The 43,073-nt window shown below is 39.4% G+C and carries 42 protein-coding genes, 4 tRNA genes and 1 riboswitch (1 of these 47 only partly in view); of the genes, 18 read left to right on the forward strand and 28 right to left on the reverse strand.

The annotated features are described in order from the left end of the window. The 5 genes from hxpB to PROVRUST_RS03475 form a co-directional block, all read left to right on the forward strand. A protein-coding gene (gene hxpB, locus PROVRUST_RS03455) for a hexitol phosphatase HxpB (RefSeq protein WP_006813308.1) crosses the window boundary here: on the forward strand, positions 1 to 306 show its final stretch. Its footprint begins 360 nt before the window's first position; the window shows 306 of its 666 coding nt (coding positions 361-666); its start codon lies off the left edge, out of view; its stop codon occupies positions 304 to 306. 193 nt (positions 307 to 499) lie between these two features. After that, positions 500 to 1,090: a metal-dependent hydrolase gene (locus tag PROVRUST_RS03460; protein ID WP_039854414.1), complete on the forward strand. Its 591-nt coding sequence runs from the start codon at positions 500 to 502 to the stop codon at positions 1,088 to 1,090. 167 nt (positions 1,091 to 1,257) lie between these two features. After that, a complete protein-coding gene (locus PROVRUST_RS03465; protein WP_006813310.1) occupies positions 1,258 to 2,649 on the forward strand; it encodes an L-cystine transporter in 1,392 nt (463 codons plus the stop codon). Between the two features lie 250 nt (positions 2,650 to 2,899). Beyond that, on the forward strand, positions 2,900 to 3,286 hold the full coding sequence (locus tag PROVRUST_RS03470) for a YkgJ family cysteine cluster protein (protein ID WP_039854191.1): 387 nt from the start codon (positions 2,900 to 2,902) through the stop codon (positions 3,284 to 3,286). Positions 3,287 to 3,515: 229 nt separating this feature from the next. Next, positions 3,516 to 3,821, forward strand: coding sequence for a hypothetical protein (locus PROVRUST_RS03475; protein WP_006813313.1), 306 nt, complete (start codon positions 3,516 to 3,518; stop codon positions 3,819 to 3,821). A gap of 151 nt (positions 3,822 to 3,972) precedes the next feature. On the opposite strand, the gene PROVRUST_RS03480 is transcribed toward PROVRUST_RS03475, so the two are convergent. Continuing rightward, positions 3,973 to 4,299 (reverse strand): AzlD domain-containing protein, encoded by a 327-nt coding sequence (locus tag PROVRUST_RS03480; protein WP_006813314.1) that lies wholly within the window; start codon positions 4,297 to 4,299, stop codon positions 3,973 to 3,975. 5 nt (positions 4,300 to 4,304) lie between these two features. Beyond that, complete coding sequence (locus PROVRUST_RS03485; RefSeq protein WP_006813315.1) at positions 4,305 to 4,976, reverse strand: AzlC family ABC transporter permease; 672 nt, start codon at positions 4,974 to 4,976, stop codon at positions 4,305 to 4,307. Positions 4,977 to 5,057: 81 nt separating this feature from the next. Between PROVRUST_RS03485 and PROVRUST_RS03490 the strand changes: the two genes are divergently transcribed. Beyond that, positions 5,058 to 5,618 carry a helix-turn-helix domain-containing protein gene (locus PROVRUST_RS03490; RefSeq protein WP_039854194.1) on the forward strand — a complete coding sequence of 187 codons (561 nt, stop codon included), beginning with the start codon at positions 5,058 to 5,060 and terminating at the stop codon, positions 5,616 to 5,618. Between the two features lie 47 nt (positions 5,619 to 5,665). Further along, complete coding sequence (locus tag PROVRUST_RS19715; protein WP_006813317.1) at positions 5,666 to 5,842, forward strand: DUF2526 family protein; 177 nt, start codon at positions 5,666 to 5,668, stop codon at positions 5,840 to 5,842. Positions 5,843 to 5,901: 59 nt separating this feature from the next. Here PROVRUST_RS19715 and PROVRUST_RS03495 read toward each other — a convergent pair whose 3' ends face one another. From PROVRUST_RS03495 to crcB, 3 genes are all read right to left on the reverse strand, one after another. Continuing rightward, the gene (locus PROVRUST_RS03495) at positions 5,902 to 7,086 is read right to left on the reverse strand and encodes a M20 family metallopeptidase (protein WP_006813318.1); all 1,185 of its coding nucleotides are present in this window, start codon (positions 7,084 to 7,086) and stop codon (positions 5,902 to 5,904) included. A 97-nt stretch (positions 7,087 to 7,183) separates the two neighbouring features. Then, a complete protein-coding gene (locus PROVRUST_RS03500; RefSeq protein ID WP_006813319.1) occupies positions 7,184 to 8,401 on the reverse strand; it encodes a hypothetical protein in 1,218 nt (405 codons plus the stop codon). A 609-nt stretch (positions 8,402 to 9,010) separates the two neighbouring features. Further along, positions 9,011 to 9,391, reverse strand: a complete 381-nt coding sequence (gene crcB / locus PROVRUST_RS03505) for a fluoride efflux transporter CrcB (protein WP_006813320.1) — start codon at positions 9,389 to 9,391, stop codon at positions 9,011 to 9,013. A 113-nt stretch (positions 9,392 to 9,504) separates the two neighbouring features. Further along, positions 9,505 to 9,572, reverse strand: a riboswitch (Fluoride riboswitch). Positions 9,573 to 9,707: 135 nt separating this feature from the next. Here crcB and fetA point away from each other — a divergent pair. The 4 genes from fetA to PROVRUST_RS03525 all read left to right on the forward strand — a co-directional run bounded on the left by fetA (position 9,708) and on the right by PROVRUST_RS03525 (position 12,800). Further along, positions 9,708 to 10,361 carry an iron efflux ABC transporter ATP-binding subunit FetA gene (gene fetA, locus PROVRUST_RS03510; RefSeq protein ID WP_006813321.1) on the forward strand — a complete coding sequence of 218 codons (654 nt, stop codon included), beginning with the start codon at positions 9,708 to 9,710 and terminating at the stop codon, positions 10,359 to 10,361. A 9-nt stretch (positions 10,362 to 10,370) separates the two neighbouring features. After that, a complete protein-coding gene (gene fetB / locus PROVRUST_RS03515) occupies positions 10,371 to 11,147 on the forward strand; it encodes an iron efflux ABC transporter permease subunit FetB (RefSeq protein WP_039854196.1) in 777 nt (258 codons plus the stop codon). Between the two features lie 90 nt (positions 11,148 to 11,237). Continuing rightward, entirely contained in the window at positions 11,238 to 11,966 is a 729-nt protein-coding gene (locus PROVRUST_RS03520) for an SDR family oxidoreductase (RefSeq protein ID WP_006813323.1), read from the forward strand. A 543-nt stretch (positions 11,967 to 12,509) separates the two neighbouring features. Next, entirely contained in the window at positions 12,510 to 12,800 is a 291-nt protein-coding gene (locus tag PROVRUST_RS03525) for a hypothetical protein (RefSeq protein WP_006813324.1), read from the forward strand. A 59-nt stretch (positions 12,801 to 12,859) separates the two neighbouring features. Here PROVRUST_RS03525 and PROVRUST_RS03530 read toward each other — a convergent pair whose 3' ends face one another. Then, positions 12,860 to 13,894, reverse strand: coding sequence for a LacI family DNA-binding transcriptional regulator (locus tag PROVRUST_RS03530; RefSeq protein WP_039854419.1), 1,035 nt, complete (start codon positions 13,892 to 13,894; stop codon positions 12,860 to 12,862). 239 nt (positions 13,895 to 14,133) lie between these two features. Between PROVRUST_RS03530 and PROVRUST_RS03535 the strand changes: the two genes are divergently transcribed. The 3 genes from PROVRUST_RS03535 to PROVRUST_RS03545 are packed head-to-tail and all read left to right on the forward strand — an operon-like array spanning position 14,134 to position 16,161. After that, a complete protein-coding gene (locus PROVRUST_RS03535) occupies positions 14,134 to 14,580 on the forward strand; it encodes a PTS sugar transporter subunit IIA (protein WP_006813326.1) in 447 nt (148 codons plus the stop codon). Positions 14,581 to 14,601: 21 nt separating this feature from the next. Continuing rightward, complete coding sequence (locus PROVRUST_RS03540) at positions 14,602 to 14,889, forward strand: PTS sugar transporter subunit IIB (protein ID WP_006813327.1); 288 nt, start codon at positions 14,602 to 14,604, stop codon at positions 14,887 to 14,889. 15 nt (positions 14,890 to 14,904) lie between these two features. After that, entirely contained in the window at positions 14,905 to 16,161 is a 1,257-nt protein-coding gene (locus PROVRUST_RS03545) for a PTS ascorbate transporter subunit IIC (RefSeq protein ID WP_006813328.1), read from the forward strand. A 52-nt stretch (positions 16,162 to 16,213) separates the two neighbouring features. On the opposite strand, the gene PROVRUST_RS03550 is transcribed toward PROVRUST_RS03545, so the two are convergent. After that, positions 16,214 to 17,020, reverse strand: coding sequence for a bestrophin-like domain (locus tag PROVRUST_RS03550; protein ID WP_006813329.1), 807 nt, complete (start codon positions 17,018 to 17,020; stop codon positions 16,214 to 16,216). A gap of 293 nt (positions 17,021 to 17,313) precedes the next feature. Here PROVRUST_RS03550 and PROVRUST_RS03555 point away from each other — a divergent pair, with 293 nt between their 5' ends. Next, the gene (locus PROVRUST_RS03555; protein WP_039854200.1) at positions 17,314 to 17,736 is read left to right on the forward strand and encodes a hypothetical protein; all 423 of its coding nucleotides are present in this window, start codon (positions 17,314 to 17,316) and stop codon (positions 17,734 to 17,736) included. Positions 17,737 to 17,789: 53 nt separating this feature from the next. Here PROVRUST_RS03555 and PROVRUST_RS03560 read toward each other — a convergent pair whose 3' ends face one another. The 17 genes from PROVRUST_RS03560 to PROVRUST_RS03640 all read right to left on the reverse strand — a co-directional run bounded on the left by PROVRUST_RS03560 (position 17,790) and on the right by PROVRUST_RS03640 (position 33,597). Continuing rightward, positions 17,790 to 18,992 (reverse strand): nicotinamide mononucleotide deamidase-related protein YfaY, encoded by a 1,203-nt coding sequence (locus PROVRUST_RS03560; RefSeq protein ID WP_006813331.1) that lies wholly within the window; start codon positions 18,990 to 18,992, stop codon positions 17,790 to 17,792. Between the two features lie 141 nt (positions 18,993 to 19,133). Continuing rightward, positions 19,134 to 20,333, reverse strand: coding sequence for an enoyl-ACP reductase FabV (gene fabV / locus PROVRUST_RS03565; RefSeq protein WP_039854421.1), 1,200 nt, complete (start codon positions 20,331 to 20,333; stop codon positions 19,134 to 19,136). 99 nt (positions 20,334 to 20,432) lie between these two features. Beyond that, entirely contained in the window at positions 20,433 to 20,591 is a 159-nt protein-coding gene (locus tag PROVRUST_RS03570) for a hypothetical protein (RefSeq protein WP_006813333.1), read from the reverse strand. 257 nt (positions 20,592 to 20,848) lie between these two features. Further along, positions 20,849 to 20,935, reverse strand: a tRNA-Leu gene (locus PROVRUST_RS03575). Between the two features lie 107 nt (positions 20,936 to 21,042). Beyond that, positions 21,043 to 21,129: transfer RNA gene (locus tag PROVRUST_RS03580), tRNA-Leu, on the reverse strand. Positions 21,130 to 21,136: 7 nt separating this feature from the next. Then, positions 21,137 to 21,210, reverse strand: a tRNA-Cys gene (locus PROVRUST_RS03585). 24 nt (positions 21,211 to 21,234) lie between these two features. After that, positions 21,235 to 21,310: transfer RNA gene (locus PROVRUST_RS03590), tRNA-Gly, on the reverse strand. A gap of 162 nt (positions 21,311 to 21,472) precedes the next feature. Continuing rightward, positions 21,473 to 22,021, reverse strand: a complete 549-nt coding sequence (pgsA, locus tag PROVRUST_RS03595) for a CDP-diacylglycerol--glycerol-3-phosphate 3-phosphatidyltransferase (protein ID WP_006813334.1) — start codon at positions 22,019 to 22,021, stop codon at positions 21,473 to 21,475. A 56-nt stretch (positions 22,022 to 22,077) separates the two neighbouring features. Further along, entirely contained in the window at positions 22,078 to 23,910 is a 1,833-nt protein-coding gene (gene uvrC, locus PROVRUST_RS03600; protein ID WP_006813335.1) for an excinuclease ABC subunit UvrC, read from the reverse strand. Beyond that, positions 23,877 to 24,563: a LuxR C-terminal-related transcriptional regulator gene (locus tag PROVRUST_RS03605; RefSeq protein WP_039854204.1), complete on the reverse strand. Its 687-nt coding sequence runs from the start codon at positions 24,561 to 24,563 to the stop codon at positions 23,877 to 23,879. The genes uvrC and PROVRUST_RS03605 overlap by 34 nt, the downstream gene beginning before the upstream one ends. A 203-nt stretch (positions 24,564 to 24,766) precedes the next feature. Next, the gene (gene pepT, locus PROVRUST_RS03610; RefSeq protein WP_006813337.1) at positions 24,767 to 25,999 is read right to left on the reverse strand and encodes a peptidase T; all 1,233 of its coding nucleotides are present in this window, start codon (positions 25,997 to 25,999) and stop codon (positions 24,767 to 24,769) included. 16 nt (positions 26,000 to 26,015) lie between these two features. After that, on the reverse strand, positions 26,016 to 27,569 hold the full coding sequence (locus PROVRUST_RS03615; RefSeq protein WP_006813338.1) for an AbgT family transporter: 1,554 nt from the start codon (positions 27,567 to 27,569) through the stop codon (positions 26,016 to 26,018). A gap of 297 nt (positions 27,570 to 27,866) precedes the next feature. Continuing rightward, entirely contained in the window at positions 27,867 to 28,274 is a 408-nt protein-coding gene (gene psiE / locus PROVRUST_RS03620; protein ID WP_172459984.1) for a phosphate-starvation-inducible protein PsiE, read from the reverse strand. A gap of 216 nt (positions 28,275 to 28,490) precedes the next feature. Next, on the reverse strand, positions 28,491 to 28,907 hold the full coding sequence (locus PROVRUST_RS03625) for a GFA family protein (protein WP_006813340.1): 417 nt from the start codon (positions 28,905 to 28,907) through the stop codon (positions 28,491 to 28,493). Between the two features lie 17 nt (positions 28,908 to 28,924). Further along, entirely contained in the window at positions 28,925 to 29,197 is a 273-nt protein-coding gene (locus tag PROVRUST_RS03630) for a hypothetical protein (protein WP_006813341.1), read from the reverse strand. Positions 29,198 to 29,371: 174 nt separating this feature from the next. Further along, on the reverse strand, positions 29,372 to 30,853 hold the full coding sequence (locus PROVRUST_RS03635) for a DUF3999 family protein (RefSeq protein WP_006813342.1): 1,482 nt from the start codon (positions 30,851 to 30,853) through the stop codon (positions 29,372 to 29,374). After that, positions 30,850 to 33,597: a DUF2339 domain-containing protein gene (locus tag PROVRUST_RS03640; RefSeq protein ID WP_006813343.1), complete on the reverse strand. Its 2,748-nt coding sequence runs from the start codon at positions 33,595 to 33,597 to the stop codon at positions 30,850 to 30,852. The genes PROVRUST_RS03635 and PROVRUST_RS03640 overlap by 4 nt, the downstream gene beginning before the upstream one ends. A 670-nt stretch (positions 33,598 to 34,267) precedes the next feature. On the opposite strand from PROVRUST_RS03640, the gene PROVRUST_RS03645 reads away from it, so the two are divergent. Together PROVRUST_RS03645 and glpX are read left to right on the forward strand one after the other, a co-directional pair. After that, positions 34,268 to 35,191: an AEC family transporter gene (locus PROVRUST_RS03645; protein ID WP_006813345.1), complete on the forward strand. Its 924-nt coding sequence runs from the start codon at positions 34,268 to 34,270 to the stop codon at positions 35,189 to 35,191. Between the two features lie 156 nt (positions 35,192 to 35,347). After that, positions 35,348 to 36,325 carry a class II fructose-bisphosphatase gene (glpX, locus tag PROVRUST_RS03650; RefSeq protein ID WP_172459983.1) on the forward strand — a complete coding sequence of 326 codons (978 nt, stop codon included), beginning with the start codon at positions 35,348 to 35,350 and terminating at the stop codon, positions 36,323 to 36,325. Between the two features lie 63 nt (positions 36,326 to 36,388). Here glpX and dtpA read toward each other — a convergent pair whose 3' ends face one another. Continuing rightward, the gene (gene dtpA / locus PROVRUST_RS03655; RefSeq protein ID WP_006813347.1) at positions 36,389 to 37,861 is read right to left on the reverse strand and encodes a dipeptide/tripeptide permease DtpA; all 1,473 of its coding nucleotides are present in this window, start codon (positions 37,859 to 37,861) and stop codon (positions 36,389 to 36,391) included. Between the two features lie 896 nt (positions 37,862 to 38,757). Between dtpA and PROVRUST_RS03660 the strand changes: the two genes are divergently transcribed. Beyond that, positions 38,758 to 39,819, forward strand: coding sequence for a tetratricopeptide repeat protein (locus tag PROVRUST_RS03660; RefSeq protein WP_006813349.1), 1,062 nt, complete (start codon positions 38,758 to 38,760; stop codon positions 39,817 to 39,819). A 179-nt stretch (positions 39,820 to 39,998) separates the two neighbouring features. Here the strand turns inward: PROVRUST_RS03660 and PROVRUST_RS03665 are convergent, their stop codons facing one another. Genes PROVRUST_RS03665 through dpiB form a run of 3 tightly spaced genes read right to left on the reverse strand, consistent with a single transcriptional unit; the run spans position 39,999 to position 42,840 of the window. Beyond that, positions 39,999 to 40,481 carry a glutathione peroxidase gene (locus PROVRUST_RS03665; RefSeq protein WP_006813350.1) on the reverse strand — a complete coding sequence of 161 codons (483 nt, stop codon included), beginning with the start codon at positions 40,479 to 40,481 and terminating at the stop codon, positions 39,999 to 40,001. A gap of 45 nt (positions 40,482 to 40,526) precedes the next feature. Beyond that, positions 40,527 to 41,210 carry a two-component response regulator DpiA gene (gene dpiA, locus PROVRUST_RS03670; RefSeq protein ID WP_006813351.1) on the reverse strand — a complete coding sequence of 228 codons (684 nt, stop codon included), beginning with the start codon at positions 41,208 to 41,210 and terminating at the stop codon, positions 40,527 to 40,529. Beyond that, a complete protein-coding gene (gene dpiB / locus PROVRUST_RS03675; protein ID WP_006813352.1) occupies positions 41,203 to 42,840 on the reverse strand; it encodes a sensor histidine kinase DpiB in 1,638 nt (545 codons plus the stop codon). Before dpiB ends, dpiA begins: the two co-directional genes overlap by 8 nt. Between the last annotated feature and the right edge of the window lie 233 nt (positions 42,841 to 43,073).

Consider the following 43,073-nt stretch of genomic DNA (forward strand, 5'->3'; position numbering starts at 1 on the left):
ATGCTAGAAAAAGTGCTAAATCTATTTGATATCCGACACTATTTTTCTGCTGTGGTTTCTGCAGCTGACCTGCCACTAAGTAAACCACACCCAGAAGTCTATTTAAAAGCCGCTGCCGAATTATCGACAAAACCTATTCATTGCGTTTCTCTGGAAGACTCATTCAATGGAATGATTGCAGCAAAAGCCGCAAGAATGCGTTCAATCGTCATCCCAGATAAACGTCATATGAATGACCCTCGTTGGGGTCTGGCTGATATTAAACTCAATTCATTGAATGAATTACGCCCAGAACATTTGCGTTAATTTCATTATCCATTGACGACTCTTTATCCCCCCTAGTCATTGACTAGGGGTAACTGACCTTAAAGTATAAAAATCTGTCCTTATAGTCTAATAAATAAGAGTTTTTTTATCTTTAGCCCCCTATTCAATTACGCTTAAACCCTTTATACTCCCCACCTACTGTATAGATGAACAGATGGTATTTTATCCACTAATGACTGCTGAAGGGCATCTGCTATTTTCCGTCGCCTCACTGATCATGGCTCATAAATTGCAAATCACACCTGAGTTCGCTCAAGGTGATTGGTTGCACATGGTGCCAGGGGTTTTATTGGGCGCATTATTACCTGATATTGACCACCCTTCTTCGATTCTTGGTCGATTATTTCGCGTAATATCACTTCCTATTTCAAAACTCTGTGGTCATAGAGGGTTTACTCACAGCTTAATTGCATGGCTGATTTTACTTATATCTTGCTACCAATGGTTACCGACTCAGTGGGGGCTTCCCGCTGATTTAATTCAAGCTTTTTTACTGGGTTATATGAGTCATCTCGTCGCTGACATGCTTACCCCTTCTGGCGTTCCCTTTTTATGGCCTCTTCCTACTCGGTTCTGTTTCCCTATTCTGCGGGGTAAAAATAGTAAACGGGGAGAACGTTTCATTTCCGTGCTTTTGACCGTCTGTGCGGTACTGCTTCCCATTGATCACTCTATGGATTTTCACGTACAACTAGATAACATTGTTAATTATTTGAATAATAAGTTAAATATACACTTCCCGACAAATACATCACTTTTGTAATATACTGTAAGCATGAATAGCGCTATCTTATAATTTTTGATTATAAGAAATGCTGTTATTCAGCTGATAACATATAACCAGTTGTTAGAAGGAGTCACATCCTTATATCCAATAAGGATTAAGCAGCAAGTTTCATCATTTATAATAATTACGACTTGGAGTGTGGAATGAATATTCCCCTGATAATCAATGTGCTCATTTTTGTAGCACTACTCATACTGTTAGCAAAACTCGGAGCAAATGGCTGGAGTCTGTCTAAGAAAGTATTACTCGGTCTCGTCTTCGGTGTTGCTTATGGTGTAGGCCTGCACCTTGTATATGGTACTGGTCACCAAACGGTTAAAGACTCCATTCTTTGGTTTAATATCGTCGGTAATGGCTACGTTCAGCTATTACAAATGGTGATAATGCCACTGGTCTTCGCGTCTATTCTGAGCGCAGTAGCCAGACTACATAAGGCTTCATCACTTGGGAAAATTAGCTTTTTAACGATTGGTACACTGTTATTCACTACGGCTATAGCTGCATTAGTGGGTATCTTAATCGCCAATCTGTTCGGATTAAGTGCAGAAGGTCTGGTTCAAGGTCAATCAGAAACTGCGCGCCTAGCAGCCATCGAAACTAATTATATTGGAAAAGTATCGGACTTAACTGTTCCACAACTGATCTTATCCTTTATTCCAAAAAATCCGTTTGCAGATTTAACAGGTGCAAGCCCAACATCGATTATCAGTGTTGTTATCTTTGCCGCATTCTTAGGTGTTGCAGCCTTACAACTGTTTAAAGATGACAAAGAACGTGGCGAAAAAGCCTTAGCCGCAATTGATGTCTTGCAAGCTTGGGCAATGAAATTAGTCCGCTTAGTCATGCGTTTAACCCCTTATGGTGTTATGGCGCTGATGATCAAAGTCGTGGCAAGCTCTAACCTTGCTGATATCCTAAACTTAGGGACTTTCGTTATCGCGTCCTATGTAGCGCTAGGAATTATGTTTGTGGTTCACGGTATTTTAGTGGCAACAACGGGATTAAACCCTATCAGATTCTTTAAAAAAGCGGGTCCAGTACTTACATTTGCATTTACTAGCCGTTCAAGTGCTGCAAGTATTCCACTGAATATTGAAACCCAGACTCGTCGTTTCGGTATACCAGAGTCTATCGCGAGCTTCTCTGCTTCTTTCGGTGCAACTATTGGTCAAAATGGGTGCGCAGGTATCTATCCAGCAATGTTAGCGGTTATGGTGGCTCCCACTATGGGCATTAACCCATTTGACCCACTGTGGATCGCGACCTTAGTCGGTATCGTCACTATCAGTTCTGCAGGTGTGGCTGGCGTGGGTGGTGGTGCAACTTTTGCTGCATTGATTGTTCTACCTGCAATGGGATTACCTGTAACACTGGTTGCGTTGCTGATTTCTGTTGAACCATTAATTGATATGGGCCGTACCGCCCTCAATGTTAGTGGTTCTATGACAGCAGGTACCGTGACTAGCCAGTTAATGGGTGAAACAGATAAAGCTATTTTCAATCAAGATGATGATGGCGATCTAAAGCACGTTTAACCCTTCGCAAACACTAACACTCATTGAAACCTGCCCATCAAACGGCAGGTTTTTTTGTGACTAAAACTCGCTAATCGTTTTTTCGTTATTCTCTCTAGTAAAATTGTTCGATTTTAACGCTAAAAATAATTGCCAATATGTGAATTTACGTAACATAATAATATTTGAGTGGCATTTTCTTAGGCTTCCTGCCTGTGTCGCGGATCCCGTTTCCTACGGGAATTATCAACTTCATTACGGTGATTTTTATATGGGTAATATTCATATACTAAAAACTGATCCTTCAAATAACCCTTGTGTCAGCTGTGGTGCATGCTGTTCCTACTTTCGCGTATCGTTTTATTGGGCTGAAGCAGAAGATGGTGGAGGAACTGTTCCTCAGCATTTAACTGAAAAAATCACGCCGTTTGTGAGTTGCATGCAAGGAACAAATCAAAAAATTAATACCCGTTGTACTGCACTAACTGGCACAGTAGGTGAGTGTACGTCTTGTTCTATTTATGAACAAAGACCCACTCCATGTCGAGAATTCGAACAGTCTTGGCACAATGGTATTCATAATGAGGCATGCGACCGTGCTCGTGCTGCCCATGGGCTTCCCCCGCTCGAGCAACAACAACCGCAAATCGCGTGCTAAACGTCAATGACCCAGAGATATTCTGGGTTATCTCTCACTTAATTAGTGTCTGATTTTTGACTATTTTGTTTAAATCAAAAAGAAACAACTTCTGTCTTTTCAAAACTATGAGTAAAGAAAGGACAAAAAGTGCAGGAATTATGAAGCTTCAGTCAATAGAGGTAAAAGCGATTGCCTGTACAACTCAATTGATGAATTATCATCTCATCGCACATATGAGGAGATCGATATGAAAAAATTAAATCAAGGTTTGTTAGCGGCTGTTTTATTAACTGCAGGTTTTGCTGCGATGGCAAATGGTGTAAATAATAAATCACCCCGCCCTTACGCAGGTAATCACCACAATATGGTATACAGCGTAACAGAGCAAACAACCCAACCGAATGAAACAATAAAAAAATTAGTCAATAACGTGCCAAAAATAGAAGATGGTAAACGCTACATGATCCGTGTTTCAGTGGTTGAAATACCGGAACAAGCACCAATGAAACAACCAATGGCTCCCGTGTCGATTCCAGCACCAGCAGCTAAATAAAAGCATCAAATACGTTAAACATAGGTTGTGCCTGTTACAGCGATAACTAAAACCATATCGCATTGTTGGTTAAAAATCAGTATCTTACTCGCACACAATAAAGTTTAGATATATCCCTAATTTTGCCCCTACGCCCTAGGGGCTTTTTTCTTTATAGCGAAAACAATAAACGTAGAAGTGCTGTCACAATTGCAGCAGATAACACAATTACAATGAAAGGCTGACGATACCAAGTCAAAATACCGGCAACAACCACGCCAATCACTTTCGCAATATCTGAGATTTGCTCACCGGAAAATAGCGTTGATGTTATTGCGACCGAGAATAAAATCACAATAGCCGCCGCTGAAAATAAAGCTTTACTGCTTTCAGTTAAAGCAACTTTCCCTTTCAGGATTGCACCAGATGCGCGCATTAAATATGTTCCAATTGCCAAGATTAAAATACCACTGACAATCAGCCATGGATTCTCCATCATAATTGTTATTTCCTGATGTAAATAACTAAGCTCAATAATGCCAATAACACCGGGATACCCGCTGGTAAATAAGGTGTCGCTGCCACGGCGATCACTGCCCCAATAATCGCGGTTAACCGTAAGCGTTTATCCTTTAATGCAGGAAGTGACAATGCCAGAATAATGGCTGGGAACATCGCATCCATGCCTAATCGATGAGTATCTTGAATAAAACTACCTAATACTTCACCAATAATCACACCAACAGGCCAACAAATCAGTATTCCCAACCCACATAACCAAAATGCCGCTTTTTTCTCGTTTTCATGCTCCTGAGCCAAGCCAAAAACCACACTTTCATCATTCATGATGTGGTAGCCAAGCAATGCGCGAGGACCTTTTCCTGTCAATTCACTCACTGCAAAGCTGAAAGGAATATGCCGAGAGTTCACTAATAAACCAGCTAATGCAGCAGAAATCGGGCTTCCTCCCGTAAAAATAACACCAATAAATAAAAACTCTGACGCCCCAGCCAATACAAGAATGGATAAAGTAAGTGGAACCCACCAGTCAAATCCTTGAGAGTGAGCTAAAGCGCCATAAGAAATACCGACAATTAAGTCTGCAATACACACCAGTGCAATGTTTTTCACTGTGCTATTATTGAGAATAGAAAATTGGAGCTTAGAAGTAAGCATATTTCAACCGTTCGATATAAAAAACATTCGTTCATTATGTCGGTGATTTATGTTCAGTGCAATCAAAACAGGATATTAAAATTGACCCTATTTACGCCGCCTATTGAATTAATATCAAAAGCATTGGCTGCCGAAAGACAAAAGAGTGGGCTTTCTATTTCTGAACTCTCACGTAAAGCGGGTATTGCCAAATCCACACTATCCCAATTAGAGTCTGGAAGTGGCAACCCAAGTATCGAAACCTTGTGGGCGCTGTGTGTCGCTTTAGATATTCCGTTTTCTCGATTAATTGAAGAAAAACGCGCCGCTGTCACCGTTATTCGTCATGGAGAAGGCACGCCGGTTAGCGCGGAGCACGCCAATTATCTGGCTTATTTATTATCATCTGCCCCAGCCAACTCCTTGCGTGACATCTACACCGTCGTCGCACAACCGGGTAGAGATCGTATTTCAGAACCCCATATGCACGATGTGACTGAGCATATTATTTTAATGTCTGGCCGAGCGCTAGTCGGTCCACTGGATAACCCCATTGAATTGAACGTTGGTGATTACATTCATTACCGTGGTGATGAACCCCATATCATGCGAGCTTTAGAGCCGAATACCATGGCCGTCATGGTGATTGATAAACAGAATTAACCACCATAATATTGATACGTTAACCCATTTTGAAATGGAGAAAACTCATGAGCCATTATGATGAAATCGCACAAAAAGTCAGTTTACTATTAGATGAAAACTCCGTTCACAACATGAACGAAATGCTGATGCAGCTTTCCCACGATGAGCAGCTCACCCAAGAACAACGCTTTAAATTACAGCAAAGTCTAAGAGAAGCTATTTTTGTGCATCATAACCAATAAACCGCAGCTAACTAATTTGCTACTGATACCTTACGTACCAGTAGCAAACTCCTTCTCACTTAGAATTTATCCTGTTGTAAATATGACCATGCATATTGCGCATATAACTCTGCCCCTGTCGCCATCGCATCTTCATCGATATTAAAACAGCCATGGTGATGAGCCCATTGCGTATCTTTTTCTGGATTACCCGACCCCAATAATGCAAAACATCCCGGTATATTTTCCATATAGAAACTAAAATCTTCACCGCCTGGTGTTGGCTTTTCGAACATTAATGTTTCTTCGCCAAATGCATCAGTGATCACCGATTGTGCCAGTAACGCGCTGTGCTCTTCATTTATAACGGGTAAGGTTCCATAAATATAATCCACTTCCACGGTCGCACCATACATAGCCGCAGTATGCGCGGCATAACGACGGATAGCGGCTTCAATGCGCGTACGCGTTTCGATATCAAAGCAACGAACCGTTCCATCTAATATCGCATTCTCAGCAATAACATTAAAACGGGTTCCCACATCCATTTTACCAATACTCACAACGGCTGAATCCAGTGACGACGTTTCACGGGAAACAATAGATTGCAAATTCATCACAAAAGATGAGGCAACCACTGCGGCATCAACTGTCGCTTCTGGCATAGAGCCATGACCGCCACGGCCCTTAAATTTCACCACCAATAGATCTGCGGAGGCGAAAGTTCCACCGACATTACACGAGACTTTACCTGATGGTGTCGTGGACCAGATATGCATTCCAAATACATTATCTACATTATCCACTGCTCCTTGCTTCACCATCGCTTTTGCACCTTGTGCAATTTCTTCAGCGGGTTGAAATATCAATCGAACATTACCCGAAAGCTGATCACGAATTTCATACAATGCTTTAGATGCTGTCAACAACATGGCAGTATGAGCATCGTGGCCACAGGCATGCATTTTCCCATGTTGAGTAGATTTATACTCTAATGAATCGTTAAGCTCCTGCACCGGTAACGCATCAATATCTGCACGTAATGCAACGGTTTTTCCCGGCTTACCACCTTTAATTTCAGCAATAATGCCGGTCGGTTCAGTAAGTCGATATTCTATGCCAATTTTGGCTAACTCTTCTGCGATACGTTTAGTGGTTCTGACCTCTTCAAAAGGAAGCTCGGGATGAGCATGAAGGTCACGTCGAAATGCAATCATATCTTGAGTATGATGCTTAATTGCTGCTGTAACTGCTTTATTGACCATATTTTTACCTTTGTCCTTTCAATCGGTACTAATGTCCCATTAATCTATTATTTTTTATGTTATATCAATTTGTTATCGTAATATCTGTCGACAATAATTATGCGGGTACCAGATAAGCAACCATAATGCCTGCCAGTACCACCGACACCATTGTGACCGAAATAAAACCACCGACTAACATTGGACCTAACATATGGCTGGTCAGTATTTGACGTTCTTTTTCATCTTTGGTTAACGCATTTATTGCTTCGTTTGTGATGATATAGTCCGCAGGAAAGCCATACAGTGCTGTTAATGAAACCGCAAATGCCATCTCTTTGGAGACGCCTAAAATTTTGCCCATAATCCAAGAAGCAATAAACATCCCGACAACCGCCGCAATTATCAACACAACCATTGGATACACTAACCTCAACAACATATCTGGTGTCGCATGATTTAATGTATCGAAGATAAACAGCATTAACGCCATGATAGCGAAACCAAATCCGTTGGCTTTTTGCAAAGGTTGCCTCTCTAAAAAGCCCAATGACGATGCAATAACTCCGAATAATAAACATAAGACAAACGGGCTAATACTGACGTACGGCGCAGCTACAGAAGAAGCCAAATAGGCTAAATATCCGACAAATGCTAATCGTAAGAATTTGAAATAACTGGTATTATAGTGATTAGGTATTCGCTTAAACATTTTGGGCATAGCATCTTCAGAGGATAATGTTTTCACTTCAACATCGTCTGCCCCTTCAACGGCTAAAGACTCTTTCCATGACCCATTTCGATATTGTTCAAGTACTCGACGCCCTTCTCGTTTCAACATAATGGCTGTTAGCGGATACCCAGCGAAACCTTGCATTACATAAATTAAAATGGCAAAAACAGATAGATCCATTAAGCCAGCTTCCGCCGCACCTTTTGACATAATCAAGGATGAAACAATTCCTCCGACTAACGGTGGGATTGCTACCAACACAGTATTTAAATCAAAGAGCATCATCCCGATAGCATAAATAAAGACAATAATTCCTAGAATCCCGGATAAAGAAATTAAAATTGTTTTCCATTGCCGTAATAATTCTTTTAAAGATAATAATGTTCCCATATTGGTGATCAGTAAATACATCAGTGTTACCGCAACAACTTGAGGAATACCCGCAATACTGACAATATTCTTAGGAAAAAATGTCCAATATCCAAAAAGAAATAACACCGCACAAACAAACACTGATGGGATCCATGCTTTGGTTCTCACCGCAATAGCATCTCCGATATATAATATCGAGACGATCAGAAATAGAGCTAACATCTGCGACATAAGATTTTCCCCGTATTTATTATTCTTAGTAATTTATATTTTAGTTTTTTAAATCAAAAATATTGTATTGTTAGATGGATAATCTTCCGGAAAGGATGGAATATGACCAAATAATAGATAATTTTAGCGCGCGCTACATTTACGCAACAAATTCATCATATCATTGAAAATACTGTTGTATAGATAAGAGAAAGTCTTGAACGCTGAATGGAATGATGGAGAAACAGGCAATTAGATAGTGATAAATCATCTTAATCTTTAATAATTCCTTGTCATCATCTAATAATGACGCAGAAGCTTAATATAAAATAATACTTAGCTTAATTTCTATAATTATAAATTCTTGTGGTTCATAGAAATGAGTATCAAATTATATTCTTTCGACTAGGGATATATTTTTGAAAATTCCCAACACGGTAGCAATCTATTCCCTATAAAAACATTTTCATATCCATCTAGGTAAAATAATCTGCTTTATTGTTTAACATGGATAACTTTCCTGATAAGGCTCGTTGATTCTCTGATATTTTTCTATTTTCATAGTCCTAAAAATCAAAAACCACCCACTAATATAACTAAGTAGGTGGCAGTAGATATCTTATGAGCCCATCACCCTTGAGCCAAAAAGTTATGGCATAACATTCCCAATAATGTAAACAGCAATGCCCCAATAACATGAATAGCGATAGTACTAAATGCAACCATCAGCTTTCCCTCTTGTAGCATAACTAGCACTTCCAGTGAAAAAGTGGAAAACGTGGTAAATGCACCACAAAAACCGGTCACAATAAAGAGTTTATAAGCGGGATTGATATTGGCACTCGCAAAATAAGACACAGCAAAACCGATGATAAAACCACCGATGAGATTAACAAACACCGTACCAAATGGAATATGCGGATGTAGGTTATTCAGTTTTAAACCAATTATCCATCTTAACCAGCCCCCCAAGATGGAGCCTAGCGCAATAGAAAAGAGAGATGCATACATAGCTGCTTTCCTTACCAGTTAGGTGGGAATAAATGCAAGGAAAGAGTCCTAACTAGACATTTATGCCCTAAAATTTGGGCACATAAAACCTACGCGCCCATTCTATTGAAAAGGTTTACGTAGGCATCATCAGTCCAATATGGACGGTTTGGGTAGGAGGAATGCCATCTCCCAAATAAATTTCTATTGAAATGATAATCCAACCCTTTTTTCCATGCAAACTCAATTTATATAAAATTACCATTGATAACCTTATGTCAATTTAGGCTAAATTAGCGCATAATAATCGTTATATTAGAATGGAGTTGACCCTGAAATGGATACAAAAAACGTACTTTTACAACTCAAAAATATTGGTTACCAGATTAACCAAAAAACTATTTTAGATAATGTGCAGATTGACCTATATCCTGGAGAATTTAAACTGATTACTGGGCCGTCTGGTTGTGGAAAAAGTACCTTATTAAAAATAGTTTCCTCACTTATCTCACCAACCCAAGGGGAGATTCTCTTTTTAGGGGAGAATATTAATAACATTCCTCCTGAAAAGTATCGCCAACAAGTCTCATACTGCACTCAAACGCCAACTTTGTTTGGATCCACAGTCTATGAAAATCTATTTTTTCCTTATCAAATTCGCAATTTGCCATTCAATAAGGAAAAAATTATCCAAGACTTGGCGTATCTATCATTACCTGAGTCGATTCTGGATAAAAGTATTAATGAGCTTTCTGGGGGGGAGAAACAGCGTATATCCCTAATTCGTAATCTACAGTTTTTACCTCAGATCTTGCTATTAGATGAAATAACCAGTGCTTTAGATGAACAAAATAAACTCAAAGTGAACCAACTTATTCATCAATTAGCAGTAGATAATAAAATTGGTGTGTTATGGGTAACCCATGACCAAGATGAAATTACCCACGCCGATGATATTATTTCCCTGCCCGTTCATCATAGTGAAGAATAGGAATTTAACGTGAATCATCCAACTATTTCTAATGAGTCACTCGCTTTTTCTATCATGCTAGTTTTAGTAGCGATTTTTATTAGTCATAAAGAAAAATTATCCTTAGAAAAAGACATCATCTGGAGTACTTGCCGTGCAATTGTTCAGTTATTAATTGCTGGCTATATCCTCAAATATATTTTCCATTTAGATAATAAAATTCTTACTGTCGCACTCGTTTTATTTATCTGTTTTAATGCTGCCTGGAATGCCAAGAAGAGAAGTAAATACCTCGATAAACTATTCCCGACGGCGCTAATTGCCATTACATCTGGAACATTTATTACTTTATGTGTGCTGATTGTCACTGAAGCCATTGCTTTTACCCCTATGCAAGTGATCCCAATTACTGGCATGATTGCAGGTAATGCGATGATTGCGGTAGGCTTATGTTTCAATAATTTAGGGCAACGATTTAATAGCCAGCAACAACAAATTCAAGAAATGCTGAGTTTGGGAGCAACACCTAAAGTTGCTTCCGCTGCAATTATTCGCGAAAGCATTCGTGCATCATTAATTCCCACCGTAGATTCAGCAAAAACAGTAGGAATAGTTAGTCTACCAGGGATGATGTCCGGATTAATATTTGCTGGAGTTGATCCATTAGAAGCCGTTAAATACCAAATAATGGTGACTTTCATGCTATTAGCTACCGCTAGCCTTTCAACTATTCTGGCCGGTTATCTGACCTATGTTAAATTTTATAACCAGCGTCATCAGTTACGCTTAGAAGCCTTAAATAAATAGTTCTCGCTACGGTTTGAAATATAAATTCAAACCGTATTTTTCTGCACTTGCTATGTAACTTTGTTATTTTATCATTTTGGAGTAAATACCATGGCTATCTTATTGGAAAATAAAGTTGCTGCAATTACCGGAGCCGCTTCTGGTATAGGGCTTGAGTGTGCTAGAACACTCATTAATGCAGGTGCGACGGTAGTTCTGATTGATCGTGATGAAAATAAATTAAACCACGCTGTTGCAGAACTGGGTCAGAATGCAATTTCTCTCGTTATTGATTTAATGGACCCCATTCAAGTTAATGGAATATTAGATGCTATCCTTGAGAAAACAGGTCGTTTAGATATTTTTCATGCTAACGCAGGCGCTCATATTGGTGGTGCCATTGCTGAAGGTGATCCCGATATTTGGGATAGGATATTAAATTTAAATATTAACGCAACCTTCCGTTGTATTCGAACAGTTCTACCTTATTTTATTGAACGAAAATCTGGCGATACTTTATTTACTAGTTCAATTGCTGGCGTAATTCCAATGGATTGGGAACCTATTTATAGCGCCTCTAAATTTGCTGTACAAACTTTTGTGCATGCCACTCGACGCCAAGTTGCTCAGCATGGTATACGTGTTGGTGCAATATTACCCGGTCCCGTTGTAACGGCTGCACTTGATAGTTGGTCAAAAGAAAAAATTGATGCAGAACTGGCCAGTGGAAATATTATGTTGCCTATTGAAGTTGCTGAAGCGGCGCTATTTATGCTAACACGCCCAAGATATATTACTATACGCGATCTGGTTATTTTACCTAATGCTATTGACCTTTAATAAAATATAATAGAATCCCACTCATGATTTATATATTTAAAATGGTGATAGAGATAATTAAAAATAAATTCAAACAAATAGATTTTATTTATTTAAATTTAAAGTATAGATATTAATTAAATAAAGACACTCACTTGCTTAAATATAAAATTTCTATATTTAAACCAAAAAGTCACTTTCTTATCTAATATTTATATTATTTTTGATAAAGCAGCAAATAGTTCATAAAAATCAACAACTTGATGCATCTTATTGATTTCATTAAAATTCCTTTAATTTCATCTATTTATGAACATGAATGACATTTTACAATATTTAATTTGGAAATTAAAAAACAAGGTTAATATTATTTATTTTATCTAAAAAGCATATTCTCTTATCTTGACGCTCAAGAATTATGATTATCCGTTAACATAATGATATACTAAGAATTATATTTACAGGGGTAATATAAAAACTAAAATATAAAATTATCCGACTATTTTTGACAAACTGTTTTTTTTAACTCATGTAATATTCAAAAAAACAAAAATAGGATCCAACATGACAAACATCCAACTGCTGCTGCTTGCAACTAATAATATCAAAAATAATACCGAATTAAGCCATTCTCAAGAGTCTTATGTATACCAGTATTACTATACTAATCTTGCAGAAAAACACCCTTCAGTTGAAGTTTTCATGAAGGAATTCATTAAGTTAACATCTACCGCTTTACATAGTGACCCAGAAGTAAAAATGTTAAGTTCGCAAATTTATTCCGCAATTGAATCCTACTTGGAAATTGCTCAAGCTCGCTATATTCAACGCCAAAAATTACTGAAAACAAGCTAGTATATCAAGCTAATATCGAAAATGGTCTTACGATAAGACCATTTTATTCTGAACTTAATTTAGCCACTTTGGCGAGCCTCGAATTTATATGGGAATACTATTTCTTCTTGAATATTCTCATAATTTTCTTCCGTTCCTTCCAGCCACCGCTGTAATCTTCTCGCAGTTTCTCGTGCCATTTTACTGTAATCAATACGAGCAGAAGTTAAAGATGGATGAATGTGATCACAATTTTCTGACCCTTCTACACAGACCACCGCCAACATTTTAGGAATTTTAATTAATCTCCGCTGACATTCAAAAATGACGCCTAATGCAATCATCTCATGGCTACAAATCACCGCTTCCAATTCTGGTTGGCGAGTTAGCATTTCACTAATTGCTTGTCGACCAAAATCCATTGTCGCCACATAAGGTGTCGTAATACTCTGCTCAGCACTCAAATTGTGACTAAGCAATGCTTTATTCCAACCACTTAGTTGCTGACTTTGCATTTTGCTATCCATTTGCGCACCAATATAGCCGATACGCTGATAGCCTTTTTGCAGAAGATAGTTTGTCAGAAAATTAACCGCTTCACCGCAGTGACTTTTAATATTCAACGTAAACGGATAATTTGACTCCCCCGCAACATTAATCACTGGAATAGCAATATTCTTTAATGTACTCAGCACAGATTCAGAATTGATAGCACCAAAAATTACCAGTGCCGCAGGGCTACTTTGCAGTAACGTTGTCAGAACCTCTGATTCTTTTTTATGCTGGTAATCATGGCTGCCTATAACCACTTGGTAACTATTTTTATTCAATACTTCCTGCAGAGACTGCAAAAAAGCCGAACTTGCATTGTCTCTTAATGAGGGAATTAATACAGCAATTGTTCTGCTTTGCCCTGAAGCAAGAATTCCAGCCGCTAAGTTAGGAATATAGCCGAGCTCCTCAACCGCCTCATTAATTTTTTCTCTGAGCTTATCTGAAACAAGTTCTGGGGTTCTTAAGGCTCTTGAAACCGTCATTGACCCGACGCCAGCATATTTTGCTACATCTTGTAATGTCACTCTTCCAGTATTTTTTCTTTTTCGGGTTTTCTGCATGAAGTTATCTGGTTTCATCTAAACTTATTAATCAACGCCTATAACTTACCACAGGTTTAATTTGTTAATTAACCCACAAACAGCCTAAAAAGGATTTAAAGTAGGATTATTAGTCAAAATGATAGCGCTATCACGAAAATGAACAATTCAGCTAGATAGCGCTACCATAGATCACTACTATTCATGCAACTAATAAAATATCTAATATAAATTGTTATTTTTTACCAGGAGCCAAGCCAATGCTAACAACATTACTCACCCCGAATGTGATTCAGGTGGTTGAAAGCGCCACCGACTGGCGTGACGCGATTAAAATCGCCTGTAACCCATTAATTAATAATAAATTCATCGAACCTCGCTATATTGATGCAATCATTCAATCTCATGAAAAAATTGGCCCTTACTATGTATTAGGTCCAGGAATTGCGATGCCTCATGCCCGCCCTGAAGATGGCGTCAACCAACTTTCTCTGGGCTTAACCGTACTCAAGCAAGGTGTAGAATTTGGTTCAGAGGGCAACGACCCTATTAAATTATTGATTGTTCTTGCCGCAACAGATAGTAATAGCCATATTGGTGCTATTGCAAAATTGGCTGAACTATTTGATAACCAAGAAGATATTGATAGCATCATGCAGTCAGAAAACGTAGATGACATCCTTCAAATCATCGCTAAATATAAATAATTCAGTAACAAGGTAAATATTATGAAAATCACTGTTGTTTGTGGAAATGGTTTAGGTACAAGTCTGATGATGGAAATGAGCATCAAGACAATTTTGAAAGATCTTCAAGTCACGGCTGATGTTGACCACGTTGACTTAGGTTCTGCTAAAGGCACTGTGAGTGATATTTTCGTTGGAACAACTGATATTGCGGAGCAATTAGTCGCTCAACAAGTTGGCGGTGAAATTGTTGCTTTAGCAAACATGATCGACAAAGTCGCGATGAAAGAGCGTCTGAGCGCTGCTTTACAAAAACTCGGCGCGCTGTAACCAACCGGAGGCTACATGGAATTCTTTCGTTTTCTGATGCAAGATGTCCTATCCGAACCGGCAGTTCTGGTCGGTCTGATAGCGCTAATTGGCTTAATTGCTCAAAAAAAACCTGTCACTGAATGCATCAAAGGCACCATCAAAACCATTATGGGTTTTGTGATTTTAGGTGCAGGTGCTGGTTTAGTCGTCAGCTCGTTAGGTGATTTTTCGGCGATTTTCCAACACGCGTTTGGTATCAACGGTGTCGTACCAAATAACGAAGCTATTGTGTCTATTGCACAAAAAAGCTTTGGTCGTGAAATGGCGATGATTATGTTTTTTGCGATGTTAATCAATATCTTGATTGCACGCTTAACACCATGGAAATTCATCTTCTTAACAGGTCACCATACTTTATTTATGTCGATGATGATTGCAGTGATCTTATCGACAGCTGGTATGGAAGGAACCATGTTAGTGGCAGTCGGTTCACTGATCGTCGGCTTCTGTATGGTATTTTTCCCTGCCATTGCACATCCATACATGAAGAAAGTGACTGGCTCCGATGACGTGGCAATTGGCCACTTCTCTACTATTTCCTATGTTTTAGCAGGTTTTATCGGTAGTAAATTTGGTAATAAAGAACATTCAACAGAAGATATGAATGTACCAAAAAGCTTGTTATTCCTGCGTGATACACCCGTCGCTATTTCTTTCACTATGTTCATTATTTTCATCATTACCTGCTTATTTGCAGGGGGTGATTATGTTCGTGAAGTCAGTGGTGGCAAAAACTGGTTTATGTTCTCCTTGATGCAATCCATTACCTTCGCTGCGGGTGTCTATATTATCCTGCAAGGTGTACGTATGGTTATTGCTGAGATCGTACCTGCATTTAAAGGTATTTCAGACAAATTAGTCCCTAATGCGAAACCCGCATTAGACTGCCCAGTAGTTTTCCCTTATGCACCAAATGCAGTTTTAGTTGGCTTCTTAAGCAGCTTTGCCGCAGGTGTATTAGGTATGTTCATTCTGTATGCATTAAATATGACCGTGATTATTCCAGGCGTTGTTCCACACTTTTTCGTGGGTGCTGCTGCGGGGGTATTCGGTAATGCCACAGGTGGACGTCGAGGCGCAATCTTAGGTGCATTTGCTCAAGGTTTGTTAATCACATTCTTACCGGTATTCTTACTGCCAGTCCTTGGGGACATCGGTATCGCAAATACCACCTTTAGTGATGCAGACTTTGGCGCTATCGGAATTTTATTAGGGATTATCGTTCGCTAATCTCTCAACCCTCTGAACTAATCACTCGGAGGGTTTTCTTTTTCGAACTAATTTACTTTCCCAGCCAAGCACCATCCTTAAATAAGAAGTCTTGTAGTAACAGTAAATCATCAGGCGTGACATGAATGACCCCTTCTCCTGGTATATCGATCTCCGCAATCATAAATAATGCCAATGTCGTTAATGACGGTAAGATAACAATTAACCAGTTTTTTCCTTTCGTCCCACGAATATTGTAACCAATTAAGATATTCGAACAGATAGCAAAGAATATCAGTAAGAACCACGCCGCATTTGGAATTTGATGCCGCCAACTTGCCATCGTTTTTTGCTGAGAAACATATAGATCACCAAATGCCGTCAGCACTGAGGACACAACAGGATTCGGTGACTCCTGCGCTTGCTTTACGCCGATTTCCCATAATTGCCCTTGCTTAGCCAATGATGCCATACGCCATTGATTATTTTCATCACTCACTCCAGATCTAAAAAATTCAATACGCGCATCCAGATATTGCTGGATCAAAAGTGAAGCATCCGCTCGCTCATCACCACTGAGTAATTGCGCCCTTTGGTATGCATTACCGATAGCAATCGCTTCATTTTCTTCTGTTTGTTGGCGGTTGTTATATCCATTAATGGAGATCGATAATACAAATCCGATTAGCAAGCCAAGAAGAGAGAGTATGGCACCTAGAATGATTTTTGCTTCGTCATCCGCAATTTCTTCATGAGTGCTACGCCGTTTAAAAATATATTTACCAATATAAGCAGACGTAATTAGAAGAACAAAAGTAATTATAAACAATAAGATAGAGTCAATCGGAGAATCATTAAATAATTCAGAGAGATTAAACATAGATTAGCCTAATAAATTCATTTGCAGATATATAGCACATCCAAAGTGATAATATCTACGGGCTTTCATGTTTTACACACATTAAAGTTTTTGAATCTCACAAATATTTTCCTGCGGGAAACATTATTTGACATCTTAATTCGACTATTTGCTGATTATCTTAGTTACAGTTTGGTTTTTTCCTGCTAAATTATTTATAGATATATTTTAAATTCATTGATTTATTAATAGGTTACTTCTCTAAAATCGATAATTAGCCTTTAACTATCATATTTATCATGTTGAGGGATAAAATGAAAAAATACTTATTGGGTATTAGTATTAGCATCAATATGATTCTCTTAGCTGCACTCATTATAGCTTTAGTTATGTTTTTTGATTTAAAAGCTAAAATTGATACTGTCGTTCAGCAAGTACAAGATGGTGATTACGTTACGCTAGCAACTGAAAATTTAATTCCAGAATCCCTGCAAAATCTATCGAAAATTGATATCTCTGAAAAACCTTGTGATTATTTCTATCAGAATGTTGAGGTCTTTATTGAATATCTTAAAGATAATCCAGATATCGCTGGAGCCGAGATTTATGCAAATCAAATTGATACGTTAAAACGAAAAATAGAAAAAACACCTTCGGTATTTCAAAATACAGCCTGTGAAAAAGGTATTTCAGCACTAAATTTTATGATTGATACAATTTCACCCACCGAAAAATAATCATATATTCAATCACTCATCCCCCAATAAATAGGGGGATCTGTAAATTATTTTCATGACTCAATTAAAATATCAATTTGTACCAACCACTCATATTCACCAATAACAGAGCGCCCATCCAACCAACGCGATAACATATCCAGCATCAACATAACGCTAACTTGCTGTTTTTCTAACTGTGTATGATACCGAGGTAGATAGCTCACTTTTTGAGCATAGCAACTATCTGGTGTATATAATGCCATGGCTAAATGGCCATCTTGATATGTTCCCAGAGCTAAACCGATGGTACAACCTTGCTGTTTCGCAATCTTCGTTGCACTCTGTATTAGGCTGGCTAGATTCTGTTCTTCTGCCGTTTTCTCGATATAGCCATTGACTACTGGAGCATTCGCCGCATCTAATGTCCAATATAGTAAACCCGCACTAAACTGCTCACTCACTGCAACACGATGGTGTTTTTGCTCCAATTTTTTACGTACTAAAGATCCAATTCCTTCCGTACCTTCAAAGACAAGATTATCACCAACTCCCATCTTAATTTTCTGCCATATCTCAGCCATTTCATGGCATTGTTTAGCAGGCCCAGTCAGTTTCAATTCAATAATTGGCATTGACGATCGATAACCTAAAATGCACCCATTTGGTAACGGTAAATCATCAAATTGTGCCGCAAGACTACTTTCACTTCGTCCAAAGCTGGTTAAGCGCATACAAATTGGCGGTTCAGGAAGCGACATTTTTTGACGTAAACGTGGAATAATTTGCTCGTTGACCATCACTTTAAATTCAGATGGGACACCTGGTGTAAAAAAGAACCAGCAATCATTGATATACAAAGCAAAGCCACACGCTGTACCGACTGGATTATCAATTAATTCTGCATTCGCAGGTAACATCGCCTGTTTACGATTTGTTGCAGGCATTTCACGGCCTCTAGCCACAAAATAGCTTTCCATTACCGCTATCCATTCTGGATGCTCAACCAGAGGGACTTTCGCTGCGATTGCGGCCGCCATTGCACTCAAATCATCACTTGTTGGACCTAACCCACCATTAACGATAACCACATCTGCATGCTGACTACGTTCTAGAAATGTTGTGACTAAACTGTCTAAATTATCTCCCACCGTCGTTCGACTGTGGAGTGGTAATCCTTGCTGAAAAAAACAATCCGCAAGCCACGCTGAATTGGTATCGATAATTTGCCCATGCAGTACTTCATCACCTGTACTTAACATTTCCACGATCAACATTTCAATGATCCTCTCTGTATTAATAACAGCCAAGAATAAGTTAGTTAATTAAGACTCTAAATAACAATAAAACAAAACCCCGAGAACCAGTTTTGCTAGTGCTCGGGGTTAATAATAGAGGAACTTAACTCTACTTATCTATTAGACTAATTCGATGACTTCAAAATTAGCTTCGCCGCTTAAGTCAGCTTCGTAATCAACACCGTCTAAGCCAAAGCCGAATAAACGCAGAAATTCTGCTTTATAGCCTTGGTAATCAGTTAAGTCATTGATGTTGTCATCAGTCAGTTGCTTCCAGATTTCACGGCAAGTTTCTTGCACGTCATCACGCAATTCCCAATCATCTAACCGCAGACGATTTTTTTCATCTGTTTCTGGCGTTTCACCATTAAATAACTTGGTTGCGAATAAACGCTGGATTTGCTCGATACAACCTTCGTGAATGCCTTTCTCTTTCATAATTTTGAATACAATAGAGATATACAAAGGCATAACCGGAATAGCTGAAGATGCTTGCGTAACCACAGATTTCAGTACAGCGACATGTGCCGAGCCGCCTTTTTCTGCCATTTTTTCATTGATGGCATGAGCTGCACGGTCTAAATCTTCCTTCGCTTTACCTAATGTACCATGCCAATAGATCGGCCATGTTAAATCAGTACCAATATAGGAATAAGCAACCGCTTGTGCATTATCTGCTAGAACACCCGCATCCGCTAAAGCGTTCATCCACAGTTCCCAATCTTGTCCACCCATAACTTTAATGGTGTCTTCGATTTCCTGTTCATTTGCAGGCTCAACAACAGCTTCGATCAGAATATCTTTGTTAGTATCCAGAGCAACTGATTTGTATGGTTCACCAATAGGTTTCAGTGCTGAACGAACAATTTCACCAGTTTCAGGCATTTTACGCACTGGGGATGCCAGTGAATAAACCACTAAATCGATTTGACCTAAGTCTTTTTTAATCAGATCAATAACGGTTTCTCGGCATTCATTAGAGAATGCATCACCGTTAATACTTTTTGCATACAGACCCGCTTCTTTCGCTGCTTTGTCGAAACCGGCTGCATTATACCAGCCTGCAGAACCTGTTTTGCTCTCACTACCCGGTTTCTCAAAGAAAACGCCGATAGTCGCAGCACCGCTGCCAAAAGCAGCATTAATGCGCGAAGCCAAGCCATAACCAGTGGAGGCACCAATTACCAGAACCTTTTTCGGTCCATTTTTCAGTTCACCACGAGATTTAACATAGGCGATTTGCTCACGAACATGGGCTTCACAGCCGGCAGGATGAGCTGTAGTGCAGATAAAACCACGAATTTTAGGTTTGATAATCATAGTCATTTTTTCTTGGTAGCTAACAATCGACAACTAATATACCTGATATTCGCCACATACTTAAGATGCAGTGGCAATAAACATAGTGAACAGACCAGTTTATTTCGGTTTTTGAGTATTTTCTTGCTGCTTCACTTGAGAAAAAGCGAGTTCTTTCAGCCAATCTGCAAGTAGTGGCTTGGTTTTAATTGCATCTAATAGGGCTCGCTCTTGTTTAGTTAGACGAACCACGACAATTTCAGTTTTCATATTAGACATACCTTTCTCCTTTTTCTAAAAAAAAGATACTGGCATAAAATAAAGTCGGATGGGTCTGACTTACGTGATTTTACCTATAAAAAAGGTAAATTTAGAAAATAAGGGGAAAAATGACAAAACCGCCAATAAACGTAGATTTACTTGATAATAGCTACCTTTGGCTTATTTTTGATGTAAAAAAGCCACCCATTGGGTGGCTCTTTCTTTTACTTGCTTAGCGAATTTTTAATTTATTCAAAAAATCGTTAAGTTTTATATGGTGCCCAGGGCGGGACTTGAACCCGCACAGCCTTACAGCCGAGGGATTTTAAATCCCTTGTGTCTACCGATTTCACCACCTGGGCCAAATTTTTAATACTGCTATTTACTACTTACTAGTAAGAAAAACGATGTTTATCAACTAGCTTAAGACTTAAAGCAAAATGGACCAATTTGGTCCATTCGCTGAATATGGTGCCCAGGGCGGGACTTGAACCCGCACAGCCTTACAGCCGAGGGATTTTAAATCCCTTGTGTCTACCGATTTCACCACCTGGGCCTAAATTTGGAGGCGCGTCCCGGAGTCGAACCGAGCTACACGGATTTGCAATCCGGTGCATAACCGCTTTGCTAACGCGCCTTACACCCTAATCTTTTTCAAGATTGGAGCGGGAAACGAGACTCGAACTCGCGACCCCGACCTTGGCAAGGTCGTGCTCTACCAACTGAGCTATTCCCGCTAAGCTTAACTTTTCAGTTTTGCTTTCAAACTGGCTGATTTACTTATTTATTTTCGTAAACCGTGTTGCCGTTCGATGCGATGCATTCTACTGATTTCAAATATCGAGTCAATACAATTATTGAAAAAATTGGATCGTTCGCTGTTTTTTCAATCATTTCGATCACGCTTCGCTCAAATCGCCCCACGCCGCTTTTAAATATTGATACATAGACCAGAAAGTCAGAATTGCAGCGATATATAAAAGTGCAATCGACAAGTTCTCGATAAGCGGTGTTGGACGCCATAATAAGCCCACCAGCGACATCATTTGAGCCGTAGTTTTGAACTTACCGATCCAAGAAACTGCCACACTACTGCGCTTACCAATTTCTGCCATCCACTCTCTCAGGGACGATATGATAATTTCACGAGCAATCATAGTTGCAGCCGGCAAAGTCACATACCAAACATCAAAACTTTCCGTCACTAAAACTAGTGCTGTAGCCACCATCACTTTGTCAGCGACAGGATCAAGAAATGCGCCAAACTTAGTCGTCTGCTTCCATAAACGCGCTAAAAACCCATCAAACCAATCTGTTACTGCGGCGACAACAAAAATCAACGCACAAACAAAAGGCCCCCAACTGACAGGAAGATAAAACGCTATTACAAAAAACGGTATCAGGATGACACGAAATAGAGTCAACCACGTTGGTATATTTAATTTCATCGCGCTCACTAACGTTTAGTCCAAGACGGATACCTTAGTATGTTGCACTAAGATACCTACTGTTTCAATGCATTATAAATCTTTTCTGCCAGCGCGTATGAGATCGAGGGCACTTTTGCGATTTCTTCTATGCTCGCATTACGTAAAGGTTGTAAGCCCCCCATATACTTTAAAAGCATCTGGCGACGTTTTGGTCCGACGCCTTCGATAGACTCCAATGCGCTGGTATTTTTCACTTTAGCTCGACGCTGACGATGCCCTGTAATCGCATGATTGTGTGATTCATCACGAATATGTTGAATCACATGTAAGGCAGGAGAGTCCGGTGGTAGAGCAAAGCCTTCACCTTCAGGTTTTAAAAACAGGGTTTCTAAACCCGCTTTACGATCGCTTCCCTTTGCCACTCCAATTAGCAATGGATGATTTTTATCCCAATCAACATCGAGAGAATCAAAGACATCTTTGGCTTGCCCAAGCTGCCCTTTTCCTCCATCAATAAAAATGATGTCTGGAATTTTGCTTTCATCAATATGCTTGCCATAACGGCGAGTTAATACCTGATGCATTGCAGCATAATCATCGCCGGGAGTGATCCCAGTAATATTGTAACGACGATATTCCGATTTTACTGGGCCAGTTTTATCAAAAACAACACAGGAGGCCACCGTTTGCTCCCCCATGGTGTGGGAAATATCAAAACATTCCATACGCGAAATATTTTCGATATTCACCACTTTAGATAGCGCCGCCATGCGCTGCTGAATAGTAGATTGCTGAGCTAATTTAGTAGACAACGCTATCGACGCATTAGTTCGAGCTAATTTTAAGTAACGAGCGCGGGTGCCTCTAGGCTGGCTTTGAATATTGATTTTACGCCCTGCTAATTCAGACAGTGAATCCGCCAGCAAAACTTTTTCAGTTAATGGAAAATCAATCAGAATCTCACCCGGTAACGTACGATTTTCGCTACCTTGCAAATAAAATTGCCCTAAGAAGGTTTGTACGACTTCATCCAATAGCGTACCCGATGGAATTTTTGGATAATAACTACGACTTCCCAGTACTTTACCTTGACGAATAAAGAGGACGTGGACACAGGCTAAACCCGATTCAAATGCCACACCAATGACATCAAGGTCATCATGATCCCCTGAAACGTATTGCTCTTCAGTAACTGCTCGCACCGCTTGAATTTGGTCACGAAAACGAGCCGCATCTTCAAAACGCAATTCTTGGCTGGCTTTCTCCATGCGATCCACCAGCCCGGTTAATACCTGCTTATCCTTCCCGGTCAAGAAAAGACGCACGTAATTAACCTGCTGATCATACTCTTCATCAGTCACTAATCCTTGAACACAAGGCCCTAAGCAACGTCCAATTTGGTACTGTAAGCAAGGTCTCGAACGATTTTTATAAACGCTATCTTCGCATTGGCGGATAGGAAACAATTTTTGCATCAATGCTAATGTTTCCCTGACCGCATATGAGCTTGGAAACGGACCAAAGTATTCCCCTTTCGCATGTTTTGCACCACGATGGAGTGAAATTCTTGGATGTGTTTCTTTACTAAGGAAAATATAAGGATAGGATTTATCATCTCGCAACAATACGTTATAGCGTGGTTGATAAAGCTTAATGTAATTATGTTCCAGCAACAAAGCTTCCGTTTCAGTGTGCGTTACAGTCACATCAATGGAAGCGATATGTTTGACGAGTTGCTCTGTTTTGCGGCTACTGACATTTTCACGGAAATAACTCGAAAGCCTTTTTTTAAGGTCTTTTGCTTTTCCTACATAGATAACCGTTCCCCCAGCGTCATACATACGATAGACGCCAGGTTGGTTGGTTACTGTTTTTAAGAAAGCTTTTGGATCAAACTGTTCTGCCACCCGGATAAACCCTGTTTTGCTGTGATTAAATCATAGCTAATTGCTATATGTGTTAATTCTACATCACTACAGATATTAAGTTTACCAAACATTCGATAACGGTAGGTATTTACTGTTTTTGGGCTTAATGACAAACGGTCAGCAACCTGCTTAACGGGTACGCCCTTCGTGATCATCAGCATAATTTCTAATTCCCTTGCTGAGAGTAGCTCATGAATATCAAGTTGGTTTCTCTGATTAACACGTTGCAAAGCAATATGTTGAGCGATATCAGGGGAAATAATCTTCTGTCGTGCGTTTACAATCTGAATGGATTCAATCAACTCATCTTCGTTGATATTTGCGCTTAAAATACCAAAGATACCAATATCTAAGGCCCTTAAAACAAAAGAGTAATTATTTCGGATGTTATAAATAATAATACCGACATCTGGCTGAGTGCGTCTAATCGTCGCGAGTGTTTTTAATGAACCAAAATGGCAATGCTCACTACTGATTAAAATAATATTCGCCCTATTCTGACGATTCCAAGTGATAACTTGATCAAGATTCGGAAATGACATAACAACTTTATAGCGGGAGTGTCGGGCTAAGATTGCTTCAATACCTCGAATCGAAATATTACTATCATCAATAATTATTATATTAATCAAACATATCTCCTATTATTTACCCACAATAATCGGAAGAATCATAAATGAAAATATCAATAAGTTATATCTTCTTTTAAAATTAAAATAACAACTTATTCCTCCAGTTATGATTCAAATTTAATTATTAATCGCTAGAATAATTCAATAAATAAAAAAATAGCCGCTCTTCAGCGGCTACGACACAGTACATCACTAAAATACGGTTATTTTTGTCCGACTAATCGGCAAATAGTTTCAGTAACTAAATAACTTTTCTCAAATGATGTCATCGGTAAAAATTCAAAACGGGAATGGAAATTATGTGCACCCGTAAAATAATTTGGTGTCACGATCCCACGAGCAGACAGTGCCGAACCGTCGGTACCCCCACGCATTGGAATAATATTTGGCTCAATGTTATGAATTTTTAGCGCTTCTAGAATAATATCTACCGCCGTACGATCTTCACCAATAGAGTCGCTAATATTGCTATAGACATCATCAACTTTGAACTCGATTTTTGCTCGCGGATGGCGTGTTCTAATCAGTTCAATACTCTCAGCAATAAAACGTTTACGAGCTTCAAAACTTGGGCGGTCAAAATCACGGATCGCCATTTTGATTTTTGCTTCATTTGGGTTTGCTGCCAAGTCTGTGATGTAGAAATAACCTTCACGATGTTCAGTGTGTTCTGGTGTATCAAAGCGGTCGAAACAACCAATAAAATCATGAGCAACACGGATTGGATTCAATAATACATTTTTCGCCGACATTGGGTGCGCGGTGATCCCTTTAATTTCCACCTCAATAGAAGCGGCGTTAAAGGTTTCAAATACTACTTCACCTAATGCACAACAGTCGATCGTATAGGCAAAATCCACTTTAAAGCGCGATAGATCCATGATTTTCGAACCACGAAGACCGATTTCTTCATCTGGTACAAATGCCACATAGATATCACCACAATCAAAATCTGCATTTTGTAGCTTGTTCATCAGCTCCATGACCACAGTGATTGCCGCTTTGTCATCAGCACCAAGAACACTGGTCCCATCACTGAAAATGATATTTTCACCGATATAAGCCGTCGCTTCTGGGTGCTCTGCCGTTTTAAACCACACATCTTCCTGAGTATTCAGGCACAGATCTTTACCTTCATACTTCAATGTTTGTGGTTTAATCACCGGAGATAAACCTACATCCACCGTATCTAAGTGAGCCACAAAACCGATTTTCGGTGCTTTCGGTTTATTTCCGGGACGCATAGCATACAAAATGGCATGCTCATCTACATATACATCTTTCAAGCCATAGCTTTCTAACTCTTTAGCAAGTAAATGTGCCAACTCACGCTGCCCTTCTGTACTTGGTACAACCGAGCTTGATGCATTACTTTGACTTTCAATCGCCACATAGCGATAAAAACGTTCTTCTAGCTGTTTACCTAATTCGTTCATTTCACATACCTTTTACTTATGGCGCAGGCTGCCATGTATAACCGCTATCAAAACCAATTGGAATATCGAATGCCCAGAACAGATATAAAGTCGCTGTTAAGGTGATTAATAACCCTATAGTGAATGGGATCATCATTGAGCACAATGTACCGATACCCGCATTTTTATAGTATTTTTGGCAATACATTAAGATCAGCGGATAAAATGGGAACATTGGGGTACTCACGTTCATCGCGGAATCGCTCACACGGAATGCTGCTTGAGTTAATTCTGGTGAAATACCCACTGCCATTAACATTGGAACCAAAACTGGCGCCATAATCGCCCATTTAGACGTCGCTGAGGTGATCATGATATTTAACACTGCGGTCAGCAAAATCACGCCAAATACGGTCATTCCTGATGGCATATCTAAGGTACGTAATAACTCCGCACCTGATAATGCTAATAATGTTCCTAAGTTAGAGTGTTGGAACGAATACAGGAATTGAGCTGCAAAGAAAGCAAATACAATAAATGGAATCAAAGATTTAGTGATGTTTTCCATCGCCTTAACCACATCTTTGGTTGAGGTGAAGGACTTCGTCATATAACCATACACAATGCCGGGTAATGCGAAGAAAATAAACAGTAACGGCACGATGATTTGCATTATTGGCGCTTTTGGGCTCGTTAAGCTACCATCGGGGCCTCTTAATGGCGAGTTTTCTGGCCATAATAGTGCAAATAAACCAATAGCAAGTCCTATCACAAACAACCCTGCAACACGAAACGCACGGTGTTCTTGAGGCGTAATTTTACCTAAATCCTGCTCAGCATCGATATCTACGTCAGACTGTGTAATTGGTGCATTTTTATTTAACCACGGCTCTACGATTTTTTCAGTAATAAACCAGCAAGTGAAAATAACACCAAAAGTACCACCAAGACTGAAAAAATAGTTACACAGCACATTAACGCTATATCCCGGTGCTAGCATCTGTGCCGCATCTTGTGTAAAACTTTGCATGATGGGGTCGATGATTGATGGCGTATAGCTTGCTGTAAATCCACCCGCTAAACCTGCAAATGCTGCCGCAATCCCAGCTAAAGGATGACGTCCACTTGCGTAGAACATCATTGCTGCAACTGGCATTAAGATGACATAAGCAGAATCAGAAGCTACGTGGGAAACAATCCCAACAAAGACGACAGTTGGCGTCAGCATCTTTGGTGAAATGAAAGACAGCATTTTTTTCAGCGCAGTGTTAATAAATCCACTGCTTTCCGCAATACCAATGCCCAGCGTTGCGACAATGGTTATCCCTAGAGGTGGGAAACTGATAAAATTTTTAACCGCGGTTGTCACAAATAATATGATTTCCTCATATTGAAACATATTCACAACTGCGATTTTTTCTTTAGAGATAGGATGGTAATAACTAAAATCTACAAATGAAAGTAGATAAGATAAAAACCAACATATTACTAGGGCGTAAACAAATAGCATTGTTACATCCGGCATAGCATTGCCGATACGCTCAACACGATTTAAAAACCCTTTTTTCCTAGGTAGTGTTTTCGTTGTCATAGTTTGCAAGTTACTTATGTTATTAGAATAGAAACATTATCACAGTAAATAACCCATTTAGAAAAGTAAAACACTTTCTGACTTTATTTCAACAGAATAAGAACTACTAAACATTCCCTTTCAGCAATACTTATATTATTGGTTTTCATCTAAAATAATTTACCTTTAATTTTATTTTAATCTCGATTTACAATCGGATTATATTACTTAGGTAGTGATTTTATTTATTTCAAAATCGCGCCAAGAAGAATGATTATTATTATCCTTGACGTGACCGATAAATTAATTTGAAGTGTATTATTCGCGTTTAAGTTTCTCAGTATTGGAAATATAAAGTGCGACCACTAGAACTAAGATTGCCCCCGCATGCAGGAGTGTCGTCATTGGATCACTATGGTCAACAATGATTAAGCGGATAATCGCGGTTATTCCAATATAGATAAAATAGCGTAGTGGAAAATGGAAACCTGACATAAAATACTTAATTATCAATGCAATGAACTCAAAATACAGAAAGTAAATCACAATAGCTTCTAACAATTCATACGCTTTAGCTTCTTGGGTACTCCCAAACATCAAGGAGGCCATTGTGAATGTTTCTTTGGCTAAAAAGAAAACCAATACTGCCGCTAAAGCGATCAAACCGATATTAAGAACCCATTGAAGTACCCAAGCAATATTACTCGCATGCTTCATACCCTTCATACTATTCATTAATTGTTCCTCAAATTACTCTCTCTGCGTTTAAAAACTCTAAGTTATATTGTTTATTTAACTTAGTGGGAATATAAAAAACCCAGAGGGGAATAAACAGATTAAAATCGAATAGATTAATTATAATTGAATTTTACGACACTGACATTACAAATGAAGGTTTAAATTAACTTAAGATAAATAGCAGGTATAATACCTGCCAATCAGTTAACTCGTTGAATTATTATTAAATAGGCTTAATACATCTTGCTCAGTAAGCATTATTGTCTTTTCAACAAAATTATAGTAGTTAGGTTTACAGTCAATATAGATCTGTGTTCCCATCTGGGCATGATTACTTTCACTGAATAGTGCCGCAGAGGCGTAATACAGCGATGGAGTATGCAAATGATAAAACAAATGGGTACCACACTGTTGACAAAATGCCCTCTCCGCCCATTCAGAAGAAGCAAAATACCTGACAAACTCTTCACCTTCGATATTCAGATTATCTCCACACTCTACGGTCATTCCGGGGCCACCATTCCATGTCTGACACATACCACAGTGGCAAACATGAATTTTTTCAATAGGTTTATCAATCAGTAATTTAACAGAACCGCATAAACATTGTCCTTCGCACATAGCCTTACCCTTATAATTTATCGTTTATAAAAGTTAAATTGACGACCTGTAAAACGCTTGTCGTTAGTAATTTCACTAAGCTCTTGACGACTTACTTCATGGTTCTCACGTCGAGATTCAAGATCCGCATCATCATTATGAATGATGCGATCCAGAGATAATTCGTAATAGCTGCTATTCGCGCCATCAAAATCTGCAACTAAGGTCGTATCCGCTGATTGTGCAAAAACCGAGGCACTCGTCAGTAATGCAATCGCTATAAAGAAAGGGGTAAATAGGCATTTTTTCATTATCTTCTCCTCATATTATTCTCATGTTTTAGCGCAATTTGCTGTCAGATAATACAGAGGAAAAGTAAGTGTTTTATAGGATTAGTAAAGGTGAATGATGAAAGCCACCAAATCTATACACTCTATAATTTGGTCAATAAAAAAGGAGCTAATGCTCCTTTTTACATCACTTATTTATCTTTCAGAATTCGTTCCATTTGATGAATTCACTTGTTTGAACAAATACCAGCAAAGATAAAGCAGCCCGACAATTCCCATAAATAGCAGAGCCCACAGAGCAATCACCATCCAATTAAAGTTATCTTGAACCATTTCCGTCTGGGTTCTTTTCTCAACACCACCTAATGTCAGTAATTTACCTTCTGTGGTTATTTCAGGATAGCGAGACATTACCTCTTCAACATTATAAGCATGGCCTATTAATTGGGTATAACTGGCTTTATCTAAAGGAACTTGTTTATTTCCCCAAACAAGTAAGAATGGTTCAGCGCCTTGCATGTTTACCACCAAGTTTATAGCATCCCGCATACCATAAATAGTTGGTGGTAGCTCATCCCAACTGCCTTTTAATGCCGTAATTCTTAATCCCTTGATTATTTTATTATCAATCATTAAGTTCGGATTACTTGCCCTTTCACCATCCGTAATTTGGTTGAATACCATTATATTTTTCAATGGCTTCCACTCATCATTGCTGCTTGAAATATATTCAATTTTCAATGGGATCACACGATTTGATTGCTGTAATTTAATGCTTAGTTCAGAAATAGGCTGAGGCATAGGTAGACGATAAATGACCTGCTCCCTTGAATTTCCATCATTCGTAACCTCAAATAAAAATGATTCCTGACGATGGAATGACGTAGCCACATTCTCAAAGCCTGAGACTGTTTTTAGATCGGGGATCTCGGTATCCTGCGGACTCACTATCACCAACATTAAATACGGTGTTGCCAATTCAGTCGGCGTTCCTCTCAATAACTCGATCGTATTACTTGAAACTACCCCTGAATCTAATTTCAAACTCATTACAGGCTGATTAGCCGCAATATTCATCCACTCTTTTTTATCTGAACTGGCATACACGAAAATTTTCGCCTGCCAATCTTGTTGGCTATTAGCCCAGGCTAAATTTAAACTGGTTAACAAACCTTCTTTGGATTGCTGCTCGCGAGATAACAAATAGGCTTGGTAGGTAGTTTTATCCTTTCTTTGCATATTGGGTAATTCAATACGATTCACTTTTCCTGGTACTGATTCCACCAATATATATTGGCTGTCTGAACGATCATCCTCTTGAGAATTCACATTATCGGCACGAGTGACTAAGCGTTGGGAAGTAAAATTAACCGTCGATGTTGCCTGTGACTTATTCGTATCGAAAAATAGCGCCGATGGAACTTCATCTCCCGTTCCATTAAATACACGAACATCTTGCAGAGTATCTGGATAGGCTGATTGCATATAAGCATTAGCGGGTAACTCCAACCAATAAAATGCGCTATTCCTATTCGGTGAACTTAACTCTATTCCTTGATAAAAGTCGTAAGGCGTTATTTCTTTAGATTCATTCGCATAACTTCCATGGGATAATGGCAACATAAAGGAGAAAATCGCCAACAGTCCGCCAAGTTTAATTATTTTTTTGGCTTTCATGCTTGAGTTTCCTTTTCTACAATTTCTGTTTTATCTTTTGGTGGAAGCGGTGAGAAATAACCAACCACTAATATGAGTACTGCGACGGCAATAAACGAAACGGCTCTGGAAATACCATCCTGCCCATAGATATCAATAAGGAACAGTTTTGCAATAACACAAGCGAATATCACCGCACCAGCGACCCACCAAGCACGACTTTTTTGCAGTGCAGCAATCACCATACAAACTAATGCAGCCGCAGCCCAGCTAATCGATAATACTGTTTGAATTAATCGTGAATCATACAAGACATAACGATTCCACATTAAATCAGCAAAATCTGCCGTCGCTCGAAGAATAATGCCGTTGTACCAAATCACAGACAATCCAATAATCACGAACAATAACCCCTGAGTAATGATCGAGTTTATTGCTGTCACCTTTTTGATTTTTTCCATCAACCCTTTACGCATTAAAAGGATCGTAGCGATACTAAATAAACCAGCTTCATCTAACGGGTTAATTAATGGGATATAACTCCAGTAAGTCAATTTCCCATCTTCCATGTTCGACCAACACGAAAGCGCTGTCAGGCCGGTCATTAATGGTAATAGGCTATACCAATACAGCGCACCATGACGGCGCATGGGCGCAAATTTATGGTTTTGCAGCCAATATAGCACCAACACCAATAACGTGATCGCCATAATATAGATAAAATAGCCTAATTCGCTCATACCCCACGGCAAGATCACTACAAACCAGTTCACCTGTGTAAGGCCAAAAATAATAATCAACCATAAGTTAGCAATGTGAGTCATACGCTGAATTAATAAATTTCGAATTTTATAGGCGTATAAAACAGAGAGGATTGAACTACCTAAAATTACAGGCCAAATCAGTGAACCTTCACCACGCCCCATCGGGTTAATATCAAAATAGAAATCAATACTGAGATAATAATAGGCAACAATCCACAAGAAAAATTGGCAGAGTAATAGCGGAGTCCAATTAATACGTAATGCAAATAAACGCCAACACCATGATGATATTAGCACTAACGCCAGAATGATCAGGCTTTCTGTTTCGCTATTCCATGACAATAGAGTGGAAAGTTCAGGAACCCAAATAAACCAAATGAGTAAACCTAAAACCAATAGCCCGTAACTCATCATACTGAAATAGTTTTCTTCTTGGCGACGCAGATGGAATAACCCTCCCGCGCAAATACAAGCAGCAATCAGGCCTGGCATCATATAGATGTGACTGTCATCCCAATAAAAATAAGGATAATCACTTAACACCATCACCGCACTCACGATGATAAGTAAGGATGCCCCAAGCGCCATTTTTTGATGCCCTTGTCGTAAGGCAAACCACAGCAGTAATAATCCCTCTACTGACCATATGATCGAGGTCCACGTAAAGGATAAAGCAAGGGGAATGGCCGCCGTCACAAAACCGGTTCCAATCACCATATTTGCCAATGCCATATTTTTACCTGATGCTTGATAACGTTTATGAAGACGTAACCCCACAAGTAAATATAGCAACCCAAGAAATAGAGAGATAAAGGCAGGTATAAATCCGAGCCCATCAGAGATAAAGAACTGCATCCCAATACTCATCAATGGAGGGAAAAATAATAACGTATTATCCACCACCAATTGTTTACTATGGTCAAAACGTAATGCAAACAGTTGAGTCAGCAAATTAAAGATAATTAAATTGGCAATAATAAAGATTTGGCAAGAGAGATAATAATCATCAATGTAGTTATCTAATCCCCATAATACGGCAACCCCGTATGTCATGAACATTCCAACTAAATTGAGAGGCCGCCATGCCTGCCAACCACTAATAATTAAAATACCGGTCGACAACATTAAATAGTATGAGAATAAAATAATATGACTGCCCCCACCAGTAGAGAGCAGAATTGGGGCTAAATATCCTCCAAGAGAGGCTAAAATAGCCAAACTTATCGTGCGTTGTAATAATGCCAAGGCAATGCTTGCAGCGCAGATAACCAACATGGCGACAAAAGCAAAACCATAGGGGATCATCGTATATAATTTAAAGGCCGCGAATATCGTAATATATAAACAGCCGATTGCCCCACCTTGTAATATCAAACCAAATAAGGCTTTTTTAGTACGTACCCACCAACCTATACCTAATAGAACTAAACACCCTACCGCACTCATGACCAGTCTTAATTCTGGGGAAATAATGTCATTTTGTACACTGTAACTCAGTAGATAGGCCACCCCCAAAAACAGCAGTAAAATGCCAATTTTAGCCAATGGGTTTCCGGTCACTAACCACGTGAAGAAATGTGAGAATAGGGATTTATTATCCGATGAGTCTTGATTCTCAGTGGATTTATCGAAACGATTAGGATTGACATTTTGAGTGGCTTTTATACTCGCCGATGTTGGTATCACCATGACAGGCGATTGAGTCGTTATTGCAGCGATAGGTTGAGGGAGAATTTCTTGGATTTCACTCGGTATAACAATCACACTAGGTTGTGGTTCAATATTGGGGGTCAGTTTATGGGATTCAGACTGAATTTTTGATTGAGCGAGTGAAGATAGATTTTCTTGGGAAACTTGATTTTCTAAAATAATAATTTTTTGATTTAACTGATCAATTTGGTACTGCATTTTGGTAGTGCGATTCATAGCAATCATCGCAAGTATTGGCGCTAAAATAACCAAGATGATTAAGATGAGCCCTACGAGTATCCATGTATCCACAAATAGGTTTCCTTCTTGAACCCAATGTTAGCAACCCAAAATATGTTGAAAGTCGATTTTAGGTGATAAATTAAACGCCGAAATAGACGTCATCGTTGCAACAATTTGAGGTAATAACCAATCAATCAATGCAAAAAATAATCCATAAAATATCAATGTGCCCTAGTGTAGAGACGAATATCTCACTTGCCAACAGTAGGTAACAATATGTTACAAAATAACTCCCCTTGCGAGTTATTCCCACATAAACCTCAAAACGCATTAATAGCTTATTTATCAGTACTCATAATACGAGTTTGGTAATCCAAAGTAACTCGGATAATACTTAATAATCATTTAAAGAGCATCTAAAACTTACAACTAATAATAATAGCAAATTATTTTATTTTTTCGACATTCTATTTTCGATAGTTATTTTAATATCCATCTAAATATACAGATAATAGATGTATTTTTACGTAGTTATGTTATTTATATATTTAAACCAACTATTACCCTACTTAACAAATCGCTATTATCTTTTATCGACTTGTTTTAGATATTATTTGGTTCTAAATAAGTTATATGTCAGAGCTTTAATTTATTACAGTTAGCCCTAAATTATTCGAATTGTAGCTAGGAAAAACCAATGACGTAGCTGTACGAAGAATAATCGTAGAAAGGAGAAAAAATGCTACTACACATTATTTTAGAAGCCCTCAGCCCCATCATTTTAGGTCTTGCTGTTGGCTGGTTATCGGGGAAATATGGTTTTGTTAAACGGGAATACTCCCAGGCTTTCGCCGATTTTGTTGTCAAAATTGCGTTACCCTTCGCCTTGTTCCTTGCGGCTGTACAAGCACCGCCATCGGTTCTCTTAAACGTAGACTATCTACTAGCCTTAGCGGTCGGTCTAATTGCCTCTTATGTTATTGGTTTCTTTGTCGGTAAAGTTTTCTTCCGTCACAATAAAACTGATGCTGCGATGCAAGCATTATCCGTGTCATTTCCGGATATGGCGTACTGTGGGCCACCAGTTTTACTTGCAACGGTAGGCTCATCCGGTCTTATTGCCATGGTACTGGGTAACTTAATTTATACCGTTGTGATTATTCCGTTTACATTACTGATGATCAGCGGCACATCTAAAGGAAATGGGATCCTAAAATCTGTGGGTAAAGCCGTTGCACAGCCGTTAGTTTTCTTACCAGTTTTAGGTGCTGTGCTCGCAATTTGTGGCGTCAAGTTACCAGAAATTCTACAAAACTCAGTGAATGAGCTAGGTAAAACTGCGGGTGGTGTTGCCCTATTCTTCCTCGGTTTATTACTTTCTGGTATTAAACTCACCATCAGTAAAGAAATTATCTTTAACGTTTTTGTAAAAAACTTTGTGCAGGCTGCCTTAATTCTAGGAACCGGTCTTGCTCTAGGTTTAGAACGTGATTTACTAAAAGCGGCCTTTATTATTGGGGTTCTACCGACAGCAACCGCTGTTCCAGCTCTCGCAATCAGTAATAAAGCGTATACGGAAACCTCCGCAGCGACAGTACTCTTAAGTACCATAGCCGCTTTAATCTCCATCATTGGCGGTATTACTATCGTCGAAATGCTGTAACTCTTAAGGGTGGGAGAAATCCTACCCTTTCCTCGTTATTCTCAATTCTCATCGCTGTTTTCCTCGCCAATCATTTGCTATGTCAATCACAATAAAAGTATCATAAGTACAGTTATCTCTTTTTTTAGATTTGTAGGAATAAAATAAACAATGAAAATCAGCGATGAATTAGCATCCGCTATCGCGTCTGTCACCGAAGTTGCGGCAATTGCCGCTTTTGAATGGGTTGGGAAACAAGATAAAAATGCGGCGGATAATGCCGCTGTTGAAGCGATGAGAAACCGACTCAATCAAATTGATTTCCATGGGAAAATTGTGATTGGTGAAGGTGAGATCGATGAAGCACCGATGCTGTATATCGGTGAACAAGTAGGTAAACAAAGTAGTGAGCATCATTTAGATATTGCTGTAGACCCAATTGATGGGACTCGAATGGTCGCTTGCAATGAACACAATGCTATTGCAGTCCTTGCTGCTGCTCCAACAGGAACGCTGTTACAAGCACCTGATATGTATATGGAGAAAATGGTTGTTGGCCCCGCAGCTAAAGGCGCTGTTCATCTTAAAAACCCCATCGAAAAGAACTTAGAATTTCTCTCTGCTGCACTAGATAAACCGATTTCGATGTTAAATGTGGCAATATTAGATAAACCTCGCCACCAGCATATTATCAAAATTATCCGAAATTTTGGCGCTAACGTCATTACCATCCCTGATGGCGATGTACTGGCTTCGTTACTCACTATCTTACCAGAGCATTCCATCGATATGATGTACGGCACGGGTGGCGCACCTGAAGGCATTATCAGTGCAGCGATTGCACGTGCATTAGGGGGCGATATGCAAGCGCGCTTAGTGCCACGTAATAAAGCCAAGGATGATACTAAACAGAATCAGCTATTAGCTGCTCAGGAAGCCATTCGTTGCCAACAGATGGGTATTGAGATTGGTGAGATCTTAACACTCGATTCAATGGTAAGTACCTCGGATGTGATTTTCTCTGCTACTGCTATCACACCAAGCGTGTTGATGAATGGGATTTCTAATGATCCCCACAGTTGCAGTGCCAGTACCATTCTGGTCAATGGTAATAACCGCTCAATGAAAATCATTAATAATCGATATTTTAAATAACCGATTCATATAAAAACAAAAAGGGCGATATTTCTATCGCCCTTTTTTATCACTCTTTCAGAACTATTTATGTTCTAACGTCATACGATTTAAGAGTGGAGCTGTCAGTACCATCACAATTGCGATAGCCCCTGTCACCAAACCAATCTTCATAAACACATCGCTGTACACAGCCAGTGATTCTGCTTTGCTCGTAATAACCCCTTCAGGAACCGCTGCCAGTGAAGCAACAGAACCCGCGATAAATGCTGCGGCAGAGTTAGTTAAGAACCATGCACCCATGATGAAGCCCATTAGACGCTGTGGAACTAACTGAGCCACCATCGCCAGACCTAAGCCTGAAATCATCAGTTCACCAATACTTTGGAAGCCATAGCAGATAATCAGCCATTCAACAGAAACAATACCAGCTTCGTTGGCAAATTTAGCACCAATTGGCAATACGAGGAATGCCGCTGAACACAACAACATACCAATGGCAAACTTGTGCGGCATTGGTAAGTTATCGCCCATTTTATTATAGACAGCAGCCAAAATTGGGCTACCAATCATAATCCATAATGGGTTCAACGCTTGATACTGCGCAGGTTCGATGGCGAAGCCTAACACTTCATGCTCAACGTTATGCAGAGCAAAGAAGTTCAGAGACGTTGGCATCTGGCTATACAGAACAAAGAAGACAATCGCTTCAAGCATTAAGATAAGCGCCACAACCATACGACGACGAGCAATCCCTTTTAATGCGAGCATCTCTTTGACAAAGATAACTAAGATACCGACCGAAACTAAGCCTAATACCGCACGAGCAATGCCTAAGTTATGGAGTAACCAGTTAGAGATGACGACCAGTGCAACAACACCAATAATCGTCGCGAATAATTTAGACAACACAACTGGCTCAAAGTCAGGTTTAGAACCGTGATCCGAAACCCATCTTTTACACATGTAGAAGTTAACAAGTGTAATGATCAAGCCCACAACGCTGAGGGAGAATGCCACATCCCAGCCGTAGTGTTTTGCTAACCATGGCGTTGCCAACATTGAGAAGAATGAGCCGATGTTAACGGACATATAGTACATGGTAAATGCACCGTCCAAACGAGGGTCATCTTTGTCATAACAGGTAGACAACAAGGAGGATGGGTTAGCTTTAAATAGACCGTTACCCACGGCAATTGTTGCTAAACCAAGATACACCATGGAAACGTCATGCCCAGAGTAGGCAACAAACGCATAACCAACAATCAGAACGAGTGTCCCAAGGACAATGGCTCGTTTGGTTCCAAGAACTTTATCTCCTAACCAACCCCCAATGGCAACAAACCCATAGACCAATGCAGAGAATGCAGCAAACAGCGTGATTGATTCCGCTTCTGACATTCCAAGCACTTGGCTAAGGTAGATTGGGAGTATCCCCTGAAGACCGTAGTAACCAAAACGTTCCCAGAGTTCGATAGAAAAGATTAGATAGAATGAACGAGGTTGCTTAAACGCGTTAAGACTGACTTCCTCTTTATTGTTGTTTGTTGTGGACACAAGTTACCTCTAGTACAACCTGTACATATGCAAAAAAAACCACGGAGCGCTATCTGCGCCCTCGCATTGTTATTGTCTCAAGAATTTAAGCCTTAAAAGATTCAATCTCGGTTGGAGGAGTATCAATCCCTGACCTCAAAGCAAACAAAACTGTGTGTAAATATTGTTTATGAATCGTGCAGATAAAATTCAATGAGTTAAAGCACATTTGATTATTTATTCAACATTATCACGAATATATGCCGATTAAATAGAACAACCAATTATGCCATATACACCATTTATGCACCAAAACTATATAATATGCTAGTATTAATTACTGAATTAATACTTACTCATCGTGATTCACTTCAATTTTTTGAAATTATCTGGAATTATTGCCGACCGTTATTTAACCGTTTGTTTATTACATGTTAAGCATAATGTTCTAATTTTAAGCAACCAATAAATCATGCAACATAAAAGAATCATTTATGAAATAAACATATTTAAGTTAAATTATCGGGGTTGAGGCTACAGAGGAAGGAAATAAGGTCAGATTTTGCGCAAAAAAAAGCCCAGTAAAAATTACACTGGGCATAATGCATTCTATTAAGGATCGTGCTACTACTTCAAACTACACTACATAGATGCATTATTGCATTACTTCATGTAAAGAAATGAATGTTGAGGGTAAATATATGAATGTTTGCGCAAACAAACAGTAATATAGATATTAATAAGACCCACAGCTTGTCAGAAAGGTTCCATTTATTTTTGAATATTTTTAAAATTTTTTACAACCCTATGATTTGAAATCATAATTAGAATATAAATATTGGCAATTGCATCCACCATAGCAACCAGATACCCTGTCCTTAGGAATAAATGGCGAAAATTCATCCCAAGGATAACGCGTGAAACGGTTTGCACTCTCTTTACTCTTTGTCAGTTACCTATTCGTTAATTTCAGTTACGCTAAAACGGTTGCTACTCCTGCTGAAACACCAAAAATTGATGAAAAAAGTCTGCTTAAATTAGTAGAAACAGGGCAAGCAGAAGCTCAATTCAATTTAGCTATGTTCTATCAATCCCATGGTCAGCTCGATAAAGCATTACACTGGTATCGCCTATCCGCTACACAAGGCTTTAGTAAGGCACAAATTAATCTCGCGTTGATGTATCAACAAGGCATTGGTGTCCCTAAAGATGAACAAGAGATGTTGCGGTGGATGGAAGCCGCTGCCAAGTCAGGAGACCCCATCGGTCAAATGAATATGGCAGAGTACACTTTGCAAGGCATCCCAAAACTTCTCGAAAAAAATCCACAGCAAGCCCTTGATTGGTTAGAAAAAGCGGCGGAGCAACAATTTCCAGCAGCACAACTAACGCTTGCCTATTGGTATGAAAAAGGCGTTGTAGGCGAAAAAGAACCCCAAAAAGCACATCAGCTTTACCTTGCATTAGCCGAAAAAAATCATCCACAGGCCCTTTATTTATTGGGATATCAAGCCGCGACGGGCATGTATAAAAAAATCGACTACCCCCTCGCCTTTCACTATTTTACTCGCTCCGCTGAACTGGGGTTTTCCCCTGCCCAAAATAGTCTTGGGATGCTCTATTTATCAGGGCAAGGTGTAAAACGCGATATTCCCTCCGCCATTAAATGGCTCACCCTTGCGGCCCAGCAAGGCGAAGTTTCAGCCCAATTTAACCTTGCTCTAATTTATGCGCGAGGTGATGGAATACCAGCGGATCAAGCGAAAGCCTGTCAGTGGTTTATCAAGGCCGCCAACCAACGCAGCCCTGATGCTCAATATGCCAGCGGAGCTTGTTATCAGTATGGAATGGGCGTACCGCAAGATGATACGAAAGCCTTATATTGGTATCGCCTTGCCGCCAAGCAAGGGGACGAACGCGCCCAGAAGAAGGTATTGATCTTAGAAAATGACTTACAAAATTCAAGAAAAGGAAAATAGCCTCAGACTGTCTGCATAAAATAGGCTTTATTCGTTAGCTCACATTTGAGCTAACGAATTTATCGGTACAGCACACGTAGAGTTAATCGTTGGTTTTGAGTGAAAAGCTAGAATTCCCCTTTCTCAAAGAATTCACTGTCAAAAGCACTCTACAATTAATGGCTAGAATTTCTGAGAACTTAAATTTTAAGTGCCGCAACAATTGCCGCCTCTATTTTTTCAGGGGCAGTAAACGGAGCAAAGCGCTTGAGCGGTTTACCGTCGCGACCGATCAAAAACTTCGTGAAATTCCACTTGATCCGCCCGCCTAGCAAACCGGGTAACTCGCTTTTTAGATAACGAAATACTGGGTGTGTTGCAGCGCCGTTGACTTCGACTTTATCAAACATCGGAAAGCTCACGCCGTAGTTAATGTAGCAGGTCTGCGCGATTTCCTCAGCGCCGCCGGGTTCCTGTTTTCCAAACTGATTGCAGGGAAAACCAAGCACCACAAAACCCTGATCCGCGTATTTTTTGTAGAGTGCTTCAAGACTGCCGTATTGTGGTGTAAAACCACAATGGCTAGCGGTATTAACGATGAGAACCACCTTACCCGTATAGTCAGCCATCGAGACAGGATGGCCGCCAAGACTTGTCGCGGTCAATTGATAAAAGGTGGTCATATTAGGATCCTTAAAACAGAGCCAGTCGATAGTGCTATGTATTTGCTAACTAGGCTTACCACGATAAATTCGCTGAGGGCGGCCAACCTTACCATATTCAATTTCAGCTTCGATTTTACCTTGGGCTAAACAATATTCTAAATAACGACGAGCGGTAGTTCGGCTAAGTTTAATGGTTTCAGCGATACTTTCCGCCGTGTATTCCGTATCCGAACTGGCAAATAACGCCAACACTTTATCCAGTGTTAACCCGTCAATTCCAGTCGGTAATTCTTCTTTCATTTCACCGCGAGCATAAGTATTGAACATATCATCAATCTGGCTCTGGCTGGTTCTTTGCTTGCCTTGAACAACCGCTTTGCGTTGAATATAACGATCTAATGTTTGCCCCAAACGTTCATAGGCAATGGGTTTTACTAAATAATCAAAAACCCCCAGACGGATTGCCTCGGAGACGGTTTCCATATCACTGGCCGCAGTCGTAAACACGATATCTGCACTATTTCGTTCATGTAACAGCTCATGCACCAAATCAATGCCTTTACCGTCAGGTAAATAGTTATCGAGTAAGATCAAGTCAGGCTTCATGTACTCAATCATTCTTCTTGCTTCGGCAAGATTCCCGGCAAGCCAGACCTTGTCACAAGCAGGATAAGTTTTTATATACTCGGCATGCATTTCTGCAAGGAGCAGTTCATCTTCGACAATGAGGATTTTTATCTTAACCATGTTGAGTCTTCACTTTCGGTATAAATATTGAGAACACAGTACCATGCGGTTGATTTTCTTCAATTATCACCGCCCCATTACATCGATTAATATAGGATGCCACTAAAAATAGTCCTATACCATGCCCATCGACAGCATCCGTTTTCGTTGTTGTTCCTCGCTCGAACCACTTATCACGCAGCTCTGGAGGAAAACCGCATCCTTGGTCAGCAACTTCAATCACAATCTCTTTTCCTTCATCTGAGAGATATAATTCGACCTGTTTATTGCTCGCCTCATTTTTCAAGCTAGCTTCAAAGGCATTATCCAATAAGTTACCCAGCACTGCGCAGAATTCTGTGCTATTTAATGACTCTGGTAATTCATGCAACTGACAGCCAGGGACAAAAACCAATCGTAAGCCTAACTCTCTAGCTCGATGATATTTACCAAACAACAATCCTGCGACCTGTTTATCAGCAAATTGTTCTCTCAAGGAGTCAATTAACTGTTGGCGGGATTCAGATTCCCCCTTAATTAAAGCCAGCGCTTGGTCATATTCTTTCATTTGTAGTAGACCGCTCAGCGTGGAGATCCAATTAAGGTGTTCATGGCGTAAGGTTCGCAAATTATCCACATACTGGCGTACTTGGGATAGCTGGGAGTTTAAGGATTCTATATCATTTTGGCTACGAAAGCTGATGACGGCGCCGGCTAAAGAGTCACCATCCATAATGGCTACTCGACTAGCAATGACATTTAAGCCATTAAACTCACAAACAATATCATGCTGATTCTTCAATATATCTTTGGTGAAAAATCCTGATGGTGAAATATAATCAGCAACGGGTTTACCCATAATTTGCTTCGATGACTCACTAAGTGCCAGCATTTTCCTTGCGTTGTGGTTGATACTGATGATTTTGCCATAGTAGTCAACCGCAATAATCCCCTCAAAAACAGCATCAAAAATACCTTTTTGAACCAAAACGAGTTGCGTAATTTCTTCAGGTTCCATCCCCAACATCTCTCGCTGAATCAATCGAGTAAATGCCCATGATAAAAACAGCAAAATCACTAAAATACCCAAAAAGGTGGCGGAGGTTTGAACAAATAACTCGGATAAAGACGTGTCAATTTTTTGAGTCAAATAGCCGATGGAGACAACCCCAATTACCTGACCATTCGTATCAAAGATAGGTGTTTTAGCGCGAACCGCATTCCCCATGGAACCTTCACCTTTAATAAAATAGCTTTCGCCATTCTCCAAGGCTCCGGGTTTATTCCACTGCATTTTATAACCAATTTTCTCACCATTAGGATGATATAAACGAATGGAATTCTCATCCCCGATCACCACATAGTCATAACTCGAATCTTGGTTTAATTTATCCGCAATAATTTTGAGCTTAAGAATATCTTTATCTTTAACGGCGCTGACAACCCCATCAATCGATGCAATCAATTTAGCTTGGCTCATCGCCAGCGACCGAATATTCGCCATCAAGCGGTTTTCAGCCGTATCCGTAAAATACTTCCCTAAACCTACCGTGAGTAATAGAGAGGCCAATAACAATAAAAGAAATACTCGCCCAGAAAATGAAAGGAGATTTCCTTTTTTAAATGCAATTTTCGGATAGTCTGCTTTCATCTTGCCTCTCGTTACCGACTGAAAAGTAAAATTATTGTTACAAAAAAACACTGCTACATCGTGGATTACTGTAGTTTAAACGCGATGAATAATAAACATATTATTAATTAAACACATTAAAACCACGGAATAAAGTTCATATCCATTAATTAAAAACTTTAAACCATTAAACAAATACAAACTCATATTAGAAGTATGAAATAGGTCAAACATATTAAATACAGTCTATTTAA

It is taken from the genome of Providencia rustigianii DSM 4541 (assembly GCF_000156395.1).
GTDB classification, from domain to species: Bacteria; Pseudomonadota; Gammaproteobacteria; order Enterobacterales; family Enterobacteriaceae; genus Providencia; species Providencia rustigianii.

Coding starts and splice junctions, on each gene's coding strand:
- PROVRUST_RS03460 (WP_039854414.1), top strand. CDS start 500: ATGACTGCTGAAGGGCATCTGCTATTTTCCGTCGCCTCACTGATCATG.
- PROVRUST_RS03465 (WP_006813310.1), top strand. CDS start 1,258: ATGAATATTCCCCTGATAATCAATGTGCTCATTTTTGTAGCACTACTC.
- PROVRUST_RS03470 (WP_039854191.1), top strand. CDS start 2,900: ATGGGTAATATTCATATACTAAAAACTGATCCTTCAAATAACCCTTGT.
- PROVRUST_RS03475 (WP_006813313.1), top strand. CDS start 3,516: ATGAAAAAATTAAATCAAGGTTTGTTAGCGGCTGTTTTATTAACTGCA.
- PROVRUST_RS03480 (WP_006813314.1), bottom strand. CDS start 4,299: ATGATGGAGAATCCATGGCTGATTGTCAGTGGTATTTTAATCTTGGCA.
- PROVRUST_RS03485 (WP_006813315.1), bottom strand. CDS start 4,976: ATGCTTACTTCTAAGCTCCAATTTTCTATTCTCAATAATAGCACAGTG.
- PROVRUST_RS19715 (WP_006813317.1), top strand. CDS start 5,666: ATGAGCCATTATGATGAAATCGCACAAAAAGTCAGTTTACTATTAGAT.
- PROVRUST_RS03495 (WP_006813318.1), bottom strand. CDS start 7,086: ATGGTCAATAAAGCAGTTACAGCAGCAATTAAGCATCATACTCAAGAT.
- PROVRUST_RS03500 (WP_006813319.1), bottom strand. CDS start 8,401: ATGTCGCAGATGTTAGCTCTATTTCTGATCGTCTCGATATTATATATC.
- crcB (WP_006813320.1), bottom strand. CDS start 9,391: ATGTATGCATCTCTCTTTTCTATTGCGCTAGGCTCCATCTTGGGGGGC.
- fetA (WP_006813321.1), top strand. CDS start 9,708: ATGGATACAAAAAACGTACTTTTACAACTCAAAAATATTGGTTACCAG.
- PROVRUST_RS03520 (WP_006813323.1), top strand. CDS start 11,238: ATGGCTATCTTATTGGAAAATAAAGTTGCTGCAATTACCGGAGCCGCT.
- PROVRUST_RS03525 (WP_006813324.1), top strand. CDS start 12,510: ATGACAAACATCCAACTGCTGCTGCTTGCAACTAATAATATCAAAAAT.
- PROVRUST_RS03530 (WP_039854419.1), bottom strand. CDS start 13,894: ATGCAGAAAACCCGAAAAAGAAAAAATACTGGAAGAGTGACATTACAA.
- PROVRUST_RS03535 (WP_006813326.1), top strand. CDS start 14,134: ATGCTAACAACATTACTCACCCCGAATGTGATTCAGGTGGTTGAAAGC.
- PROVRUST_RS03540 (WP_006813327.1), top strand. CDS start 14,602: ATGAAAATCACTGTTGTTTGTGGAAATGGTTTAGGTACAAGTCTGATG.
- PROVRUST_RS03545 (WP_006813328.1), top strand. CDS start 14,905: ATGGAATTCTTTCGTTTTCTGATGCAAGATGTCCTATCCGAACCGGCA.
- PROVRUST_RS03550 (WP_006813329.1), bottom strand. CDS start 17,020: ATGTTTAATCTCTCTGAATTATTTAATGATTCTCCGATTGACTCTATC.
- PROVRUST_RS03555 (WP_039854200.1), top strand. CDS start 17,314: ATGAAAAAATACTTATTGGGTATTAGTATTAGCATCAATATGATTCTC.
- PROVRUST_RS03560 (WP_006813331.1), bottom strand. CDS start 18,992: ATGTTGATCGTGGAAATGTTAAGTACAGGTGATGAAGTACTGCATGGG.
- fabV (WP_039854421.1), bottom strand. CDS start 20,333: ATGATTATCAAACCTAAAATTCGTGGTTTTATCTGCACTACAGCTCAT.
- PROVRUST_RS03570 (WP_006813333.1), bottom strand. CDS start 20,591: ATGTCTAATATGAAAACTGAAATTGTCGTGGTTCGTCTAACTAAACAA.
- pgsA (WP_006813334.1), bottom strand. CDS start 22,021: ATGAAATTAAATATACCAACGTGGTTGACTCTATTTCGTGTCATCCTG.
- pepT (WP_006813337.1), bottom strand. CDS start 25,999: ATGAACGAATTAGGTAAACAGCTAGAAGAACGTTTTTATCGCTATGTG.
- PROVRUST_RS03615 (WP_006813338.1), bottom strand. CDS start 27,569: ATGACAACGAAAACACTACCTAGGAAAAAAGGGTTTTTAAATCGTGTT.
- psiE (WP_172459984.1), bottom strand. CDS start 28,274: ATGAAGGGTATGAAGCATGCGAGTAATATTGCTTGGGTACTTCAATGG.
- PROVRUST_RS03625 (WP_006813340.1), bottom strand. CDS start 28,907: ATGTGCGAAGGACAATGTTTATGCGGTTCTGTTAAATTACTGATTGAT.
- PROVRUST_RS03630 (WP_006813341.1), bottom strand. CDS start 29,197: ATGAAAAAATGCCTATTTACCCCTTTCTTTATAGCGATTGCATTACTG.
- PROVRUST_RS03635 (WP_006813342.1), bottom strand. CDS start 30,853: ATGAAAGCCAAAAAAATAATTAAACTTGGCGGACTGTTGGCGATTTTC.
- PROVRUST_RS03645 (WP_006813345.1), top strand. CDS start 34,268: ATGCTACTACACATTATTTTAGAAGCCCTCAGCCCCATCATTTTAGGT.
- PROVRUST_RS03665 (WP_006813350.1), bottom strand. CDS start 40,481: ATGACCACCTTTTATCAATTGACCGCGACAAGTCTTGGCGGCCATCCT.
- dpiA (WP_006813351.1), bottom strand. CDS start 41,210: ATGGTTAAGATAAAAATCCTCATTGTCGAAGATGAACTGCTCCTTGCA.
- dpiB (WP_006813352.1), bottom strand. CDS start 42,840: ATGAAAGCAGACTATCCGAAAATTGCATTTAAAAAAGGAAATCTCCTT.